The following is a 57,671-nucleotide window of genomic DNA, read 5'->3' as shown; positions in this document are numbered from 1 at the left end:
TACCAGTTGTCGTATGGGTTTATTGCTGAATTGGTTATCTGCGGAAGATTCAAACACAACGACCTTATCTTCTAGTTTTAATAGTCTCAAGGTGTCTTTTATGGCGTATTTTTCTGCACAAGGGCTTGCAAAGAGCTGTGTTGAGAGAGCGGCGAAGCCTTGCCATTTCAATTCATCAGCCAACAGCTTGCGCTCTTCTGGACTGAGTAAACTGGTCATTATTAGGTGCCAAGAACTGTCCCAAGTGGATCGATTTGTACTGTAAATCCGCTGGAAAGCCTTTTCAAATTTACGTAGACCTTGGTGGGTTAGACCGTAGTAGCTACGTCGTCCTACTTTTTCACTGTTTATCCATCCATCTTGCGATAGTCTAAAAATAGACGTTCTCATCAACCGTTCATTAATGCCTATAGGTTCCAGTGCGTTAATTAAACTGCCTAGCCAAACTGTGCCCCCATGCGGTTCTATCGTATCGCCATATAAGGTAATGATCAAAGAAGAAGCTCGAATAGGTTTCTGACTGCGAAAACGTTCGATGAGTGTGTCGAGTGTTTTTAATTCATGCATGGAGGGTTAGGCTCGGTTTAAAAAATTAATAAATCAGTGTGTTACGACTTTGTTTTATGCTGACCTGTTTTTAAACGCGGTCTATTTTGCTCTTCCACATTTAGGGGGGAGCATTCTACCATCGATGTTAAGCATCGGTCCGTCAAGGCAATGTACTCACTCGTACCCACTTGCTTCCAAGCCAATTCTTCATCCGATACTTGTCGAAGCACTTTGGCAGGGCTGCCCATTAATAAAGAGCGGGTATCACAAACAAACTTACTTTTCACAAATGCAGCTGCCGCTACAATAGATTCCTCGCCAATCACTGCGTTGTCCATAACCACGGCATTCATGCCAACCAGTGAATCTCTGCCAATCACACAGCCGTGCAAAATAGCGCCGTGTCCAATATGACCGTGTTTTCCAATGATGGTATGACTGTCAGCAAAGCCGTGCACAACACAATTGTCTTGAAGGTTAGACTCCTCTTCCATGGTAATGCGTCCAAAATCTCCTCGTAAGCAGGCATTGGGACCGACATAACAACGCTCTTTGATAATCACATCACCAATAAGCACAGCGGTAGGATGAACGTAAGCGGTTGGGTGAACGACAGGCGTAACGCCGTCTATTTTATAACATGGCATAGTAACGACTCTTTTGAAGATAAAAGTGGATGCTTTGTGAACCCACCTACGGTTGTACGGAGGTTTTAACCTTCTTCACTCAAGGGTGTAACAGCATCGACGCACTAAGCGAAAGACACTTTAAGCGAAATAAGAAAGGTTCTTATATAGGCTTATAGTATCTTTTTTTTGTATCTAAAACAAAGGGCTATTGTTGATTTTACTTTGCAAAATAGCGGCGCGATAACCATATAACAGTACTTTTCCATGATTTACCTGCTCAAGAGCACCCAATGACTTGATTTTTATTCTCGGTTATTTGATATAAAGTGATACAAAAAAATAGAAAAAAACTCTTGTTTTGTATCTTTATCTCAGGCATCTTTAATTTAGATTCTGTGAATCATAAGTATTCATGAAAAACAAACACGATAAAAACAAGAATAGAGAGTCTAATGAAATGATGAATTCTTCATATGACATGTTGTGTGTGCAGCCGTCTTCTGATGGTGTTCAGGTCATTCAACTTAATCGCCCTGAAGCACTCAATGCGCTCACTACTCAACTGCTAGATGAGCTTGCATCGGCCCTTTCCGTCGCGCAATCAGATAGTGATGTGAACGTTGTGGTGCTGACAGGTTCTAAAAAAGCGTTTGCAGCTGGCGCCGACATTAAAGAAATGGCTGAAAGAGACTTGGTTGGTATTCTTAATGATCCTCGTCAACAAAGCTGGCAGCGAATTTCCCAATTCAGTAAACCTTTAATTGCCGCGGTTAATGGCTATTGCCTTGGTGGTGGCTGTGAGTTGGCCATGCATGCTGATGTGTTAATTGCAGGTCGCGATGCTAAATTTGGTCAGCCAGAAATCAATCTTGGCATTATGCCAGGGGCAGGAGGTACGCAAAGACTGGTTCATGCCGTTGGCAAATCCCTTGCGATGCAAATGGTGCTATCAGGTCAGCCCATTAGCGCTGAACAAGCTCAACAAGCAGGCTTGATCAGTGAAATAACACAGCCTGAACTTACCCTTCACCGTGCGATCGAGATCGCTACTGACATCGCCAAAAAGAGTCCGTTGGCGGTTCGTCTCGCCAAAGAGTCTATTTTAAAAGGTATGGATACGGATCTGGCCACAGGGCTTAGGTTTGAGCGTCATGCCTTTACTGTGTTGGCAGGCACACAAGATCGAAATGAAGGCATTGCCGCTTTTCTAGAAAAGCGTAAAGCCCATTTTACCGGTCGTTAATTCTTTTTAATCACATCTACACAAACTACACCTATTCATTTCAGGAGTGTGTTTTCATGGCGTTCGAACATATTTTGTATTCGGTCGAATCTGGCGTGGCGTTACTGAGTCTGAATCGTCCCAAATCACTCAATAGTTTCAATGAGTCGATGCATTTAGAGGTGCGAGAGGCGTTCAAACTTATTCGCAAGGATAAACAAGTCAGGGCGTTGGTTATCACAGGTGAAGGTCGCGGTTTCTGTGCTGGACAGGATTTATCGGACCGTAACGTCGACCCCAACGCTGAGTCTCCGGATTTAGGTTTGTCTATCGAGCGATTTTACAACCCTTTGATCAAGTCCATTCAAGACCTTCCAATGCCAGTGATTTGTGCTGTTAACGGTGTTGCTGCCGGCGCTGGGGCAAACATTCCCTTAGCGTGTGATCTTATTTTAGCGTCACGCTCCGCTAAATTTATTCAAGCATTTTGTAAAATTGGCTTAGTACCTGATTCTGGCGGAACCTGGTTTTTACCTCGTCTTGTGGGTATGGCAAAGGCGAAAGAGCTGGCACTGCTGGGGGACTCTGTGGATGCAGAATCGGCTTTGGCAATGGGGCTCATTAATCGTGTCACCGAAGATGACACCTTGAGAGAAGAAGCATTGACACTGGCTAAAAGACTGGCTGCGCAGCCCACACAAGGGCTTGCTTATATTAAGCGCGCACTCAATCAGTCCTTTGATCATGGTTTACATGCGCATCTTGAGCTTGAGCGTGATCTGCAGCGTTTAGCGGGTCAAACCAAAGATTATCGTGAAGGTGTTGCCGCCTTTATGGAAAAGCGCTCACCGGACTTTAAGGGAAAATAATCATGACAGCGTTACATATATCCACTCAGGTTGGCGTCATTGGTGCTGGTGCGATGGGAGCCGGTATTGCGCAGGTGGCAGCGAAAGCCGGTCATATTGTTAAATTGTACGATAATCGAGAAGGGGCGGCGAAAACGGCCATTGAGCTGACATCAAAGCAACTTTATCGCCTAGTAGAACGAAAAAAAATATCGACACAAGACGCTGAAAAGACGCTAGCAAACTTACACGTTGCACAGACGTTAGAAGACTTTTCCTCTGCGGGTTTAGTGATTGAAGCGATTGTTGAAAACATCGATGTGAAACAGTCTGTGTTTGCCTCATTAGAAGCCATTTGTTCCCCAGAGTGTGTTTTGGCCAGTAATACGTCGTCATTGTCTATTACACGGCTGGCGGCAGGAATGGCTCATCCAGAGCGTTTTGTTGGTGTGCATTTTTTTAACCCTGCTCCTATTATGAAGTTAGTTGAAATTGTGTCTGGATTGGTGACGTCCAAAGCCGTGGCTAACAGCCTGTATGAAACGGTACTTGCATGGGGTAAGAAACCCGTTTACGCAGCATCGACTCCGGGCTTTATTGTCAATCGTGTGGCACGCCCTTTTTATGCTGAAAGCTTACGATTGAAGCAAGAAGGCGTAGCGGATTGCGCGACATTAGATGCATTAATGCGTCATTCCGGTGGCTTCCGCATGGGGGCATTCGAGTTAACAGACCTTATCGGGCACGATGTGAATTACGCGGTTACCTGTTCCGTCTTTGATGCTTATTATGGAGACTTCCGTTTTCAACCTTCTTTGGTACAAAAAGAACTGGTCGATGCGGGATTATTAGGGCGAAAAACCGGTCAGGGGTTTTATTCTTACCATGACGATGCTGATAAACCGAGTGCCAGTATTCGTCCGCCTTCATCAACTCCTTCTTATCCTCTTTGTTCAGCCTCAGGTGAATTGGCGCAATTGCAGCCCTTGTGCGAGCGATTACTCAGTCATTTAGACGATCAATTTATTGTTACCGAGGATGAGGGTCAATCAAGCGTGTCTGCCATTTGCATTGGTGAGGCCAGATTGATGTTAACCGATGGGCGTATGGCAACAGAGCGAGCCAACGCAGAAGGCATTGAGCATCTGATTTTAATCGATCTCGCATTGGACTATAAAGCAACGACACACATTGCACTTAGTCGTTCTTACGGCACACCAGATTCTGTTTTTCAACAGGTTGTCGACGTGTTTGCATTAAGCGGTATTGCCGTATCTGAAGTGAAAGATTCTCCAGGGCTCGTTGTCATGCGAACCGTTGCCATGTTGGCGAATGAAGCCGCTGATGCTGCGTTAAATGGTGTTGCCAGTATTGAGGATATTGATATTGCTATGACCTACGGAGTGAACTATCCATGCGGTCCTTTAGCGTGGGCCGATACGCTCGGTGTTGCTAACGTTTTAACGGTGTTAGGTCACTTGCAACGTACCTATGGGGAAGATCGTTATCGTCCATCGTTGCTGATGACGCAACGTTCTTTAGAACAAAGAGGGTTTTATGACTGATTCAACCTTAAGAGAAACACCACAGTCTTTAGCAAAAGCCTGTGCTAATGAATTGTTTCAACGTGATGTGGCAACACAGCATTTGGGTATGTCTTTGTTAGAGACAGATGTGGGTGTTTCTTTAATCACCATGACGGTAAAAGATTTTATGTTACAAGGTCATAAAACCTGTCATGGCGGTTATATGTTTACTCTGGCGGATTCTGCTTTTGCTTTTGCTTGTAATACTTACAACAAACCGACCGTTGCGCTGGGGTGTTCAATAGATTATATCGCACCCGCTTTCGAAGGCGATGTGCTCTCTGCGCGTTGTATTGAAAAAAGTCGTGGCGGTCGAACAGGCAACTATGATGTAGAGATTCATAACCAAGACGCAAAGTTGATTGCCATTTTTCATGGTAAATCTTATCAAGTGAAAGGTCAGATTTTGCCATCGTCTGATGTACAGATAAGTAACGAAAAACAATAACAAGACAAAGATGGGTAAGTAGGAGAAATCTAATGACAGACGCATTAATTATCGATGCAATTCGCACCCCCATTGGTCGTTATGGTGGCGCATTATCTTCAGTGCGTGCGGATGATCTTGGCGCTATTCCCATGCGAGCCTTAATGACTCGCAACGCAGGTATTGATTGGTCTGAGGTGGACGATGTGTTGTACGGCTGTGCCAATCAGGCAGGGGAAGATAATCGTAATATCGCTCGAATGTCCGCTCTACTAGCGGGTTTACCTGATACCGTGCCGGGTTCAACCATTAACCGCCTGTGTGGTTCGGGAATGGACGCTATTGGTTTGGCAGCGCGTTCTATTAAAGCCGGTGAAGCGGGGTTAATGATTGCGGGTGGCGTGGAGTCAATGTCTCGAGCGCCATTTGTGATGGCAAAAGCAACCAGTGCCTTTTCTCGTCAGGCTGAAATGTACGATACAACGATTGGCTGGCGGTTTGTTAATGCCATTATGTCGTCCCAGTATGGTGTACATTCTATGCCAGAAACCGCTGAGAATGTTGCAGAAGAGTTTTCAATTTCAAGGGAAGATCAAGATTTGTTCGCCTTGCGCAGTCAGCAGAAAACAGCGGCAGCACAACAAAGTGGTCGTTTTGATAAAGAAATTGTTCCTGTCAGCATTCCGCAACGCAAAAGCGACCCTAAAATCGTAAGCCAAGACGAGCACCCAAGAAACGATACAAAAATTTCAGCGTTAGAGAAATTAGCGACACCTTTCAGAAAAGATGGCCTAGGTACGGTGACAGCAGGTAATGCATCAGGGGTTAATGACGGTGCTTGCGCTGTGTTATTGGCCAGTGAGCAGGCTGCGAAGCAATACGGATTGACGGCCCGCGGCCGAGTTTTAGGTATGGCAACGGCAGGCGTTGCTCCGCGGATCATGGGCATTGGACCGGCGCCAGCGGCTAAAAAAGTTCTGACGCAAGTTGGCTTAACGCTTGCGGATATGGACGTGATTGAGCTCAATGAAGCCTTTGCGGCTCAAGGCTTAGCGGTATTACGCGAACTGGGACTAGACGATGATGATAATCGTGTTAACCCAAACGGTGGGGCGATTGCGCTGGGTCATCCACTGGGTATGAGTGGTGCTCGTTTAGTGACAACAGCACTCAATGAGTTAGAGCGTCAGAACAAACGTTATGCGTTATGCACCATGTGTATTGGGGTAGGCCAAGGTATTGCTATGGTCATTGAACGTCTGAATTAAAAACGTTTGAACGAAAAAGGGCGAGAACAAGATCGCCTTTAAAAATAATGAATTAGCTTAAAATAAAAATAGAGAGAGCTTTATAATGGATATTCGCAGTCAGTTTAATCCAGACCAACTTGATCCAATGGAAACCGCCAGTATTGATGAGCTAAGAGCGCATCAATTAGAGCGATTAAAGTGGACAGTAAGACACGCTTATAACAATGTTCCTATGTATAAGGCGCGTTTTGATCAGTTAAATATTCATCCTGATGATATTCACTCTCTTGATGATCTTGCCAAACTGCCTTTCACCACAAAGACAGATCTGCGGGACAATTACCCCTACGGTATGTTTGCGACCCCCATTGATCAAGTTGTGCGTTTGCATGCATCCAGCGGCACAACCGGGAAGCCAACGGTAGTGGGCTACACGCAAAATGATATCGACACTTGGGCAAACATTGTGGCTCGATCTATCCGTGCGGCGGGTGGCCGTCGCGGTGATAAGCTTCACAATGCCTATGGGTATGGTTTATTTACCGGTGGTTTAGGTGCTCACTATGGTGCAGAGCGTCTAGGTTGTACCGTGATCCCTATGTCAGGAGGTCAAACAGAGAAGCAGGTACGTCTTATCACGGATTTCCAGCCTGATATCATCATGGTTACGCCTTCTTATATGCTGAACATTGCCGATGAGATGGAGCGTCAAGGCGTTGACCCGCACAAACTTAAGCTTCGACTGGGTATTTTTGGTGCTGAGCCTTGGACCGATGAATTGCGTCGTAAAGTAGAAGAGCGCATGGGGATGAGAGCCATGGATATCTATGGTCTTTCTGAGATTATGGGGCCAGGGGTTGCGATGGAATGTGCCGAAACGCAAGATGGACCAACGGTTTGGGAAGATCATTTCTATCCTGAAATTATCGACCCAAACACGGGAGAGGTGTTACCGGATGGCGAAATGGGGGAGCTGGTTTTCACCAGTTTAAGCAAAGAAGCCTTACCAATGATTCGTTACCGGACACGTGACCTTACACGTTTATTACCCGGTACGGCACGACGTATGAGACGTATCGATAAGATCACAGGTCGCAGTGACGACATGATGATTATCCGTGGGGTAAACGTATTTCCCACCCAAATTGAAGAAGAAGTGCTCAAAATACCACATTTTTCTGAAAGTTATGAAATTCACCTTCTTAGAAAAGGCAACATGGACGGCATGGAAGTGCATGTCGAGTTGCGCCCTGAACACACTGCCATGACAAATGACGAGGTTAACGGCCTTGTTAAGCAGTTGTGCCATCACATTAAGAGCTCAATTGGTATTTCTGTTGCGGTCTCGGTCAGAGAAACCGGTGGGATCACAAGGTCTGAAGGGAAAGCGCAGCGCGTGTTTGATAAGCGCTGAGGCACACCCTAGACCACTCTTTTATTTAACTGTATTGATTAACCCATCATTTTAGTGCGTTTTAGCGCATTAAATGAAACACACACTAAAATGATACAAAAAAATATTGAAATATAATTATTCTGTGTCATTATTGATTTTGTAGTCTCACTTTATAGACTGTTTTTTCATTTTTAGAGGTCATTACTATGTATGCTCAACTTGTTGAAACTGGAACTAAAAAGCTCAAAACCCTAGACGAAATGGGCCCTGAGGAGCGCGCTTTTCAAGAGCGCATTGATGCCGAAATTAAAATAGAAGCTAAGAACTGGATGCCTGACAGCTATCGAAAAACTTTGATTCGTCAGATATCGCAACACGCACACTCTGAAATTGTTGGCATGTTGCCAGAAGGGAACTGGGTGACGCGTGCTCCTACGTTGAAACGTAAATTGCAACTGATGGCAAAGATTCAGGATGAAGCCGGTCATGGTTTGTATTTATACAGTGCGATGGAAACGCTAGGTGCAGATCGTGATGAAGAGATCGATAAATTGCATACGGGTCGTGCCAAATACTCCAGTATTTTTAACTATCCTACCCTGAATTGGGCCGATATGGGAGCTGTTGGCTGGTTGGTCGATGGTGCTGCCATTGTTAACCAGGTTCCATTGCAGAGAACCTCTTATGGCCCTTATGCCCGAGCAATGATTCGCGTTTGTAAAGAGGAAAGTTTTCACCAACGTCAAGGTTACGAAATTCTGTTGCACATGATGCGTCATGGCACAGAAGCCCAACAGGAAATGGTACAAGATGCGATTAATCGCCTCTGGTGGCCTGCACTGATGATGTTCGGTCCAAGCGATGAGCACTCACCAAACAGCGCTCAATCAATGGCGTGGAAGATTAAGCGTCATACGAACGATGAATTGCGTCAACGTTTCATTGATCAAACTATTCCTCAGCTTGAGGTGCTCGGTTGTACGGTTCCAGACCCAGATCTCAAATGGAATGAAGAGACAGGCCATTATGATTTCGGTGAAATCCAATGGGATGAGTTTAATCGCGTTATCCAAGGTCATGGTCCTTGTAATACCGAGCGCTTAAACGCGCGTCGAAATGCCCACGAAAATGGTGCATGGGTTCGTGCTGCCGCTGTTGCACATGCAGAAAAAAAACAAAAAGCTGTTGCTTAATAATAAAAGGTATTCGTTATGTCTCAATGGACATTGTTTGAAGTATTTATACGCAGTAAGCATGGTCTTAACCACAAACATGTGGGCAGCGTTCATGCTGCTGATGCAGAAATGGCAATTGAAAACGCGCGTGAACTTTACACGCGCCGTAACGAAGGGGTCAGCATTTGGGTGACGCCTTCGGCACAGATTACCGCTACGGCAAGCGATGAAAAAGAAGCGTTATTCGATCCTTCTGAGGACAAAGTATATCGCCACGCTAGCTTTTACGAGTTACCTGAAGAAGTTGGACATATGTGAGGTTGGTTATGCAAAAGTACGATGATCTTACGGAGTTTGTGTTGCGCATGGGCGACAGTGCGCTGATTCAAGCTCAGCGTCTATGTGAATGGACAGGTAAAGCGCCTGCTCTTGAAGAAGAGCTGGCTTTAATGAACGTTGGTTTGGATTTGGTCGGTCAGGCACGTAATTGGCTTGATTATGCGGCGGAGCTTATTGGCGACGGCACAGATGCGGATGCGTTGGCGTATCGTCGCGATGAGCGTAACTACCGCAATGTACTCATGGTGGAGCAGCCAAATGGGGATTTTGCCGTCACCATGCTGAAACAGTTTTTATACGATGTTTGGCAGTTCCATATGCTGTCTAAGTTGCGCGAATCAAAAGATGACCGTGTGGCCGCCATTGCAACCAAGTCACTTAAAGAGGTGACGTATCACTTGCGTCGCTCGTCTGATTGGATAAAGCGGCTCGGAGATGGAACAGAGGAAAGTCATCAGCGTATGGTCAAGGCGATTGATGATGTATGGCGTTTCACTTATGACTTTTTGCAGCTCACCGAGCAAGAAAATGCCCTTATTGATTCTCAGGTCATTGGTGATGTGCGTGACGTTGCTGCGCAATGGCAAACAAAAGTAAACGCCGTGTTTGTTGCTTCAACGTTGACGGTGCCTAAGCCAGCAGAGCCTTTCTATTTAAACAGCCGTGAAGGGGTTCACTCTGAGTGTCTTGGTGCTTTATTAGCGGAGATGCAGTATCTGCAAAGGGCTCACCCCAATGCGTCCTGGTAACTTAGAAGGACTAATTGCCACGGATCAAGAGTCAGCGCCCAAAACTGATAAAGATCTTCCATTTGCAAGACAAGTGCTTGCGGATGTGATGGATCCTGAGGTTCCGGCTGTGAGTGTCGTTGACTTAGGCATCGTGCGTGACATCGGTTGGCAAGATGGGCACATCAGGGTGCTCATAACGCCAACGTACTCGGGTTGTCCGGCAACAGAAGCGATAGAAGAAGCGATTCGAGATGCGCTTATTGCGGCGGGCTTTGTTCAGGCTGAAGTGATTCAGCGTCTTGATCCCGCTTGGACAACCGATTGGATTACGGATGAGGGGCGAGAAAAATTACGTGCCTATGGCATATCGCCACCCTCTGGGAGTGCTAGTAAGCGCAGTCTAACGTCTGAGCCTCCGGTGGTTTTATGTCCTATTTGCAATAGCGATCATACCGAACGGGTGAGTGAGTTTGGTTCAACGGCCTGCAAAGCACTCTATCGCTGCTGCGATTGCTTGGAGCCTTTTGATTACTTTAAGTGCATCTGATTAATCGGTAATACCAGCAGATTAGGTTGTGCGTTATTACATTCATCAGCCGCCGTTTATGACGGTGTGCAATTGCCAATAAAAAAGATAAGTGGCAGTGGAGAGATTTATGAATCAATTTCATCCTTTAACCATTCGAGAGTTGCGCCATGAGACGCGTGACTCTGTCTCAATGGTTTTTGATGTCCCCAGCGAATTAGAGACTGTCTATCAGTTTAAGCAAGGACAATTTCTGACCTTACGTACCGAACTGGATGGCGAAGAAGTCCGTCGTTCTTATTCGATTTGTAGTGGTGTAAACGATGGTGAACTGCGTGTTGCAATAAAACGCGTGCCTGGTGGTCTTTTTTCTACCTACGCGAATGAAAAGATCGCCACAGGTGATGTATTGGATGTGATGCCACCTTCTGGTCATTTTTACACCGATCTGGATGCTCAGAACGAGAAGAACTACCTACTGGTTGCCGCGGGCAGTGGCATTACGCCTATTTTATCGATCGCCAAAACAACCCTTGATGCCGAGCCTAATAGTCATGTCACGTTGATTTTTGGTAATCGTGCAACGTCAAGCACCATGTTTCGAGAACAATTAACCGATTTAAAAAATACCTACATGGGACGTTTTAATCTGATCTTTATCTTCAGTCGAGAGCAGCAGGACATTGAGCTGTACAACGGCCATATTGACCAAGAAAAGTGTCAACAGTTGTTTGAGCGTTGGGTCGATGTGAAAAATTTGGATGCGGCCTTTATTTGTGGCCCTCAGACAATGACGGAAACAGTGCGTGATACGTTAGCGGCATCCGGTATGCCAGCGAAAGACATTCACTTTGAGCTTTTCGCTGCGGCAGGCGATAAGCGCAAACAGGAAGTTCGTGCGGCAGCGGCTGAAAGTGCGGATATGTCGGACATTACCATCATTCGCGATGGCGTATCCCAGACCTTCTCCATCAAACAGAACTCAATGAATCTTCTCGATGCAGGCAATGAGCATGGAATGGATTTGCCTTTCTCCTGTAAGGCCGGTGTGTGTTCGACCTGTAAATGCAAGGTGATCGGAGGCGATGTGGATATGGACATTAGTATTGGTCTGGAAGATTACGAAGTAGAGGCGGGGTATGTCTTGTCTTGTCAGGCGTTTCCAATGTCGAAACAGGTGGTTTTAGATTTTGACGAAGTTTAATACTTGAGACCTCTGCCTAATCTGTTTTACAGCAACACGGTATGCGTTGTTAAAAATAAAAATAGTAAGAATTGAAAAGACGACTCACGTCTATGGAGTTTATATGCAGGACCAGCCAATAGTACAAAGTTTTATTGCGGGGCAATGGTTTGGCAAACACGCCGATCAAGCTTTGTTAAGCCCAATCAACGGGAACACGATTTATCAGACACACGCCGAAACAATAGATTTTGGCCAGTCGATTGATTTTGCTCGTACTAAGGGTCGTCAATCTTTGTTATCTATGGATTTTCAGTCTCGTGCTTCTTGCCTTCGAGATTTAGGTAAATACTTACTTGAACATAAAGAAGCGCTTTATCAAATGTCTACTCAGACGGGCGCTACGCGAACCGACAGTTGGATTGATATTGAAGGGGGAGCAGGGACTCTATTTGCGTATGCTAGTATGGGCAGACGCGAGTTGCCATCCGGTAATCTTATTCACGAAGGGGACGCAATTCCTCTGGGTAAAGAAGGGCATTTTTACGGTTCTCATGTGTTGGTACCACGTCATGGTGTCGTTGTGCACATCAATGCGTTTAACTTTCCTATCTGGGGTATGTTAGAGAAATTTGCGGCCAACTTTATTGCTGGGCTTCCCTGTATTGTTAAACCCGCCACATCAACGTCCTTTCTGACAGAGGCCTGTGTGCGTTTGATGCATCAGTCTGGCTGTCTTCCAGAGGGCAGTCTGCAGCTTGTTATTGGGCGTACAGGGGACTTGCTGGATCGTCTTGACGGTCAAGATATGGTGACTTTTACTGGTTCGGCGGCCACGGCCGCCAAACTGCGGACCACCCCTAACTTGATTACTAACGCGGTGCCGTTTAATGCCGAAGCGGATTCTCTGAACTGCGCTATTTTAGCGCCAGACGTTTCTGTAGACAGTCCTGAATTTGATCTGTTTGTCAAAGAAGTGGCTCGAGAAATGACGGCAAAAGCAGGTCAAAAGTGTACCGCTATCCGTCGTGTGCTTGTGCCTGAAAATCATATTGAAGCCGTCGCAGATCGATTGTCAGCTCGCTTGGCTAAAGTCACCGTAGGTGATCCTACTGTTGATGGTGTTCGCATGGGAGCATTGGCGACGCACGTACAGCAATACGATGTATTGACGCAACTTGATCAGCTGTTAAAGACGAGTTTTTTAGTCAGTGGTGGCCGTGATGCTTGTCGTCCTGTAGGTGAGAATGCGGAGAAAGGGGCTTTTTGTCAGCCGACGGTATTGCTTAGTAATGATCCAGATGCTGACGGTGGTGCCCACGACATAGAAGCATTTGGCCCTATTAGTACCCTGATGCCTTATAAAAACGTCGATCATGCTGTTGCGCTTGCTGCTCGCGGTAAAGGCTCACTTGTTTCTACCTTAGTGACAAAAGACCCTGAGGTAGCGGAGCATATGGTACCAAATCTAGCGGTCTGGCATGGTCGTGTTCATATTTTGAATGAGCAAGCCTCGAAAGAGTCAACGGGCCATGGCTCTCCTCTTCCTATGTTAAAACACGGTGGGCCTGGGCGTGCTGGTGGCGGCGAAGAGTTAGGAGGCATTCGCGGCGTTACCCATTATTTACAACGTGCTGCTATTCAAGGATCGCCCACCATGCTAGGGGCAGTGGTCAATGAATATGTGCGTGGTGGCGAGACGATTGAAACAGAAGTTCATCCTTTCCGTCGCTATTTTGAGAACCTGCAAGTGGGTGAGTCGTTATTGACCCATCGCCGCACTGTGACGGAAGCCGATATTGTCAATTTTGGTTGCTTATCTGGCGATCACTTTTATATGCACTTTGACGACATCGCTGCCCGAGACACGCAATTTGAGCAGCGCATAGCGCATGGTTACTTTGTGTTATCCGCCGCAGCGGGGTTATTTGTCTCTCCAGGAGAGGGCCCTGTACTGGCCAACTATGGCTTAGATAACTTGCGCTTTATTACGCCTGTTCCTATCGGTGATACCATTCGGGCACGTCTGACGTGTAAACGCAAAATAGACCAAGGCAAAGTAAGTCCAAAAGGAGAGCCACAAGGTGTGGTTGTGTGGGACGTTCAAGTAACGAACCAAGACGATGAGTTGGTGGCTAGCTACGATATTTTAACCTTGGTTAAAAAATTATCGAGCTAGGACAAAGAGCATTGAGTCGGTCAGTGGTAGTTTGTCACTGATCTACTTGAGGTTTAGAGCAAAAAGCGTGCTCTAAATACTGGCAAGACCTTACGCTTTGATACTAAAACAATAATTCTAAAAAGGTTTCTAATATGTTGAATCTAAGACAATCCATAACCGCTGTATTGATGTTTTTAGCCTTCAGTTTCAGTGTGTCAAGTTATGCTCAAACTGTTCTGCGAGTGGCAACCTGGTTGCCACCGACGGATAACCAAAACACGATTGTGTGGCCAACATGGGCAAAATGGGTCGAAGAAGCGACGGAAGGTCGTGTTGTTGTGAAATTGGAATATGGTCTTGGGCACCCTAAAACCATGTTTCAAATCGTCGAAGATGGTATTTCAGACGCCAGCTTCAGTTTCCATGGCTATGTACCAGGGCGCTTCACGTTACCTCAGATCATTGAAATGCCTGGGTTAGGAGTGAACTCAGAAGCAACGTCGGTGGCTCTGTGGCGCATGTACGATAAATACTTTAAAGCCGAGAATGAATTCGAGGACTTAGAAGTATTGGGTTTGTTCTCACACGGTCAAGGCACCATTCAATCGAACTTTCCTGTGACGTCTCTTGATGATCTAAAAGGGAAAAAAATTCGTGTGGGTGGCGGTGTGCAAACTTACTTAGCAGAAGCGATGGAAGTGACACCGGTTGGTGCACCTGCAACCAAAGCGTACGAAATGTTGCAGCAAAACGTGATCGACGGAATCTTTATGCCAATGGCGCAGCAAAAGAGTCTTCGCCTTAATGAAGTCACCAAATACATCACCATCTTTCCAGCGGGTATGTACATGGGAAGTTTTTCCATGTTTATCAACGCGGAATTTATGGACAGCCTGAGCGAAAAAGACCAAGCGGCAATCCGTGCCGTGTCTGGTGAGAAGTTGTCGGCCATGGCCGGTAAAGCTTGGGACATGGGCGATCTAGATGGTTACAAAGCCGCGATTGCTGCAGGTGTTGACATTAATGAAGTGCAAGAAGGCAGTGCGTTATCGGAGCAGTTTAATGCCTTGATGCCTGCGAGCGACCAAGCTTGGTTAGATTCTGTGGCGGACAAAAATATTGACGCGGAAGCGGTCTTGAAAGAACTGCGCCACGAAGCACGTCACTACAACGCAGGAAACTAAATGATGGCGCTATCGCAATTTATTGCAGAGCACTATCCGGACAAGGGGCCAGCCAAGTGGCTGGCTTTTGGTCTTGAATGTGTGACTGCCACAACACTTATGGGGCTGATGTTACTGACTTGTGCTGACGTCGCAGGTCGGTATTTCTTTGCCAATTCCATTAACGGTGCCGTAGAGATAACAGAAGTTCTCCTCGCCGTTATTGTGTTTGCTCAAATGCCCGTGATCACCTGGCGTGGAGGGCACGTCATTGTGGATTTATTGGATCGGTTTTACGGCATTTTATTGGTAAAAGTATTGGCGTTGTTCTCAACGTTGCTGATCTCTGCTGCCTTTTACTTTGTTGCAGAGCGCATGATTTATCTGGCCAGTCGTTCTCTACGCCGTGGTGTTGTAACGGAATATTTAGAGTTCCCCGTTGGTTACATTGTGCAGTTTGTTGCCGTGATGAGTTATGTTTGTGCGGCTACCATGATCACTTATGGTGTGTATCGTGCGATTAAATCTCAACAATAAAAATAATACATTTTTTAATCTCAACAGGTTTTAGTATGACAGTCGCTCTTATAGGTTTTGCAGTGCTTTTACTGCTGATTATCGCTGTTCGTATTCCCATTGCTTTTGCGATGGGTATCGTTGGTTTCTTTGGTTTTTCTTACCTACAAGGACTCACTTTTGACAACCTATTCAGTTTCCGATGGAGTGGCATGCTGTCGCTGGCGTCGAATCGAATCATAGATACGGCTCAGGAGTACAGTTTATCGGTTATTCCTTTGTTCATATTGATGGGGAATTTGGTGACAAACTCAGGATTGTCAAACGCCTTATATCGTGCATCCAATGCTTTTTTAGGTCATCACCGTGGTGGTTTATCAATGGCAACGGTAGTAGCGTGTGGCGGTTTTTCTGCAATCTGTGGGTCATCTCTCGCCACATCGGCCACCATGGCCAAAGTGGCTATGCCTGAAATGCGCAAATACGGTTACTCTGATGGACTTGCAACCGCTTCTATTGCGGCAGGTGGAACGCTAGGGATTTTGATTCCTCCCAGTGTTATCTTGGTGATGTACGGTCTATTAACCGAGACCAGTATTCGAGAGCTCTTTGCGGCTGGTTTTATTCCTGGCATGTTGGGGATCTTGCTGTATTTGTTTGCCGTAAAATACGTTGTTTGGCGTAATCCAGAAGCGGGCCCTTGTGGTGAAAAGCTCTCTTGGCCGCAACGGTTATCAGCAATGAATGGTGTTTGGGGCGTATTGGCTTTATTTGTCCTAGTAATGGGGGGGATTTACGCGGGTATTTTTACACCTACTGAGGCCGCTGGCGTGGGTGCTGGCGGGGCATTTTTAATTGCTCTCTTCAAACGTACCTTAAATTTACGTTCACTATTTCTCTCTTTAATTGATACAACACGAACAACAGCCATGTTATTTGCTGTTGTGATCGGTGCTTTGATTTTCTCAGATTTTATTAACCGAGCGGGTTTTCCAGATGACCTTTACAACTTTGTTGTGTCCTTAGATATCAGCCCATTAGGCGTTATTTTTGTGATTTTAGGCATCTACATCATTCTTGGAATGGTCTTCGAAAGTCTTTCAATGATGTTGTTAACAGTGCCTATTTTCTATCCTCTCGTGCAAAGTTTGGGATTTGACCTAGTTTGGTTTGGTATTATTGTGGTGGTTGTGACGGAAATCAGCCTTATTACACCGCCTGTTGGGATGAATGTTTTTGTGTTAAGTGCCGTTTTGAAAGGAGTGAAACCAGGTACTATTTTTAGGGGAGTGACCCCTTTTTGGTGTGCAGACATCGTTCGCCTTCTGCTTATTACACTTATACCGGCGGTAGCGCTCATCTTGCCTGAAATCTTGTACAGGTAATGACAGTATGTTGCGGCTCTTTTTATATCGCCGTATAGGGTTTTAATATGGCTGCATAGAGAAAAATGTATCCGTTTTCTATAAAAAGGCATCAATCATTTTGGTTGGTGCTTTTTTTGTTCTAGCAAATTGCTCTAAACACAGAGGATTATTTTGAATAATGGGTTGCTTAAGAAATACATACTGGTAATATCGAGAGCATATACTTCCTTGTAGAAGTGTGTAGCGCACTGAATAACACACAATAAAAGTCCCAATAAAAATAACAACGGAGCTTATTTATGAAAAAATCTTCTGCTGTCTTGTTTAAAACAAGTCTTGTTGCGCTTTCCGTCGCAGCCGCGTCTTCCGCATACGCTGCGGGTTTTGCTTTGAACGACCACAGTGCAACGGCCTCTGGCACCGCGCTGGCTGGCGCTGCCGCGTCCAAATCTGACATTTCTTTTAGCTTTTGGAACCCCGCCCTTTTTACCAACGCAAAACAGACAACCTTCTATGCTTCTGGCGCTTATGTGATGCCCAGCATGGATGTGACGGTGGATTCTGCAACGGATGCAACTCCAAATGTTCCACAAAAGGGTCTAAATGGTCCAGTTGATCTAGGAAACAAAGTCTCTGGTGATTCGGTTAACAACACTCTCGTACCATCCTTTTATTTTGCTAAGCCATTATCGGATAAAACTGTAGCGGGTATTTCTCTCAATGTGCCTTTTGGCTTATCGGGAGATGATGACCAAGACTGGGCAGGGCGCTTTCATGCTACGGAAACCGCTGTACAAGATATTGCGCTAAGTTTTGCTCTGGCACATAGAGTCAACGATTGGGCCTCTGTGGGAGCCAGTGTGCAGGTCCATAAAGCTGAAATCGTTTTAGAGTCAGCCGTTGGGTTTACTGGCAGAGAAGGCATAGGCAGAATAGAAGCGGACGATACCGCAGTGGGTTACAGCTTCGGTGCCATGCTTGAGCCTGTGAAAGGCACGCGCGTCGGTTTAGGTTATCGTAGTGAAGTGGATTATGATTTTGAAGGGGATGTGAATTACACAGACGTTGCTGGTTTAAATGCTGCATTGACCAGTTTCGGTAGACCTAACCTAGTGAATACCAGCTTAAGTGACTCTGTTACTATGCCATCTGTCATGACGCTAAGTTTAGAACATGATTTGAGCAATAAATTGACTTTTGGTTTATCAGCCATTAGAACCGGCTGGAGTTCTTTAGATGGTTTGAACATTGATTTTGACAGTACACAGGATAACTCAGTGTTGACCTTTGGTTTTGAAGATCAGTGGATGTATTCCGCAGGTTTAACTTATGTTTACTCAGATAAACTAACGCTGCGTTCAGGTGTTGCTATGGACAGTTCCCCTGTAACCGATGAGTACCGATCAGCACGTACGCCAGATGGTGACCGCAAATGGTTATCTGTGGGTGCAACGTACGACTTCAACGACATGACGTCAGCAACGGTTGCCTTCACGCATGTGAAAATCGACGATGTGTCTGTTAATCGCACCAATCTGCCAGAAGACAGTGCGCGCGGTACCTTGAAGTCAGATTATGAGTCTTCAGCTAATGTGATTTCCGTTGCCATGAACATGGCGTTTTAAGTGACGTAAAACGTCACCATAACAAGCCAAAATCACAATAAAACCAACACAAGGAAATTTTTCTTTGTGTTGGTTTTTTTGATTAAAGACTTTGGAGATGTTTCACCGCTTCTTCTAGGGCGGTTTTTCGTGAGTCACAAAATGCATTGTGCGGCAGACGTTTTAACACGCCCAATTTTTCCAGACGTTCTGTTGTTTGTCCATTTGGACTGAAGATATACACATCACACTTTGCTTCTATGGCGTCTTTGATGGCGTTTTCCAACGCCAAACTGATGGTTAAATCCATCATGGGGACCGCGCTAAGGTCCAATACCACCGCCTTGTAGTTATGTATGCGGTTATGGTGTTTGGCGATGGCTTTACTGGCACCAAAAATCATAGGGCCAGACAAATAAAACAGCAGCACCTTGCCCTCTGCTTGATCAAGCAACGCTCTTTCTTCATCGGTGAGAGATATATCATCATCGGCATCACTGATGGCTTTGACATTACCGGATTGCAAGCGACTGAGTTTTTCAATGGTCATAATATTGGCAATGAAAACACCAATACCGACGGCGACCATCAAATCAACAAAGACCGTCAAGGTCATTACGCCATACATAATAATGGTGGGAGAAAGGGCAATTTTGTGGGCGCGTTTTAAAAAGCTCCAATCTAAGATATTGATCCCAACATACAGGGCAATACCGGCTAAGACAGCCATCGGAATAGGGCTGATTAGCTGCGATGCTCCGAGGACGACAATCAATAAAATCAGTGCACGAGTGACGCCAGCAAGAGGGGACTTTCCGCCTGATTGGACGTTGACTACGGTACCCATTGTTGCGCCAGCCCCTGGTAAGCCACCGAGCAGGCCCGAAAGCAAATTAGCGGCCCCTTGCCCCATCAACTCTCGGTTTGAGTCGTGTTCTTTACGGGTTAAGCTGTCAGCAATGACCGCCGTTAACAGAGTATCAATGCAACCAAGTGTTCCTAACACCAAGCCATTAATGATCATTTCAACGAGCACATCCATTTCAAAATGCGGCCAGTGTATTGAAGGCAAGCCTGACGGTACTACACCAATTCGACGCACATCTGCGTCGTTGAACAACAGAATAGACACCAGGGTGATAGCAACCAGTGCAACCAACTGGGGTGGCACGAAGCGACGCCAATGTTTTGGCATGTAAAACAAAACGCCTAGTGTTAACAAGCCGAGAAAGAGTTCAGATACTTTTAAGTTCACAATCAGGTTAGGAAGTGCGCTTAATGTACCCATAACGCCGCCAGAAGGGGAAGCGTGACCTAAAAAAGGGGCAATCTGTAAAATGATTAGAATCACCCCAATACCTGACATAAAGCCAGAGATGACGCTGTAAGGCATTAGGGTGATGTATTTACCTAGTTTCAGATAGCCTAGCGTCATCTGAAAGACGCCCGCAATCATGACCACAGTAAACGCCATCGCCACGCCACCTTCCGGGCTACTGGCCATCATACTGGTTAATACGGCGGTCATAATCACCGTCATAGGGCCGGTGGGTTCTGAAATTAAGCTCGTGGAACCGCCGAAGAGGGCGGCGAAAAAGCCGACAAGAATGGCGCCCCACAGTCCAGCTTCCGCCCCTGCACCTGAGGCCACGCCAAAGGCCAGAGCCAAAGGAAGCGACACAATAGCCGTTGTGGCGCCCCCGAAAAGATCGCCAGACAATGTCCAATCTTTAAAGCGTGAAAAATCAATAATCATTGTGTTTTACCTGTACTTTATTGATGCTGATACCCGTGTATGACATGACTTTTTTTTGCAAAAGAGCCCGCATAGTGCGGGCTCTTTGTGGTACTTAAAACAATCGAAGAGATTTATTCTGCTGACGGATCAGTCGAACTAGACTCTGCTGTTTTATTTTTATCCAGTGCCAACCTTGGGTCATTTTTAACTCGACCTGCAGAAGCGCGACGACGTGAGGAAGCATTGTTGCGTTTTTCTGCTTGTTCTTGGCGCATTTTTTCTTGCTGAGCCAAAATAGCCGCAGGCAATTCAACAGGTGCTTTGACTTCAGTCGGTGCCGTTACGGCCGGTTTACCACGACCACGACGAGGTTTACGCGTTCGAGACGTTGCTTGAGATTGCGTGTCTTTAGCAGGCGCTTCCGTTGTGTCTTTTGTCTCAACGGTCGCTTTAGGCTCTGCTTTCTCTTCAGTCTGCTCAGTAACGTCAGCAGGCTCTGTTTTAACCGCTTTTGCTTCAACATCTTCCTTAACAGTGTCTTCAACAACAGGGGTTTCAGCAACAGTAGTCACCGGCTGAGATTCGACTTGCTTAGGCTCAGAGTCGGTATCTGCTGTTTGTGCCTCGACTTTTACTTCCTCAGATGCATCAACCTGAACATCAACATCAGTCGATGGCTCAGAAGTTGCCTTTTGAGCAGATGGAGCAGATTCAACTTTAGGTGTCACTTCAGTCGTTTCGTTAGGCGCTTCCGCTTTTGTTTCAGCAGCTTTCGTTTGAGTCGCTTTATCAGCGGCTTCCTCGGTGACAGCCTCTGGTGCTTCTGCTTTTTTCGTTTCTGCTTCAGGGCTTGCCTGATCTGCTTTAACGTCTTTTACAGATTCTTGAATAGCGTCAGCCGGTTGATCATCTGTTTTGGCTTCTGCTGATTCTTTCGTTGTTGTTTCGGAAATGCTTTCGGCTTTAGAAGCTTCTTCAGGCGTATCTTGCGAAACAGCTTTTGTCTCAGCAGCCACTTCAGCAGAAGGCTCTACTTTTTTCTCAGACGCCTTTTTCTCTGGCTGAATAGGGGCAGATTCCGCTGCATCTGTTTTTACGTCTTGCTGATCGTTTTCTTGTGTTTCTTGTTGTGCGTTGTTTTCCTCTTTTTGAGGACGACGCGAGCGACGAGAGCGACGAGAGCGACGTTGCGGTTCTTCACCGTTATCACTGTTTGTCGAAGATTGAGCTGCTTGCTCAGCTACTTCCTGTGCGACTGCTTCTTGCTCTTGTAATTTGGTCGCTTCAAGAGCTTCGTCTTTTAACTTACCGCTACGACGACGATTGTCGTTACGGTCACGTTTACGCTCTTTCACTTCAGGGACTTCTTTCTGAGGTTGGCGAGGTGCGGCTTTTACAGCGGCTTCTTGCTTCTCAGGGCGTGCATCCTGTTGATCATTTTTATTGACACGTTTGTTATTGCGACGATTGTTGTTGGTGTTTCCGCCTTTGCCATTTGCTTCCGCTTGCTCACGACGGGACTGACGCGTTGAGCGGTTTTTCTCTGCGTTGTTGTCGTCTTTGTCAGCATTTTGATGCTTAACGGTACGTTTCGTTTTATTGTTGCGGTTGTTAGGCTTGCTGGCCTCATCGCGCTCTTTTTTCGGAGCGGACTTCGGTGCAGGTGCGGCCGGTTTCTCTTCTTTAGCCGGTGCTTGTGGTTCGCCAAACAGAGCATTGATGATGCGTTTAAATAAGCCAGGCTTACTGGGTGCCTCTTCAGCGGCTTTAGGCGCCGTCTTTGGTTCAGGTGTTGATGCCGCTACTTGTTCTGGTGCTGGCGCTTTAGGTGGGATACTGGTCACCGCGGCTTGAGGACGAACATTTTCACTGGCTTTACGTGGTTCGTAAGGCGGCTGCTCAGGTGTATCAACCAAAGAGTAGCTGTTTTCGTTTTGCGTTACGACAGTGCTGTCATCACGGATACGTTCCACTTCAAAATGTGGTGTTTCCATGTGAGGGTTTGGCACAAGAATGATGTGTACATTGTTGCGTTTTTCAATCTTCGCAATGTTTGTGCGTTTCTCGTTAAGCAAGAAGGTCGCCACGGAAACGGGCAAAACAGCACGAATTTGTGCGGTGCGCTCTTTTGAGCATTCTTCTTCGATCAAGCGTAAAACGGACAATGCAAGCGATTCTACATCGCGAATAAAGCCTTGCCCATTACAGCGTGGACAGACGATACCGCTGGTTTCACCAAGAGAAGGGCGCAGACGCTGACGGGACATTTCCAACAAGCCAAAGCGTGAAATACGACCTAGCTGAACGCGTGCGCGATCGGCTTCTAGGGCATTTTTCATGCGGTTTTCGACTTCTTTTTGATTGCGAACCGGTGTCATATCTATAAAGTCAATAACAACCAAGCCACCAATATCACGAAGACGCAATTGACGCGCAATTTCGTCTGCCGCTTCTACGTTGGTTTGTAGAGCGGTTTCTTCGATGTCACCGCCTTTCGTTGCACGAGCGGAGTTGATATCGATCGATACAAGCGCTTCGGTTGGGTCAATAACAATAGAGCCACCAGAAGGAAGGCGTACTTCACGTTGGAAAGCCGTCTCGATTTGGCTTTCAATTTGGAAGCGATTGAAAAGAGGTGTAGTGTCTGTGTACATTTTGATGCGAGATTTGAAATGCGGCATGACCTGCATAACAAAGTTAATTGCATCTTGGTAAGCACCTTTTTCATCGATTAGCACTTCACCAATGTCTTCGCGCAAGTAGTCGCGAATGGCACGAATAACAATGTTACTCTCTTGGTAAATCAAAAAAGGCGCTGGCTTTTCAGAAGCGGCTTTGGTGATGGAGTTCCACAGTGTATCTAGGTAATCCAAATCCCACTGAAGCTCTTCAGTAGAACGACCCACACCTGCAGTACGAACAATAAGGCCGCCATTTTCGGGTGTGTTAAGACCTGACATGGCTTCTTTTAACTGTGATCTGTCGTCGCCATCGATACGTCGAGAAATACCGCCTGCGCGTGGGTTGTTTGGCATCAGTACCAAGTAACGACCCGCCAAGCTGACAAACGTTGTGAGTGCGGCGCCCTTATTGCCACGCTCTTCTTTGTCTACTTGAACAATCACTTCTTGACCTTCGCTTAAAACATCTTTGATGTTAACGCGGCCTTCGTGGTTGGATTTTTTGGAGAAGTAGGTTTTAGAAATTTCTTTAAGAGGTAGGAAACCGTGGCGATCTGCACCGAAATCAACAAATGCCGCTTCTAGACTCGGCTCAATGCGAGTGATACGGCCTTTGTAAATGTTTGACTTCTTTTGTTCGCGTGAACCGGATTCTATATCAAGGTCGTATAAACGCTGTCCATCTACAAGGGCAACGCGCAACTCTTCTTGTTGAGTTGCATTAATAAGCATTCTAATCATTTTATATGTGAACTCTGTTGGCTGACGCGGAAAGTCACAACAGTGAGAGGTACCATTAATAAATCTGACTCAGCTTAGAGTAAGTCATTCAGTCTTTTCTGACGAGAGGAGTACACGTTTCGTTTATGTTAAACGCTTTTATGCGGTCGCTGCCGTGTTTAATACCAAATAGTCTCTTTTAACCGGTCTCGTTCTTGCTTTTTATACGAAACAACGCGAACGCGCGGTCGAGCAATATAATGAGAGTGCCTTCCACTGAAGCGGATTTTTCCGAATCATGCGGTTTATTATTTAAGATTAACTGTTACAGAGGTAAGATAGGAACCAAAGTGTCGCTTTGGTTAAGGTCATTTATTTTAAGCATCTTATCTTCGAGGTGTTCTGTTGCCTCTTAACCTCTGCGGATGTGAATATAACAGTAAAAACTAAGTGCTTCAATTATAAAGGAAACCAATCTTTGCTTAACTCGGATTCTGAACAAAATACGGCAGACAGACCTGCGGTTCGTTACGTTACCATCGATGATAATCATGCGGGTCAACGGATTGATAATTTCCTTGTGACCTTGTTAAAAGGTGTCCCTAAAGGCAAGCTTTACAATCTGTTGCGAAAAGGCGAAATTCGAGTCAATAAAAAACGCACCAAGCCAGATTATCGTCTGCAAAACGACGACATCGTTCGAATTGCGCCCATTATGGTGGCTCCTGAAACGGAGAAGCCATTGTTGTCGGATCGTCTAAAAAGCGATATTGAAGCGCGCATTGTTTACGAAGGCAAAGGCTTGATCGTTATTAATAAACCATCAGGGTTGGCCGTCCATGGTGGCAGTGGTTTAAGTTTTGGGTTGGTGGAAGTGATTCGTCAGATGCGTCCACAGGAAAAGTTTATTGAGTTGGTTCATCGTCTTGATCGTGATACGTCAGGGCTTATTATGGTCGCGAAGAAGCGATCCGTTTTAAAAGAGTTACATACTGCGCTTAGGGAAAAAGAGGGCGTGCAGAAAACGTATTTAGCACTGGTCTATGGTAGCTGGCCGAAGCGCAAGTTACAGGTAAACGCACCGCTACTAAAAAATGAGTTAAAGTCGGGCGAGCGCGTGGTGAAGGTTCATACGGATGGCAAAGAAAGCCTGACTCGATTTAAATTGGCTCGTCAATTTGAGGGTTATAGCTTAGTTGAGTGTGAACCGGTGACCGGGAGAACGCATCAGATTCGAGTTCATGCGCAGTATGCGGGTTATCCGATTGTTGGTGACGAAAAATACGCCACGGCTGAGTCTTTAAAAGTAACCAAAGCGCTTGGTTTTAAACGGTTGTGCTTACATGCGACACGCCTGGATATTATGTTAAAAGGTGAAAGAATGTTGTTTGAGGCTCCGCTTGATAAAGAGTGGCAAGATTTGATGAACCAGACTCTTGTGAGCACTTATTAGAGGGTGTTGTTAAGAAGATAGCTACTGGTCATGATGGCTAGTTGTACGCTTGGATATAAAAGAACGACGCATTTCGATGGGTCGTTTTTTTTGCTTAACATCTATTTTCCCTTATATGATATATGTCATCACTTCTATGTTTTTAATCCACTATCATACAAAGAAGTGCCCCTTAGGATGTTAGGGGATGTGAGACAAGTTTAGGATTGCCTAATGACAACAACAAGTGTTCGAGTTTTACCTGGGTTATTTGCTGTGCTAATTGCACTGTGTATTTGGTTTGTGGTGCCTGTCCCTGATGGGGTATCAACCAATGCTTGGCACTTGTTAGCCTTGTTTGTGGGTACGGTGGTTGCCATTATTGGTAAGGCTATGCCTATTGGGGCGATCGCTATCTTGGCTATTACACTGGTTGCATTAACCGGTGTGACCAATGATTCACCCTCTGGTGCCATTAAAGATGCATTGAGTGGTTTTTCTAATTCACTGATTTGGTTGATTGGTATTGCCATTATTATTTCCCGAGGCTTGGCAAAAACCGGGTTAGGAAACCGCATTGGTTATTATTTTATTTCTTTATTCGGTAAAAAAACCATTGGCATCGGCTACGCTTTAGCCATTTCCGAGCTGGTCATTGCACCGGTGACGCCAAGTAATACGGCGCGTGGTGGCGGTATTATTCATCCCATTATGAAATCCATAGCGGCGAGTTTTGGTTCTTCTCCAGAAGAGGGAACGTCTCGTAAAATCGGCCATTATCTGGCGTTAGTCAATTATCATATTAACCCCATCACATCCGCCATGTTTATTACTGCGACTGCTCCTAACCCGCTTATTGTGAAGTTAATCGCTGACGCAACAGGTGCTGATATCAGTATCACTTGGGGGACATGGGCGCTTGCTGCACTTTTGCCAGGCTTGGTGTGTATTGCACTGGTTCCATTGGTGGTTTATGCCATTTACCCGCCTGAGATAAAAAGTACACCGGATGCACGGACCTACGCTCAGTCTAAGTTGGCTGAAATGGGGGCGATGTCTTATGGCGAAAAAGTCATGGTGGCGGTGTTTGCTATGTTACTTGTGTTGTGGGCGGGATTACCAGCTGCCTTGTTCGGTTCTGATTTCGCTGTTAACACAACGGCTGTTGCTTTCTTAGGTCTTTCCGTCTTATTGGTGACGGGCGTTCTTAGCTGGGATGACGTACTAAAAGAGAAGTCTGCTTGGGATACAGTCGTGTGGTTCTCTGCTCTGGTGATGATGGCGACTTTCCTGAATAAACTGGGTTTAGTGCAGTGGTTCTCTAACGTAGTTGAAACCAATATAGAGCATCTTGGTTTCGACTGGGCCGTGTCTGTGGTGATTCTTGTTGCAGTGTATTTTTATGCTCACTATTTCTTTGCCAGTACAACCGCACACATTACCGCTATGTTTGCCGCTTTCTATGCTGCTGGTTTGGCGTTAGGTGCTCCTCCTTTATACCTTGGGCTTCTATTGGCGGGGGCGTCTTCACTTATGATGTCACTAACACATTATGCGACCGGTACATCACCGATTATTTTTGGTTCGGGTTATGTATCCATGGAAAATTGGTGGTTGATGGGTTTTGTGATGAGTCTCGTCAACCTTACCGTCTGGGGTGTGGTCGGTGGCCTTTGGTGGAAGGTATTGGGTTACTGGTAAAGGGTTATTGGTAAATACACTGGCTTATGTTCAAAAATACGAGGCAAAGTCCTATAGTCATCAACATCAATTGGCTTTAGCGTTGATTGAAGAGGCTTATCAAGATGATTTAGATGCCTTGCTCGATCATTACGAGTCTGAATTGAAGTCTGCTGCCGTAGCTAATAATGAACTCGGTATTCAAAACGCCAAAGATTGGGCAAAACAAGAAATGGTGCTGCTAAAAGAAGCGCGAGCGGCTAAAATCACGGAATTTAATCAGTCATTCAGCGTTTCTTAGTCTAGATCAGCTTAGAACGGCGCTAAAATACTTATTTAGTCCAAGACCTTATATGTCATCAAGTTCCTCTACACTCAGTTTTGTTACTATTCGTCGACAGTTCGACTTTCGTGGTATTGAAATGGGGCGTTGGGTGACACCAGAAGAACGAGATCGTGCGGCGATTAATTTTGATCAAGCGTTACACGACTTAATGGATGCGTTGCAGGGCCCAGAGCAACTTATTTCACTGCGTGGAACATTGGGCTTACAATTTGGCAAAGGGGGACAACGTGGCGTTGCTGCTCACTATATGCCAGCCACACGTCAATTAGCCCTAGCAAAAAATGCCGGAGCAGGGAGCTTGGCACACGAGTGGTTCCACGCTTTCGATCATTATATGGGCGATAAAATGTTCCACTTCGCGCCATCGTCCAGCTTTGCTTCTAATAATTGGCTGCAAGAGCCCGATTCAAGCAATATCAAGTCTCACCCACTCAATACGTTACTTGGTCACTGTTTCAAGAGCATTTTACTCAGTCCTGATGGTGAGGATACTAGCGAACTCTTCCAAGCCTCCAAACGTGCTGATGAAAAACACAACATCTTCTACTACTCAAAGCCAGAAGAAATGTGTGCCCGTGCTTTTGAAGCCTTTATAGAAGACGCCAAACCAACCAGCCGTTTTCTCGTCGAAGGCAGTAAGCACTCAGAAGAAGCCAAAATTGGTCTGTACCCTCAAGGGCCGCAAAGAGCTGTAATTAACCAGGCTTTTCATCATTACTTTACCTTACTGGGTGGCGCGCTCAATAGGGAAGGGTAATGGGTTACAAAAATAGCGTAATAAGAGTCAACATAAAAAAACGAGCCAAATGGCTCGTTTTTATTTTCAAGACTATGATGCTTTAATCTTCATAACTTTCGATGGGTGGGCACTCACAATACAAGTTACGGTCGCCGTAGACGTTGTCGATGCGTCCTACAGGTGGCCAGTATTTACGTGATTTAATCCAAGACAATGGGTAGGCGGCTTCTTTGCGAGTGTAGCCGTGTTCCCACTCACCCTCTAAAAGACTGTCCGCTGTGTGTGGTGCATTCACAAGCGGGTTGTCTTCTAGTGTCCATTCACCGGATTGAACCTTGCTGATTTCATGACGAATTTGAATCATAGCATCACAGAACCGATCTAATTCATCGATATTTTCAGACTCAGTCGGCTCAATCATCAAAGTTCCTGCTACTGGGAATGACATGGTGGGTGCGTGGAAACCAAAGTCCATCAAACGTTTCGCAATATCTTCTTCGCTAATACCAGACTCTGCCTTAATAGGACGAATGTCGATGATGCACTCATGTGCCACGCTATTGTTCTTACCTGTGTACAAGACTGGGTAGTGATCTTCTAAACGCTTAGCGATGTAGTTCGCATTTAAGATGGCGTTGTAAGTGGCGTCTCGTAACCCTTGGTCTCCCATCATTTTGATGTACATCCAAGTAATAACAAGGATACTGGCGCTTCCGTAAGGTGCTGCGGACACGGCACCGTGCTGCTCTTCCATGCCGAATACGGGCGTTACCGAGTGGCCTGCTAAGAAAGGAGCAAGATGCGACTTCACCCCAATTGGCCCCATGCCTGGGCCGCCGCCGCCATGAGGAATACAGAATGTTTTATGTAGGTTCAAATGAGAGACATCACCACCAAATGTGCCTGGAGGTGCAACGCCAACCAGCGCATTTAAGTTGGCACCGTCTATATACACTTGACCGCCAAATTCATGAACAATGTCGCATACTTCGCGAATATGCTCTTCAAATACCCCATGGGTAGAAGGGTAGGTTGCCATAATACAGCTAAGTTGTTCAGCGTGCTTCTCAGCTTTCTCTCTTAAGTCAACGAGATCAATATTCCCTTCTGCGTCACACTTTACAATCACCACTTTCATGCCTGCTAGAGCAGCAGATGCAGGGTTTGTGCCGTGTGCCGAGCTTGGAATAAGGCAGACGTTACGCCCAGTGTCACCACGTGATTTGTGGTATTTGTCAATGGCAATAAGACCTGCGTATTCGCCCTGTGCGCCTGAGTTAGGCTGCAATGACACAGTGTCATAGCCTGTCGCTTTAGAAAGCATATCAATCAGTTCTTGCAAAAGAGCGTGGTAACCCGCTACTTGATTATCTGGAGCGAATGGGTGAATACGCCCAAACTCTGCCCAAGTGACCGGTATCATTTCTGATGTGGCGTTAAGTTTCATCGTACAGGAACCAAGCGGAATCATGCTTTGATTTAACGCGATGTCTTTTACCTCAAGCTGACGCATGTAACGCATCAACTCTGTTTCACTGTGATGACGATTGAAAACAGGGTGAGTTAAAATATCATCTTGTCGTAACAAGGCAATATCAAACCCTTGAGTTAACTCTGTATTTAATATGTCTTCTTCCGTTAGTTGTGCACCAAAGCAAAGAGCTAACTCAACAAGATCGGCTGGTGTTGTCGTTTCGTTTAATGACACAGACAGTTCAGTATCGGACTTCCTAAAGAAGTTCATGTTGTGAGTAAGGCCGTTCGCTAAAATAGCGTCCGTATTTGTGCCTGTATTGATAACAAGCGTATCAAAGTAGCTGGTATTGGTTGTGAGCCCTGCAGCTTGAACGGCTTTTGCGAAGCAATGAGTTAACTGAGCAATGCGTTGCGCAATTTTTTTCAAACCTGCTGGTCCATGATATACAGCATAAAAACCTGCCATCATGGCCAATAAGGCTTGTGCAGTACAAATGTTGGAGGTGGCCTTTTCGCGACGAATATGTTGCTCTCGAGTCTGCATGGCCATACGCAGCGCGGGTTTGCCATGCACGTCTTTAGAAACACCGATTACACGACCTGGCATGGAGCGTTTGAACGCATCTTTTGTGGCAAGAAACGCAGCATGAGGGCCACCAAATCCCATAGGAACACCAAAACGCTGTGCTGATCCAAAGACAATGTCTGCTCCCATGCTACCAGGAGACTTAAGTAGAACTAAGGAAAGCAAATCGACCGCAATACTGGTCAGCGCGCCTTGTTCATGCGCTTGAGCGATAAAAGGGGCAAGGTCATTGATGGTGCCGTCAATACCAGGGTATTGGAAAATAGCACCGAACACATCGTGTTGGTTAATGTGTTCTATGTCGTCTACGATAACCATGATATCAAGCAACTCTGCACGTGTTTTTACGACATCAATAGTTTGTGGCAAGCAGTGGTTAGCAATGAATAGCACATCGCTTTTTTTGCGATTTGAGCGTTTCATCAACGTCATCGCTTCCGCCGCTGCCGTGGCCTCATCGAGCAAAGACGCATTAGAGATTTCCATTCCCGTTAAATCAATGATGACTTGTTGGAAATTCAGCAAAGCCTCTAAACGACCTTGTGAAATTTCTGGTTGATAAGGCGTGTATGCGGTGTACCAGCCGGGGTTTTCTAATATATTACGCAAAATAGGAGAAGGAACATGAGTATCGTGATAACCCATACCGATAAAGGAGCGTGCTACGGTGTTTTTACTGGCGATTGCTTTGAGTTGAGCAAGTGCTTCGCTCTCACTAACGGGCTGAGCAGAAAGGTTTAGATTCGCCTGACGAATCGCTTCCGGTACCGTACTGTCAATAAGAGCAGGCAAGGAAACGGCGCCTATCTTGGCCAGCATTTTTGCCTGTTCTGCTTCATCAGGACCGATGTGGCGAGCAATAAATTCATCGTTATTTAATAAATCGCGGGTGCACGAGTTCATGGTTCAATCACCTATTAAGATTAGACAAGGGGGAGGGGAGGCTCTTAACGAAAGAGAAGAGCCTTAATTGTTTTTATTCGATTGAGGCTGAGTAGCCGGCTGCATCAAGAAGCTTGTCAAGATCAGCGCTGTTGCTAAGTTTAATCTTAGCGATCCAAGCCCCTTCAAAAGGCGCTTCATTAATAAGTTCTGGCGCATCTTCTAGGGCGTTGTTTACTTCAATTACCTCACCACTAATCGGTGCATATATATCGGATGCCGCTTTAACAGACTCGACAAGAGAAAATTGCTCTGTTGCAGTCACTTCTGAGCCAACTTCTGGAAGTTCAACGTAAACCACATCTCCCAACAAATCTTGAGCGTGATCGGTAATGCCAACAGTCACTGTGCCATCACCGTTATCTAGGACCCACTCATGGGACGCAGCGTATTTTAAATTTTCTAGAACAGTGCTCATAGTTTTATTCCTCTTTAAAAAAACACCCAAAGACTAATGCCTTTGGGTGTGCAGTGTATTAACGATAAAGCGGGAAACGCTTACAAAGTGCTTGCACTTCACCTAAGACGCGAGCTTCTACGTCAGGATTGCCTTCTGGCATATCAATTAGACCATCAAGCACATCACTGATTAAATGACCAACTTTCTGGAATTCTTCAACACCAAAACCGCGGGATGTTGCCGCCGGCGTACCAATACGGATACCAGAAGTCACCATCGGTTTTTCAGTGTCAAAAGGAATGCCGTTTTTGTTGCACGTGATACCAGCACGTTCAAGTGCCTTATCAACCACATTACCCTTAAGGCCTTTAGGACGAAGGTCAACCAGCATTAGATGGTTGTCAGTACCACCGGTGACGATGTCACAGCCACGCTCGACCATAACCGCTGCAAGTGCTTTGGCGTTGGCAACCACTTGATCAATGTATTCTTTAAACTCAGGCTTAAGAGCTTCACCAAAAGCAACCGCTTTACCCGCGATCACGTGCATCAGTGGTCCGCCTTGGTAACCAGGGAAGACAGCTGAGTTGATTTTCTTGCCAAGATCTAGGTCGTTGGAAAGAATCATACCGCCACGAGGTCCACGCAATGTTTTGTGGGTGGTGGTGGTTACGACGTGTGCATGAGGGAGTGGAGAAGGGTGCGCTCCTGTTGCAACAAGACCCGCAATGTGTGCCATATCAACAAACAAGTATGCACCGACTTTATCAGCAATCTCACGGAAACGTTTGAAATCGATAACACGGGGGATAGCGGAGCCACCGGCGATAAGCATTTTTGGTTTGCATTCTAACGCTTGAGCTTCGATGGCATCGTAATCAATCAACAATGTTTCAGGGTCTACCTGATATTGAACGGCATTAAACCATTTGCCCGATTGTGCTGGTGGCGCGCCATGAGTAAGGTGGCCACCTGCATCCAAAGACATACCTAAAATAGTATCGCCTGGCTGCAAAAGGGCGAGCATGACGGCACCGTTTGCTTGTGCGCCGGAGTGAGGTTGTACGTTTGCGAATTCACACTTAAACAATTGTTTTGCACGATCGATGGCAAGTTGCTCTGTTACATCAACCGCTTCACAGCCACCGTAGTAACGACGATTAGGGTAGCCTTCAGCGTATTTATTGGTTAAAACGGAGCCTTGAGCTTCTAAAACTGCCTTTGAAGTAATGTTTTCAGACGCAATTAATTCAATGCCTGTTTCTTGACGCTTCTCTTCTTCAACGATGGTTGCAAAAAGATCCGGATCACGTTCAGCTAACGTTTGGCTGAAAAAGGCTTCTGTATTGGCCATGGGTAATTCCTCTTAAATAAACATGTATGCCTAAAGACGATGAGTCTTACGTATAATAACACTAAGGCAGTGCAAAATGATGAAAAATCATCATCTTTCTAAGAGCGCCAATCATTGTCTGATCCGCGATAATTTCTCGTATCATAATAAAAAAGTTTCCAATTGGAAACAGTAGTTCATCATCTATTTTGCATTTTATTTGATGTTTTTTTGACCATTTACTCGATTTTATGTTTTCTAAATACACATTTTTGTAAAAATATGGAAGAAAATTGGTGTGCTAGGGGTTGTCAGGCAGCATTTCTTTTGGATACTCTGTTTCCAATAAGAAACAACATAACATGTCATTATTAGGACTTTTTTATGAAACGTACGGCTTTGTTTAATCAACATATTGCGTCAAATGCCCGAATGGTTGAGTTCGCTGGTTATGAAATGCCGGTTCAATATCCGCTCGGTGTAATGAAAGAGCACCTGTGGGTACGTGACCATGCAGGCTTATTTGATGTGTCTCACATGGGACAGGTTATTTTAAGGGGCGATGGTGTAAAGCAGATGCTTGAGAGTATCTTACCTGTTGACGTCTTAGGGCTAGAACAAGGAATGCAACGTTACGGCATGTTCACAACAGAAGAGGGCGGCATTACCGATGATTTAATGTTCGCTAACTGGGGTGACGATATTTTCATGGTGGTGAATGCGGCATGCAAAGATCAAGATATTGCTTATTTAAAGGCGTCTTTGTCAGGTTGTGAGGTCGAAGTGGTTGAAGATCGTGCGCTACTGGCGATTCAAGGGCCAAAAGCACGTGCTACTTTTGCCCAATTCGTTCCGGAGGCGGCTGCCATGACCTTTATGCAAAGCATTAAGTGTCAGTGGCAAGGCATTGAACTTTGGGTAAGTTGTTCTGGCTACACGGGTGAGGATGGTTATGAGATTTCCGTGGCGAATGACCATGCTGCCGAGTTAGCTGAAGCATTACTTGCATCCGATGAGGTTGAATGGATTGGTTTAGGTGCTCGAGACTCCTTACGCCTTGAGGCGGGTCTGTGCTTATATGGGCATGATATTGATATTTCTACCACACCCGTCGAAGCTTCTATTAATTGGGCTATTCAGAAAGTGCGACGTCTTGATGGTGAGCGTGCTGGCGGGTTCGTTGGTGCAGACATTATACTGCCTCAGTTTGCCGATAAGCCTGAGAAAAAACGTGTTGGTTTTGTGGCAGAAGGGAGAGCGCCTGTTCGAGAAGGCACTGATATAACGGATGCATCAGGTGAATTGAAAGGTAAAGTGACCAGCGGCGGTTTTTCCCCAACACTTGGGCAGCCTATCTTGATGGCCTATGTTTCAAATAAAGCACTTGAAGAAAATCAAGCTTTGTTTGCGCAGGTGCGGGGGAAAAGCATTCCATTAACACGGACGACAATGCCTTTTGTTCCATCGCGTTATTTTCGTGGTGAATAAAACACGTTAGTTTTTTATTGTAAAACAACAGAGTTGCACCACCATGCGCTGCGTAAGAAAATTGTCTCTTCGTAGCGCATTTTTATCTCTGATGTGATATTTTTTCACATTTGGAGTTTGCGGATTGTGATCGCATCACAGCTTGTTTCGGCTTTTCATGCCTGTTTCTTTTCCCGTTATCACACTTGTCTCATTGGAGGGGCTGAAGAGCCCCTTTATTTACCCATACAAAGCAGTGAGCCTGCAAAACTTTTTTTTCGTGCAGATTACGTCTCAAGCGCGTTACATGAGTGTAGCCATTGGTGTGTTGCAGGAAAAGAGCGACGGTTGCTTGAGGATTATGGGTATTGGTATGAGCCTGATACACGTGATGTATTGACTCAACAAGCGTTTGAAAAGGTGGAAGTGGTGCCTCAAGCTGTTGAGTGTGTCTTGCACTGGTCGGCGGGTCTAATGTTTCGCGTCAGTGTCGATAATTTATCTTTGGCTGACTATGATGCCAGTCATTTCCAAGCCGCCGTATACACTCAGGTAAAAAAATACTTGGATCACGATTCTTTACCCGAAAGAGCCAAAATTTTTGCGACCTACTTATTGTCTTTGCGACACCCTGATTACCCATTAAACGAGTATTTAAAGCAACAATATGAACATAATTGCAGATGAAAACATGCCTAATGCGGAAGCGTTATTCTCCCATTTAGGTCAGGTGACCCTGGTGAATGGCAGAACCTTGACCAGTGCATTGGTTAAAAATGCCGATGTATTATTGGTTCGCTCTGTAACAAAGGTAACAGAAGAATTGTTGGCGGGTAGCGCTGTAAAATTTGTCGGTAGTGCCACCATTGGCGTTGATCATATTGATTTACCTTACTTAGCAAAGGCAAGCATTGCGTTTACCAGTGCCCCGGGCTGTAACGCTGAGGCCGTAGCAGACTATGTTTTTAGTGGTTTAAGCCATTTATACATGACAAAAAAGCAATCTTGGTTAACCAAAAAGATTGGCATTGTTGGGTATGGCAATGTAGGGAAAACAGTTTATCAGCGCTTTGCAGGACTAGGATGCGACGTGTGCGTCTATGACCCTTTTAAAGAGATGGAGCAGTCAGACCCTAACAGGAATGCAATAGACGATAATGTCCGTTTTGTAGGCTTAGACGATGTGCTTGCTTGCGGTGTGATTTGTTTGCATGCTCCATTGACTGCATCGGGTGACTACCCGACCCAAAATATGATTTCAGAACAAGCGTTAGCGCTTATAGCCCCAGGCACAATTATTGTGTCCGCAGGTCGAGGGGGCATTATTGACGAACCTGCTTTAATAGAGCGACATCGGCAGTTGAATGGTAATTTACATCTTGTGATGGACGTTTGGAAAGGTGAGCCATCAATTAACAAAGACTTGCTGCACATTGCTGATATTGCCACGCCACACATCGCAGGCTACAGCAAGCAAGGCCGAGAAAAAGGGACGTTGATGGTGTATCAAGGCCTTTGCCAATATTTAAGCAAATTAAACAGTGGGTTAAGTTTAGACAAGGAAGCGGTGTTAGGAGAAACATTCTTAAGCAAAGGTTGGCTTTCTCATATTAACATTCAAAATTATGGCTGCTTTGAAGAAGTGCTTGCGCGGGGAATTCAGGCTGTTTATGACGTTGCAAGAGACGATGCTCGTTTGCGTTTTAAATATCGTGAAAATACAGCAGACTCTACTTTTGACTGGTTGCGTAAGCATTATGTTGAAAGAGATGAATTCAATACTTGTACTGTCTCGACAGACGATATTAAGGCTGACCGTTTGTTTGAGGCGGTTAGTTTTTCGACCGATTCCTTACACGACTCTTTAGTCAACCATAAAAAATAAGGACAAAGAAAATATGGCTGGAGTGATGCAGGTTGATCTAAACGATCTTGAAGTACCGATAGGTACCAATGTGCAAATAGAGTTTATTTCACCTCCTGGTCGTTACATGGTAAAGGTGTTAGGAAAGATTCCTGGTAGATCATTAATTGTTTCAACACCTAGGATTAACGGTAAGAACATACTGGTACGTGAAAGCCAAGTCGTGAATGTGCGCTTAATGTTAAGTACCCACGTTTGTGCATTTTCTAGCAAAATTGCCAAAAGTTATCTTGAACCGGCTGCCCATTTACATATTTTAAATCCCAGTTATGTAGAAACCTCCGAGGTTCGACAGTCAGTAAGAATTGAAACTCGGCTTATTTGCACTCTAGAGCCCAATGGCTTAACCCCCATCAATGCATCATCTTCCGCGATTGTTGTGGATTTTAGTCTTGGTGGAGCAAGGCTGATTGCCAAACAGGACTTTGGTGTCGTTAATGAAACCATGCGTTTGATATGCAGTGTGAAAATTGGTCAATATAGCCATATTCTCAAGTTAGACTGTGAGATCAGATCACAAGATATTCAAATGCTAGAGCAAGTTCAAGCAAGCATGGTTGAAAATGAGTTCCTAACAAAAATGGGGGTTGAGTACTTCTATGTGTATGGCGTGCGTTTTGTTGATACACCCAAAGAAGTGGGTATTCCTTTGATGGCTTATATACTCGAAACTCAAAGAAATAAAACAACATAGATATAAGCGGTGACTTTTCCTGTTCCGTCTCTAACGTAAAACATCAGCCAAACAATTTGGCTGATGTTTTTTAATCAAGTACGGTTTTTTCAATGTCGACTAAAGCGCTTGCAATGCTTTAATGCGATCATTGATAGGTGGGTGGCTTGAGAAGAGCTCACCAAGAGAGGGTGTTTTACCTCGACGTATACCAAAGGCCAGCATAGAGTCAGGCATACGGCTTTCTTCACTTTCTTGCTGCAAGCGGGCGAGGGCAGCAATCATCGCACCTTTCCCGGCAAGTCTTGCACCGGCTTCATCCGCTCTAAACTCACGGTAACGGGAGAACCACATCACAATCATAGACGCGAGAATGCCAAAAATAATTTCGAAAATAAACGTGGCAATATAGTATCCCCACCCGACAGAGCCCTCCTCATCGTCTTTGCGTAAAAACTGATCAACAGCATAAGCCGCAATGCGTGCAAAAAACATAACGAACGTATTCACAACGCCTTGCACAAGGGTAAGGGTAATCATATCGCCATTAGCGACGTGGCCAATTTCATGACCAAGAACCGCTTTGATTTCATCAGGTGAGAAGCGATCCAACATACCGCTCGATACGGCTACCAAAGCAGCGTTTTTATTCCATCCTGTTGCAAAGGCATTTGCTTCATGGGCAGGAAAGATGGCGACTTCAGGCATTTGGATGCCAGCTTTCTGAGAAAGCTCTTTCACCGTATCAAGTAACCAAACTTCTTTATGGTTTTTAGGCTGCTCAATAACAACCGCACCGGAGCCACGTTTTGCCATGAACTTAGAAAGAAACAAAGAAATAAAGCTGCCGATAAAGCCAAAAACAGCACAAAATATCAACAAAGAAGTGAAATCAAGGCCATTGCTGGTCATGTAGCCATTAACACCTAAAAGACTCAAAACAACCCCAGCCACCACGATGACGGCTAGGTTTGTCAGTAAAAACAGAATAATACGCATTGCTATGCTCCTAAAAAGACTGTTAAGGAGCATAGTAGGGCTTTGTAGGATTATTTCAAGAGAGGAATTAACGCTTCCTTAATCGATGTAAAAACGCGGCAAAGCGGTCCATCGCTGGCGTTAATTGTTCAACGTGGGGAAGGAACACGAAACGCACATGATCGGGTGTTGGCCAATTAAACCCCGTACCTTGAACAATAAGCACTTTTTCTTCACGTAAAAACTGTAAAACAAGATCCACGTCGTTTTTAATGTTATAGACTTTTGGGTCAAGTCTAGGAAACAAATACAGCGCCCCCTCTGGCTTATGGCAGTGTACTCCGGGAATAGAGTCAAGCGCTTCCCAAGCCACTTTGCGTTGCTCGTAGAATCGCCCGCCAGGTATGATCAGATCATTAATTGTCTGATAACCACCCAGTGCTGTCTGTACTGCATGTTGTGCCGGGACGTTGGCACACAAGCGCATGGAGCTGAGGATATCTAACCCATCTATGTAATCTTGAATGCCACTGCGGTCGCCTGTAATGACCATCCAGCCTGATCGGAACCCTGCTGTGCGATAAACCTTTGAAAGGCCGCCAAAAGTAATGCAGGGCGCACGACCTTCAGTCAGTGTCGCAGTCGGAATATGTTGAGCATCATCGTAGAGAATTTTATCGTAAATCTCATCTGAAAAGAGTAATAGGCCAAATTCTTCAGCTAAATTAACGATGGCTTTCAAAGTGTCAAGGGTGTAGACCGCGCCTGTTGGGTTGTTAGGATTGATCAATACAATCGCTTTGGTTTTGTTCGATATTTTCGAACGTATGTCTTGGATGTCAGGCTGCCATCCCGCTTCTTCATCGCACAAGTAATGCCTAACGTAGCCACCCGCTAATGTCGCTGCGGCAGTCCATAATGGGTAATCAGGAGCCGGTACTAAAATTTCATCGCCGTCATTTAAAAGCGCTTGCATGGCCATTACAATCAGTTCGCTAACACCGTTGCCCATCCATACATGGCTGACATCGGCAGACTTGATGCCCATTGCTTGATATTTTTGCATGACGGATTTACGAGCAGAAAACAGTCCTTTCGACTCACTGTAGCCTTGGGCGGTAGGGAGGTTGCGAATAACATCAACCAGAATTTCATCTGGTGCTTCAAAGCCAAACGGCGCAGGATTGCCAATATTAAGCTTTAGAATGCGCTGACCTTCTTCCTCCATGCGGACGGCTTCTTTTAAAACAGGGCCACGAATTTCATAACAGATATTGGCGAGTTTGTTTGATTTGCGAATTTGCACCACTTTATCCTTATTAAGAGGGGAGTTACGTTCTGCTAACTTTACACCTAAGTGGTGAGTGTTCAAAACAGGAAACGTAAAATAACAATAAATACGTACGCAAAGAGAAGAACTGTCACTCGATCTGCTGATCGAGTGATTTTTTAGTTTCTACTGCTTACTGAAGCAAGGAAAGTATATTAGGATCACTCAGCAAACGATTAACCGTTTGGCTAGCAAGATCATTCATATCATCCTCGACATCTTGTTGATACGGCATGGTGCCGTATTCTCGGGTTTTTTTAGAGCCGTAATTTGCTTTGTAAGTTTGTCCTTTTGCGGAAAGGGTGGTCTTTAGCTCAAACTCTAAGGTTGCAATGGTTTTCAGAGACTCAACCTTGGTGGTGTAACGCATTTTAATAATGTCGATTTGTAGGTCTGCTGCAGGCATAACGCCTTGATCTGGTGTAAAGCCCAGCGTCTTTAATCCAGTGAGTACACTTTGCTTTACGCTTTCCTTTATATCATTAGTGAGGAAAATATCTGCACGCTCATTAATCCCTGTCTTAATAGACCCTACTGTGTTGGTTAACGCAGTGTGAGTTGAAACATCAATAACACGGTCATTTTTAAGGTTGGTTGTTTGTACCTCTACCTTAGGATCAATGCTGATATAGTGCGTTGTTGAGCAACCCGCTAATAGCAGCGCAGAAAGAGACAAAGACAAAATGAGAGGTTTGTTTAACATAGGAACTCCGATCAGATTGATTTTTAAAGCAAGTATTTGTTTAGGTTGCTTAAATTAATAAAAAAAACTGTTGATTTTACGTTGAGTAACAGTAATATACGCACCCGCTCACACAGCAAGTTTGAAACGTTGTCCCGTTCGTCTAGAGGCCTAGGACACTGCCCTTTCACGGCAGTAACAGGGGTTCGAACCCCCTACGGGACGCCATACTTTAACAAGTTTGGTTTGTTAGTCTACAGTAAATTGTATTGTGAGAGTTTGTGTTGCGGGAATAGCTCAGTGGTAGAGCACAACCTTGCCAAGGTTGGGGTCGCGAGTTCGAGCCTCGTTTCCCGCTCCAGCATTTTATTAGCGATAATAGGGTGCTTTGTTTACAGTTTTCACAAAACTGAATTGCGTCCCGTTCGTCTAGAGGCCTAGGACACTGCCCTTTCACGGCAGTAACAGGGGTTCGAACCCCCTACGGGACGCCACTATTTATAGATGCTTAGATTAGTAATAATTTTAAGTGTTTTGAAAAGCACCGCTTGAATAGAGTAGGGCATATGCAGTAAAGCGGGAATAGCTCAGTGGTAGAGCACAACCTTGCCAAGGTTGGGGTCGCGAGTTCGAGCCTCGTTTCCCGCTCCAGCATTTTATTAGCGATAATAGGGTGTTTTGTTTACAGTTTTTACAAAACTGAATTGCGTCCCGTTCGTCTAGAGGCCTAGGACACTGCCCTTTCACGGCAGTAACAGGGGTTCGAACCCCCTACGGGACGCCACTATTTATAGATACTTAGATTAGTAATAATTTTAAGTGTTTTGAAAAGCATCGCTTGAATAGAGTAGGGCATATGCAGTAAAGCGGGAATAGCTCAGTGGTAGAGCACAACCTTGCCAAGGTTGGGGTCGCGAGTTCGAGCCTCGTTTCCCGCTCCAACATTTTATTAGCGATAATAGGGTGTTTTGTTTACAGTTTTCTCAAAACTGAATTGCGTCCCGTTCGTCTAGAGGCCTAGGACACTGCCCTTTCACGGCAGTAACAGGGGTTCGAACCCCCTACGGGACGCCACTATTTATAGATACTTAGATTAGTAATAATTTTAAGTGTTTTAAAATGCATTGCCTGAATAGAGTAGGGTGTATGCGGTAAAGCGGGAATAGCTCAGTGGTAGAGCACAACCTTGCCAAGGTTGGGGTCGCGAGTTCGAGCCTCGTTTCCCGCTCCAGCATTTTATTAGTGATAATAGGGTGTTTCGTTTACAGTTTTCTCAAAACTGAATTGTGTCCCGTTCGTCTAGAGGCCTAGGACACTGCCCTTTCACGGCAGTAACAGGGGTTCGAACCCCCTACGGGACGCCACTTTTATTTATATATAAAAGCGGTTGTTAGCAATATGTAGTGAGTTATGTGAATTATAGTTTTTTAAAACTAATCTGTCCCGTTCGTCTAGAGGCCTAGGACACTGCCCTTTCACGGCAGTAACAGGGGTTCGAACCCCCTACGGGACGCCATTCACTTTGTACTTAAAAATATTTCTGCGGGAATAGCTCAGTGGTAGAGCACAACCTTGCCAAGGTTGGGGTCGCGAGTTCGAGCCTCGTTTCCCGCTCCAGCATTTTATTAGCGATAATAGGGTGTTTTGTTTATAGTTTTTCCAAAACTAATCTGTCCCGTTCGTCTAGAGGCCTAGGACACTGCCCTTTCACGGCAGTAACAGGGGTTCGAACCCCCTACGGGACGCCATTCTTTTACGCTATCATAGCTAACCTTATTTTATGAGTTTTTAGCCATGACTTGGTTTGTTAACTACCAGCAAAATATTACTGTTTCGCCTGCCGACCGTGGCTTAGCGTACGGTGATGGTGTTTTCGAAACCATTCGTACTTTTCCTCTCAGCTTTTCCGAACTTAAATTTCATCTTTCACGTCTTTATCGTGGCTTAAATAAGCTCGGTATGCCTTTTTCTGCAGAGCAAAAACAAACACTTTGTGACTTTCTTTATCAAACCGTCTTGCCAAAAATTGAGCACGAAAGCGTCATTAAAATAATTGTTACTAGGGGAGAAGGTGGAAGAGGGTATTTGCCTCCGATAAACTGCGAACACATGATTTCTGTTGGCATATTGCCTGCACCTGATTACAACAGTCAGCGTCAAAATGGTGTCGCTTTGTCGTTGTCTCCCATTCCGGTAAGCAACAATCGTTTCTTGGCAGGCATGAAACACCTCAATCGCCTTGAAAATGTACTTGCAAAGCAACGCCTTACTGTCCCTTACTTTGAATCCATCATGTTCGATTCACATCAACATATTGTTGAATGTATCCAAAGCAACATATTTTGGTTTAAGGATGGTCTACTTTTTACACCGTCACTTATTTCATCAGGAGTGCAGGGCACCTATCGCAGTGCCATTATTTCAGGACAAAGCCAATATTGTGTGCAAACAGGACGTTTTAAGCTAAGTGCGTTAGAGTCAGCCGATGAAGTCTTTATTACAAACAGTTTAATGGGTATTGTTCCAGTCACCCGCATTGTTGATCGGTCTTTGCCTATAGGTGTTCATACACTGACATTACAAAAGTTAATGCAAAAAAAGGATAAGCATGGCGCTATTTAAATGGTTTTTTCGACTGGCTTTGCTGGCCATCACTCTAATCGCCTGTGCGTCTGGCTATCTTTATCACCTCATCACTTCGCCAATCACCATAACGGAACAGCAAGTTTTCGAGGTGCGTTCTGGCGATACGGCTTACAGTTTAGGCGCGTCACTGAGTGAACAGGGGCTAATACCACATCCGGTTTTGACTCGAGTCAGTGCAAAATTACACCCTGAATGGATACCGAAAGTTGGTCAATACGCTATTGAGCCTAATATGACCTTATTGGACGTTATGGCACTCTTTGATTCTGGCCAATCCATTTTTTACACCGTGACACTATTGGAAGGAAAAACAACTCAAGAGTTTTTGGCGGCCATGCAGGCAAAGGGCAATATCAAAATGACGCTGATGGGACGTTCAGCAGAAGAGATTTCAACCGCATTGGCGTTGGACACACCGCACCCAGAGGGGATGTTTTTTGCCAATACCTACCGATATCACAAAGGCGACACTGACGTCAGCATCCTCAAGCACGCAAACCAACTGCTCGACCAAACGCTTACCAATTTGTGGGAAACAAAAGCGGAGAATCTACCGTATCAATCGCCCTATGATGCCTTGATTATGGCGTCTATTATTGAGAAAGAAACGGGCGTTCCAGAAGAAAGGCCTTTAATTGCACGAGTTTTTATTAGTCGTTTGGAAAAAAAGATGCGTTTACAAACTGACCCAACGGTTATTTATGGCCTAGGTGAGAACTTTGATGGCAACTTAACTCGTAAAAGCTTACGCAGTGATACGCCTTATAACACCTATAAAATTTCCGGTTTACCGCCTACGCCTATTGCTAACGTTGGAAGAGAAGCCATTGTCGCAGCGCTTAACCCAGGGAAAACGACGGCACTGTACTTTGTGGCAAAAGGGGATGGCAGTCACACTTTTTCAGATACGCTGAGCCAGCACAATGATGCAGTACGACAATATCAGTTTAAACGCCGTGAAGATTATCGTTCCACGCCAGAAAACACGAAATAAGGAAACGCAATGAAAGGTAAATTTATTTCGCTGGAAGGCGGTGAGGGTAGCGGTAAAAGCACGGCTATTGATTTTATTCAGCGCTGGCTCGAATCCCATAAAGTGCCTTTTATTATGACCAGAGAGCCTGGGGGAACACCTTTTTCGGAAGAGATTCGTCAGCTTGTATTGAGCTCCCGGGAAGAAAAAGTCAACGACACTGCCGAATTATTATTGATGTTTGCGGCACGGGCGCAGCATGTGGCCGAGAAGATCAAACCCGCTATTGATCAGGGTACTTGGGTCGTTAGTGATCGTTTTATAGACTCCAGTTATGTGTACCAAGGTGACGCAAGAGGCGGGAGCACTCAAATATTAGATCAATTAACAGAATGGGCAGTGGGTGACTATCATCCTGATGCTACCTTGTTATTGGACGTTCCTGTCGATGTTGGTCAACAGCGGGTCTTACAGCGTAAATATCAAGATCGCCTAGACAAAGAGTCCAGCCTTTTTCATCAAAAGGTACGAGACGGTTTTCTGGAGCGAGCACGGTTAAACCCGCACCGTATTAGGATTATTGATGCTAGCCTTCCTCTCGAAGATGTTATTGCTCAGATAGAAAAGCAACTTGAGGCATTGGTTCAGTCCTGGTCAGGTGGCATATAAATGGTAAACATCGCTCAATGGCTTATACCTGCTTTACAACAAATACAAACGCTTAAGTCTCAAAGCCGTTTGTCTCATGCACTGCTCATTACCGGTGCTGACGGCGTCGGTCAAGAGTCTCTAGCGCGAGAAGTCGTCAAGGATCTGATGTGTGAAAGTCAGCAAGGTAAAGCGTGCGGCCTATGCCATTCATGTCAGCTAATGAAAGCGGACTCACATCCTGATTTTCGTGTATTGGAGGGTGAAACGGGCACCATAAAGGTGGATCAAATTCGTCTTTTGGTGAAACAAATTAGCCAAAAACCTCAAGTAGGCAAAAACAAAGTCGTTTTGATTACGCACGCGCAAGCAATGAATATCAATGCAGCCAATGCGGTGTTAAAAGCGTTAGAGGAACCGGCTGACCATACTTTTTTTGTTCTCACCAGCTCACAGTCTTCTCAACTGTTGCCGACGATTCGCAGTCGTTGCTTGTTAGTCAAAGTTCCCACGCCCACAACAAGAGACGTCGCTGAGTGGCTGCAACAAGACGCAAGCTTACAGCCACTCAGTCAATTATTTTGGCTAACGACGCAGCCTTACCGATTATTAGCGCTTGAGCAACAAGGGAAAACCGCTTTATACACCGAATTACCTGAAAAGCTGTACGCTATGTTAACCGAGGTTTCGGGAGTGAGTGATATGGTAAAAGGCATAGACAGCAAAAACATTGACGATTATTGCAATGGCTTAGCGGCGATTCTCCATCAGTGTATTTGCCGCTCAACGGGGAGTGACTTAGCCCCCGCTTTGGAGCCTATCTACCAAGTTTTGATTCACCGCCTCAGCATTCAAACACTGATGCAACGATACCAAGCCCTACAAATGTTGAAGTCAGACCTTCAAAAAACAAATTTAAACCCCATCATGCAACTTACACACGAATTAAATCAGTGGTAAAGAAACTATGTTAATCGATACCCATTGTCACCTAGACATGTTGGATTTAACACCCTACAACCATGATCTGCATGCTGCTCTTGATGCGGCTTACCAACAAGGCGTGAGACAACTGTTGAGTATTTCAGTTGATCTCAAGAACATGGAAACTATTTTGGGCTTCACTCAGCGTGCTGGCGTCTATGCCAGTTGTGGTGTCCACCCACTTCACAGTGAAGGCTTAATCACCGACGGTCACCTATTACGTCAGCATGCTGCGAACTCTCGTATCATTGCGATTGGTGAAACCGGTCTAGACTATTTTTATGAAGCGTCAGAAGAAGCACATGAAGCGCAACAAGTCAGCTTTATGCACCATTTAAAGACAGCGGGTGAGCTTGGTTTGCCGGTTATCGTGCATACTCGCAGCGCAAAAAACGACACCCTGTCACTTATCCGCCAGCACGGGAACCCTAATACAGCAGGGGTTCTACATTGCTTCACTGAAGATTATGACATGGCAAAAGCGGCGCTGGATGAAAATTATCTGATTTCAATCTCCGGTATCGTCACATTTAAAACGGCCACAGATTTAAAAGAAACGGTGAAGAAACTGCCTTTAGAGTCGTTGATTGTTGAAACCGACGCACCTTACCTCGCTCCGGTTCCTCACCGTGGCAAAAAGAACGAACCAAAGTATGTGTCAGAAGTGGCTCAATATGTCGCTGACTTAAAAGGTATTCGCTATGAAGCGTTACTTGAAGCCACAGCACAAAATTTCCACCGAGTGTTTTCACAAGCAAACCCTCAAGATCAACTCCAGCTTGTCTCACAAAAGGAAACACATTGATGTCGAACACGGTTACCTCAAACATGGTTGCACCTCTTTCTTATCAAGCATTGTCGGCCAAAGTGCCACAAGATCACCTTAGCTTTACGACCCTTAATGACCTTGAGCCATTAAGCGGTATTTTAGGTCAAGAGCGTGCCGTGGAAGCGATTCAATTTGGTGTTGCTATGCAGCGCCCCGGCTACAATATTTTTGCGATGGGCGACTCAGGAACAGGGCGCTCTTCTTATGTGTTGAGTTACTTAAAAAGTGAAGCCAAACGTCGTTGTGCGCCGAATGAATGGGCTTACGTGAACAACTTCACGGAAAGTCACCGTCCAAAGGCCATTGAGTTTGCTCCGGGAATGGCATCAGAGTTTGAGAAAGAAATTCGTACAGTCATTGATGGTTTAATGGCGACTTTTCCTGCGGCTTTTGAAAACCCAACCTATCAACAGCAAAAATCAGTTATTGACCGCGCCTTTAATGATCAATACGAAGCAGCGATTAATAAAGTGGAGCGCGTGTCGGGCAAAATCGGGGTCGCCATGTTCCGCGATGCTTCTTCAGTCAGTTTTGCTCCCATGAAAGAAGGGAAAGCACTAGAAGAAAATGAATTTGCCGCCTTAAGTGATGAAGAACGGGATGCGTTTCAAGAAGGCGTTTCCACCCTTGAAGGACTCTTAAATGAGGAATTGCTTGGACTGCCCCAGTGGAAGCGTGCAACCTATGACCAAATTCGACAGCTCAACCTAGATACGGTCAAAGAAGCACTTGACCCTTTAATGGCAGGTTTGTTTGAGAAGTACCAAGAAAATGCCGATATAACCGCGCACTTAACTGAACTTAGGGAAGATTTAGATAAGACCATTATTGACCAAATGGCCGATGAAAAAGCCTCAGAAAATCGTGATGAAACCGGTCGTCGTCAGTTTTATGAAGAACTGTATCTGCCCAACATCGCGACGACCCACGATGCAAACGGCGGTCAGCCCGTCGTGTATGAACCACACCCAACTTACCGTAATTTATTTGGTCAAGTTGAACACAGCAGCGACCAAGGAATGTTGGTAACCAACTACCGTTTGATACGCTCTGGTAGTCTCCATGCTGCAAACGGCGGTTATTTAATCCTCGACGCTGAAAAGTTACTGACGGATCACTACCTATGGGAAGCTCTTAAACGCGCTTTAAAAAGCAAAACCATTAAGATAGAACACCCCTATGCTGATATGGGGTTGATGAATACCATGACCTTATCGCCTCAAGATTTGCCCCTGCAAGTCAAAGTGGTTTTAATTGGTGCGCGTGATATTTATTATTTATTACAAGATGCAGACCCCGATTTTCAAGAAATGTTTCGGGTCTTGGTTGACTTCGATGACACCTTAAAACGCACCAAAGAGGCAGAGTTGTCGTTTGCTCGTCTGATGAAAGATCGCGTTGACAAAGAAGAATACGCTAACGTAACACGTGACGGTGTCGCGGCTTTGATCGAGTACAGCAGTCGTCTCGCCGAGCACCAACGAGAGATGGCTGCTAAGATTGGTGATGTGTTTGAGTTATTGGGCGAAGCGGATTTCGTCAGACAAATGGCGAAAGAACATGAGATCACCGCAGAGCACATTGCTCGGGCATTAAAAGCCAAAAAGCACCGTACAGGACGCGTCAGTGAAAAGATCATTGAGGAGATCATTGAAGGAACGGTGTTATTGGAAAGTGACGGTTATGCGGTTGGTAAAATCAATGGCCTGACGGTCATGCAAATCGGGGACAGCAGTTTTGGTGCACCAGCACGCATTTCAACAACGGTTTACCCAGGCGGCAAAGGCATCATTGATATTGAGCGAGAATCGAACCTTGGCCAAAATATTCACTCAAAAGGTGTATTGATTTTATCTGGATACTTAGGCGATAAATACGCTCAGCGTTTCCCACTTGATATCTCTGCCTCCATCGCGATGGAACAGAGCTATGGCTATATCGATGGAGACAGTGCCTCAACCGCTGAATTGTGTTGTTTATTATCGGCTTTGATTCAAGTGCCTCTACGTCAAGATCTGGCCATTACAGGATCATTGAATCAATACGGTGAAATTCAAGCGATCGGTGGCGTTAACGAGAAAATCGAAGGCTTTTTCAACGTCTGCCATGCTCGTGGTTTAACTGGGACACAAGGCGTTATCATTCCGAAATCGAACGCAGTCAATCTGATGTTAAACGATGATATTGTTACTGCAGTTGAGGCGGGTCAGTTTCATGTCTATGCCGTATCGACAGCCGATGAAGCCTTGCACCTTTTAACAGGCATAGAGCCAGGTCAACTCAATGAAGAAGGGGATTACCCTGAGGGCAGTTTATCTGCACGTGTTATTGAGCGCCTTGAAGAAATCTCTAAACTTGGCGAAGAAGAAGAGGACGACGAGGAAGAAGATGACACGGAAGGAAGCAAAGAAGAGAAGGGGCCTTCGAAAAAAGCATAAAATAATGTCTTAAACCGCAATAAGCACAGAGGAAGCTTACTAATGTTTTCCTCTTGTGCTTTTTATAATTGCCACCTCACACTCAGAATTAACTAACGTGTACACAGTGAAATACAAGCCTTTGTCTTCCACGTAGATGTAACTGGCAATTTCTTTGCGATAACTCGGCAAATGTTTCTTTAATACTCTCGCTTTCTTGAATACTTTGCCGTCCATATAGTCTTGTGTCGCTTGATCAGCGGCATAAATCGCGCTGATATCTGGGCATTCTGCCCATACGGGTAGGCTAAAAACACCGCCCAAAATCAAAAATAATAGGAACTTCATCATAAGACGTGTTACCTCGAGAATCTTAAACATGATTAATAAACAAGCCACGAACAACAGTCAGTACCAATACATTCTTATTCTATCTGTGTCTTTAGGGTTCGTGCTACTTTATATTAACCTAATGTATTTTTCAGTTAGGTGAACACACACTCAACCAGGAGAGATTTGTATGTTTATAAAAAAAGGCCTTCTTGCCGCGACTATTTTGTCTGTATCTTGCTCAACTGCACTGTTTGCACATGAGCATCATCAAGATGAAATGTGCGGTGAAACCAAACTGCATGGATACATGATGGACATTAAAAACGAACTTCGTGCGATGTCTTCCGATATTAAGTCTGGTGATAATAGCGCTGCGGCAGAGCGTATCGACTCTTTAATCGCTTCCTTAGAGCAGTCGCGTAATGAAACACCGTACCAACTTAAAGCGGAGAAGTTGAAAGGTGAAGCACTAGCCACACAGCAAAAAGAGTATGTGAGGATTATTGATGGCACGATTGATGTCTTTAAAAATCTAGAACAGGCGCTTTTATCGGGAGACTCTGCGGGCATTAAGAAATGGTTAGGAGAAATGGGCAGCCAGAGACAACAAGGCCATGGCGCATTTAAAGCAAATTGCTAGAATTGCCCATGCTTGCTGGATGACCTAGCGTTCATTCACTGATACAATGCGCGACGATAAAGAGAGGATATTATGGCTCGTGCTAAAAAATCGCGCAGTATGCGTGGAAAACTTGGAAAAACTGGCTCAAAAGAGTTGATGAAAGAGCAAAACAAAGCTCGTAAAGCTTCGTCAACACGCCGTTTTGTGACAAAGAAATCCAAGGAACGCAAAGATCAAGCGCACAAAAAACTTGAACGTTTAGGTTTGCTACCAGTAAAAGAAGAGGGTGCGGCACCCACTCGACCACGTCGATTTGTTTTTGTAAAACCTGCTGACGATACAGCGCAGCAGGCAGAAGCAATGGACGCTGTTTCTACAACAGAAGCAGAGAGTGAGGATTTATCACTCGATGAACTGTTGTCTGCTTTTACTGAGCAAAAGTAAACCAGAGCAAAAAGTGCATACATAAAAAAAGGCTGCAGTCATGCGGCCTTTTTTTATGTATGCTGTTTGCACGTATTGAAAACACACAAAATAAAAATTAATCCTGGTTATGTGTCAAGTAAGGTGATTCCTGTGAAAGCATCTGTTCCTATGTCGAGTGTTCGTTACCTCTTAAAAGCCGTTGAAGATCAAGGTCTTGACAGACAAGCTGTCTTGGACAGCGTTGATATAACCGCTGAAGAGTTAGAGCAAAACGACGTATTTCCTGCCTACCGATATGGCATGTTGTATCAAAAAATCATGTGGCTAATGCAAGATGAATCTTTTGGTATGTTAAGTGGTGGCAAGGTGCCAAACGGTACTTTCAGAATGATGTGTCTTTGTATTATTCATGCAAGGAGTTTGGCCCATGCTTTGTATCGATGCAGTGACTTTTATGAGATTTGTCGAGGACCGACCGTAAAGCCAGTATTAATCACAAAAGGGCGCTACGCGATGGTCACTTTTGCGCCTTTAAACGACTCTCAAGAAAATCTGACGAATCTGGTAAAGGCAGAGTCAAAAGAGCAATTAAGAACCACGCTTTCGATGTGGCACCACTTTATTTGTTGGTTAATCGGTCGCCGTTTGGCTTTAAAGGCCGCGTATTTCACCAGCGAACGACCCAGTGACGTTGAACACTATAAAACACTGTTTCAATCAGAAGTGAAGTTTAACCAGCATGCGAATGCCTTAGTTTTCCCCGCCAGTTACCTCGATATGCCGATTGTCCAAACAGAAGATAGTCTTCGAGGGTTCTTGAAAACGGCCCCTTACCAATTGTTGGTCATGGTTGAAAATGACAACAGTTTAAAATCACAAGTGATGGCGATGCTTGGCAAAGACTTTTCGCGGGAAATGCCTAGCGCTGAAGAAGTGGCCAGCGGGTTAAATATGAGTGTGTCGACTTTACGCAGGCGTTTAAACGATGAAAAGACGTCGTATCAAAACATCAAGGATGATTGTCGCAAAGAGGCCGCGATTACTTATATGAATGCGCCCCAGTTATCTATCAATGATATTGCCGCGCTTATGGGCTTTGATGAACCCAGTGCTTTTTTCCGTTCATTCAAAAAATGGACAGGTATGACACCCGGAGAATATCGTAAAAGTGAGGAATATCTGAAATTTGGCAAAACGATGAAATCCCAGTAGTACAGGCGTTTAGCTCTGTTTTTCATCTTGTCTGAATGTATTTGTTAGAAATTTAGGTCTGAATTGTCATTGTGACATAAAGTGAATTTTTACATTCTAGAGGCATCTATCCGCTCGGATAATAACTCGGAGAATAAAAAATGAGCGAATACAAATACCCTTTCAATGACATTATGTTTAGCTTGCAATCGATTGCGAACATTGATCGGTTGACGCCTTATCTAGAAGAGCCCGTCGACCAAGGTTTATTAGAAGCGATTCTGAGTGAAGCCGGTAAGCTTTCAGAACAAATTATTGCGCCTATTAATGCCAGTGGCGACCAAGAAGGCGCTCGCATTGAGGAAGGCGAAGTTCAACAAGCGTCAGGGTTTAAAGAGGCCTTTCATGCCTATGCAGAAGGCGGTTGGCTGAGTTTGTCCGGTGCACCAGAGTTTGGTGGCCAAGGTCTACCATCCGTTATCGCTACGGCCGTCAATGAAGGCATTCAATCGGCCAATTTAGCTTTTTCATTGTGTCCATTGCTTAGCCTTGGTGCGATGGAAGCCATTCATCTGCACGCAAACGATGAACTAAAAGCACAATACCTGCCTAAAATGCTGTCCGGTGAATGGGCGGGCACGATGAATTTAACAGAGCCAGGTGCGGGTTCAGATCTTGCGGCAATTGCCTGTAAAGCAACCCCTGATGGCGATGCTTTTCGCATCCAAGGCCAGAAAATTTACATAACATGGGGAGATCATCAGATGACGGATAACATTATCCATCTGGTGTTAGCCCGTTTACCTGATGCTCCTGCAGGCGTAAAAGGCATTTCTTTGTTTATCGTCCCTAAGTTTTTGTTGAATGATCAAGGCGAATCAAGTGATCGCAATGATTTAAAAGCCCTTTCTTTGGAACATAAAATGGGGATTCATGCGTCTCCAACTTGCGTAATGAGCTTTGGTGATCAAGAGGGCGCCGTTGGCTATCTTGTCGGTCAGAAAAACGAGGGCATAAAAGCCATGTTTACCATGATGAACAATGCGCGCCAAGGGGTTGGACTTCAAGGTCTAGCGGTTGCAGAACGAGCATACCAACAAGCGCTGGATTATTCGCAAGAGCGTAAGCAAGGCATGAACGCAGAAAGAACCGCCAGTGCCGCGATTATAGAACACCCAGATGTTTTACGCATGTTAATGACAATGAAATCACAGCTTGATGCCATGCGCTCGCTGATCTATGTTGCGGCGGTTGAAAGTGATGTGTCTCACTTTTCAAATGGTGAAGAGCAACGCAAGGCAAAAGCGAGAACCGCGCTTTATACCCCCATAGTGAAAGGCTGGATCACAGAACAAGCGCAGGAAATCACCTCGTTGGCCATTCAGGTGCATGGTGGCATGGGCTACATTGAAGAGACAGGGGTTGCACAGTTTGCTAGAGATGCACGTATTCTCCCCATTTATGAAGGCACTAATGGTATTCAAGCCATTGACTTGATAGGTCGTAAACTGCATGTCGATCAAGGAGCGGCCATGTTGTCTTTATTAGAAGACATCGAAGCGGAACTCAATGCATGGCATAACCGTTCTCACCCCGCCAAAACAGAGAAAATGCAAGCTAACATTGAAGCTGTTCAAGACTCTTTAACACTGGCCCGTGATTGTACCGCCGTTTGTTTAGACAGCATGAAAAGCAACACCACATTAGCAACCGCACTCGCTTACGATTATATGATGTTGATGGGGTTCCTAGTGGGGGCTTGGCTGCAAATCAAAGCAGAACAAGAAAGCCTGATCAGTAATACCTTATCAGAGTCTGAAAAAGCCTCTTGGTCTTGCTCTGTCGCTTTTTATTGCGACCATATTTTGCCACGCGCATTAGGTTATGCCCATGCGATAAAAGTGGGTCAAGCATCGGTTGATCAATTGAGTTTAAAAGCATTTCAACGTTAACAGCAGAGGTTGTTAATAGCGTGTGCCGTCTTATTTTAAAACAATAAAAAAAACAGACAATATTTGGAGGCCTTATGACAGACAGAGAAGAAATGGCGTTTGATGTCGTGGTAGTTGGCGCGGGACCTGCTGGTTTATCTATGGCTTGTCGCATTATGCAAAATGCTCAAGCGGACAATTCAAACATCAGTGTGTGTGTTGTCGAAAAAGGCTCTGAGGTGGGTGCCCATATTTTTTCTGGTGCGGTGGTGGAAACAACGGCACTCGATGAGCTGTTTCCAGATTGGCAGGCAATGGGGGCGCCTCTTAATACCAAGGTCACAACAGATGAAGTGTTTTGGTTAGGGTCTGAAAAGACTCATCGTATGATTCCTAATTGGATGGTGCCTAAAAGCCTTCACAATGAAGGCAATTATGTGATCAGTTTAGGGAATTTGTGCCGTTGGTTAGCAGAACAAGCGGAATCTCTGGGCGTTGAAGTGTTTCCTGGGTTTTCTGCAGCGGAACTGGCTTTTGATGCAGAAGGGGCTATAGAGGGTATTATTACGGGCGATATGGGCCGATCTGCTGATGGAAATGAGAAAGACGGTTTTATGCCTGGCATGTTATTAAAAGCGAAATACACCGTATTTGCTGAAGGCTGTCGAGGTCATCTTGGTAAGCAATTGATCACTCAGTTTGCGTTGGATAAAGAGCAATCTCCCCAGCATTATGGATTAGGGATTAAAGAGCTATGGGATCTTCCCACATCTCAAAGTAAGCCTGGTGCGGTTGTTCATACCGCAGGTTGGCCTTTGGGAGAAGATGCAGGTGGCGGTGGCTTCTTGTATCACCTTGAAAATAATCAGCTTGTTGTGGGGCTGATTGTAGACTTGAATTACAAAAATCCTTATCTCAGCCCTTACGACGAATTTCAACGTTTTAAGCATCATCCCGTTATTGCTGCGCATTTAAAAGGTGCAAAACGTGTATCTTACGGCGCGCGGGCGATTGCAAAAGGCGGTATTTCATCATTGCCTAAGATGAGTTTCCCTGGCGGTTTGATTCTTGGGTGTGATGCGGGAACACTGAATCCCGCTAAGATTAAAGGCACACACACTGCCATGAAAAGTGGTTTAATTGCTGCTGATACGGTGTTTGCTGCTTTGCAACAAGAAGCCACATCAGGTTCGTCCCGTCCTAAGCAACTGGTGGATTTTGATCAGCAAATACGGGACTCTTGGCTTGGCGAGGAACTTCAGCAGGCAAGAAACTTTGTTCCCGTGATGCATAAGCTCGGTACTTTCTGGGGAGGAGCATACAACTGGCTCGATCAAAGCGTTTTTTCAGGGCGTTTGCCTTTTCGATTCTATGACAATAAGCCTGACCATGCTTGTACTGAGCCGGCAGAGCAACATACAGCACCAACATATCCGAAGCCAGATGGGGTCTTAAGCTTTGATAAGTTATCTTCGGTGTTTCTATCGAATACCAACCATGAAGAAGATCAGCCTTGCCATTTACACTTGAACGATCCAGACATACCCATTCAACAGAATCTACGCATCTTTGCTGAGCCAGCTCAGCGCTATTGCCCTGCGGGGGTATACGAAGTGGTAGAGGGGCAAAGTGAGACTACTTTCCAAATTAATGCGCAGAACTGTCTTCACTGTAAAACATGCGACATTAAAGACCCCGCTCAAAATATTACTTGGATGACGCCAGAGGGGGCTGGCGGGCCAAACTATCCAAATATGTAGCGTATAAAGACAGTCTAAAGTGCAAGGTGATGTCTGTGACTGGATTTCCCTTTGCACCTGTCTGATAATAGTGACCCAATTCAAACAAGGAATATTTATGCGCTTATGGGTCGACGCTGATGCCTGTCCAAATGTGATTAAGACCATTCTGTTTCGTGCTGCTGAGCGCGTACAAATTCCTTGTATTTTGGTTGCCAATCAAGCAATTGCCGTTCCTCCGTCAAAGTGGATAGAGCGCCGTGTTGTCGGCGCTGGTTTTGATGTGGCCGATAACTACATTGTTGACCATATTGATACTTCTGACCTTGTGATTACTGCTGATATTCCGTTGGCGTCTGAGGTGATTGAAAAGGGCGCTTTAGCGATTAATCCGCGTGGTGAACTTTACACCAAAGAAAATATAAAACAGCGCCTTAGTATGCGCGATTTCATGGAACAAATGCGTTCGTCAGGTGTTCAAACGGGCGGCCCCGCAAGTTTCAATCAACAAGATAGAATGGCTTTTGCTAATACGTTAGACAAGTTATTGGCGCAACAAGCACGCTTGTCTTAACCTTGGGAGTGGATATGAAAAAAATTGTCGTCGTTGGCGGAGGTGCAGGGGGCTTAGAGTTAGTCACCAAACTGGGCCATGCTTTTGGTAAACAACGCCAAGCAGACATTGTGTTAATAGACAGAAGTCAGACGCACATATGGAAACCGTTACTGCACGAAGTCGCCACCGGTTCGCTGGACATTAATAATGATGGCTTAAACTACCGCGCTCATGCGGCAAAACACCACTACCAATTTCAATTGGGCACCCTGATTGGTGTTGACCCAAAGGCTCGCCAACTTACGCTAAAATCCTTATCGGATGACAAAGGGCATTTAGTTCTTCCTGAACGTCGCATTGAGTATGATATTTTAATCATGGCGGTGGGCAGTGTCAGCAACGATTTTGGAACGCCTGGCGTTGCCGAACATTGTTATTTTTTAGATTCCCACAAACAAGCCGAGCGATTCCAACAGGCGTTACTGAATCAGTTTTTACGCATCCACCAAGAAGGCGTAGATGCAAAATTAAAGTTAGCCATTGTTGGAGGTGGCGCCACGGGCGTCGAGTTGTCCGCAGAGCTTTTTCATGTTGCCGACATGTTAAAAGCCTATGGTATGCCAGAGATGTCAGGAAAACGGGTTCAAGTTCAACTTATCGAAGCGGGCCCACGTATACTGCCGGCTTTACCAGAACGCATTGCAGCACAGGCCACCAAAGAATTAGTGCGATTAGGTGTGGTGGTGAGTCAAGCAACCCGAGTCGTCAGTGCCCATGAGGCAGGCTTTGAAACAGCAGACGAATCAGACATCGAAGCAGACCTAATGATCTGGGCGGCAGGGGTCAAAGCCCCGGATTTCATTGGCGACATAGACGGTTTTGAAACCACACGAAATAATCAAATCATCGTAAGAAGTACGTTGCAAACAACCTCATTTGATAATGTTTATGTCATTGGTGATTGTTGTGCCTGTGAGCAGTTAGATGGCTCTTTCGTTCCGCCTAGAGCACAATCGGCGCACCAAATGGCCAGTTTAGTGTTTGACAACATTAAGGCATCCTTTTTAAGCGAAACCTTAAAGAGTTATACCTACAAAGATTACGGTTCACTGGTTAATTTGAGTCGTTACAGTACCGTCGGGAACTTGATGGGAAATCTTATGGGGGGCTCGATGTTTATTGAAGGCCGGATGGCACGTTTTGTTTATGTTTCCTTGTATCGATTGCACCTCATTGCGATACACGGTTGGTTTAAAGCCACCATTATTTTAGCGGCGCAAAAAATCAGTAAGGTCGTAAAACCAAAGTTAAAGCTTCATTGAGCTTACTTCCTTGTAACAAAAAAACCAGTAGGTAGGTTTTAGCGAAGATATGACTTACTGGTCAGATTTATCCCCATAAAGCCAATAAGTGTTGTAACATATCGCCGTTTTAAGCACGCCAAATCCGGTTTGGCGTGCTTTTTTAATGATTCGATAAATGGAGCCTTCATGCTAGCTTATCAGTGGGGTATTTTTGCCATTGCCCTTGGGACTTTTGGAATAGGTACCACGGAATTTATGCCGATGGGGCTGTTGCCGGTGATTGCGGAGGGTGTTAATGCGTCTATTCCGGCAGCAGGGCTGCTTGTCAGTGCCTATGCCATCGGTGTGATGGTCGGTGCGCCTCTTATTACGTTATTTCTCACCCGTTATAGCCAAAAAACGTCTCTGTTGCTGCTCATGGGCGTCTTTGTTGTGGGCAATCTGTTGTCAGCGGTATCGATCAATTATGAAACCTTTCTGCTTTCTCGCATTGTAACCAGTTTATGTCATGGTGCTTTCTTTGGTATCGGGGCCGTTGTGGCAATGAATCTAGCGCCTGTACACAAAAAAGGCTCTGCCGTTGCCGCCATTTTTCTTGGTTTAACCATTGCAAACATTATTGGTGTTCCTATTACCACTTGGTTAGGACAAACATTTGAATGGCGACTGGCGTTTGCAGTAACAGCCTTGTTAGGCGTTGTTGCTATTATCGGTATTCAGCGAAATCTCCCCACCACACCTAGACCCATCAAGCCCGATGTAAAAAGAGAGCTGAGCGCTATTATGCAACCCGCGGCCTTGCGAGCATTTGCGACAACTGTGATGTGTGCGGGCTCTATGTTCACACTTTATACCTATATTTCCCCTGTGCTTAAAACGCTGGCGGACGCATCGGATAATGCCATTGCAACCATGCTTGCATTAACGGGTATCGGTTTTACATTAGGCAATTACATCAGTGGCAAAGTCACCGATAAGTCACCCAATTTAGCTTTGTTTGTCTTTTTGGGACTGCAAGTTTTAGTACTTATTTTATTTCGTTATACGGCGACTTCTTTTGTGGGGGCTTGTGCGACGATTTTACTTTGGGGTGTTGTCATTTTTGGCAGTGGACCGCCATTACAGATGCAAGTTATGAAGATAGCGGCTCAAGCCCCTGGCTTAGCTTCATCCATTAATATCGGTGCATTTAATCTAGGAAATGCCTTGGGAGCAGCATTAGGGGGCTTGGTGATCAGTGTTGGTTTTACCTTTGACTGGATACCTGCCGCTG

49 protein-coding genes and 12 tRNA genes (2 of these 61 cut by a window edge) are annotated in these 57,671 nt (G+C 45.3%); 50 read left to right on the top strand and 11 right to left on the bottom strand.

Annotation, left to right across the window (positions count from 1 at the left end; genetic code table 11):
- Positions 1-567, bottom strand: partial view of a phenylacetic acid degradation operon negative regulatory protein PaaX gene (gene paaX / locus LG368_RS00565; RefSeq protein ID WP_226752788.1) — the 5' portion only. Its footprint begins 357 nt before the window's first position; the window shows 567 of its 924 coding nt (coding positions 1-567); its start codon is at positions 565-567; its stop codon lies beyond the left edge, outside the window.
- Positions 568-608: 41 nt separating this feature from the next.
- Positions 609-1,196 carry a phenylacetic acid degradation protein PaaY gene (locus tag LG368_RS00560; protein WP_226752787.1) on the bottom strand — a complete coding sequence of 196 codons (588 nt, stop codon included), beginning with the start codon at positions 1,194-1,196 and terminating at the stop codon, positions 609-611.
- A gap of 442 nt (positions 1,197-1,638) precedes the next feature.
- Here LG368_RS00560 and paaF point away from each other — a divergent pair, with 442 nt between their 5' ends.
- The 16 genes from paaF to LG368_RS00480 all read left to right on the top strand — a co-directional run bounded on the left by paaF (position 1,639) and on the right by LG368_RS00480 (position 18,693).
- On the top strand, positions 1,639-2,421 hold the full coding sequence (gene paaF, locus LG368_RS00555) for a 2,3-dehydroadipyl-CoA hydratase PaaF (RefSeq protein ID WP_226753016.1): 783 nt from the start codon (positions 1,639-1,641) through the stop codon (positions 2,419-2,421).
- A gap of 56 nt (positions 2,422-2,477) precedes the next feature.
- Positions 2,478-3,269 carry a 2-(1,2-epoxy-1,2-dihydrophenyl)acetyl-CoA isomerase PaaG gene (paaG, locus tag LG368_RS00550; protein WP_226752786.1) on the top strand — a complete coding sequence of 264 codons (792 nt, stop codon included), beginning with the start codon at positions 2,478-2,480 and terminating at the stop codon, positions 3,267-3,269.
- A gap of 2 nt (positions 3,270-3,271) precedes the next feature.
- The gene (paaH, locus tag LG368_RS00545) at positions 3,272-4,813 is read left to right on the top strand and encodes a 3-hydroxyacyl-CoA dehydrogenase PaaH (RefSeq protein ID WP_226752785.1); all 1,542 of its coding nucleotides are present in this window, start codon (positions 3,272-3,274) and stop codon (positions 4,811-4,813) included.
- Positions 4,806-5,282 carry a hydroxyphenylacetyl-CoA thioesterase PaaI gene (paaI, locus tag LG368_RS00540; RefSeq protein WP_226752784.1) on the top strand — a complete coding sequence of 159 codons (477 nt, stop codon included), beginning with the start codon at positions 4,806-4,808 and terminating at the stop codon, positions 5,280-5,282. The genes paaH and paaI overlap by 8 nt, the downstream gene beginning before the upstream one ends.
- A 32-nt stretch (positions 5,283-5,314) precedes the next feature.
- Complete coding sequence (pcaF, locus tag LG368_RS00535; RefSeq protein WP_226752783.1) at positions 5,315-6,529, top strand: 3-oxoadipyl-CoA thiolase; 1,215 nt, start codon at positions 5,315-5,317, stop codon at positions 6,527-6,529.
- An 85-nt stretch (positions 6,530-6,614) separates the two neighbouring features.
- Complete coding sequence (gene paaK, locus LG368_RS00530) at positions 6,615-7,925, top strand: phenylacetate--CoA ligase PaaK (protein WP_226752782.1); 1,311 nt, start codon at positions 6,615-6,617, stop codon at positions 7,923-7,925.
- Positions 7,926-8,113: 188 nt separating this feature from the next.
- Positions 8,114-9,100: a 1,2-phenylacetyl-CoA epoxidase subunit PaaA gene (gene paaA / locus LG368_RS00525; RefSeq protein WP_226752781.1), complete on the top strand. Its 987-nt coding sequence runs from the start codon at positions 8,114-8,116 to the stop codon at positions 9,098-9,100.
- An 18-nt stretch (positions 9,101-9,118) separates the two neighbouring features.
- Positions 9,119-9,400: a 1,2-phenylacetyl-CoA epoxidase subunit PaaB gene (gene paaB, locus LG368_RS00520; RefSeq protein ID WP_226752780.1), complete on the top strand. Its 282-nt coding sequence runs from the start codon at positions 9,119-9,121 to the stop codon at positions 9,398-9,400.
- A gap of 8 nt (positions 9,401-9,408) precedes the next feature.
- On the top strand, positions 9,409-10,170 hold the full coding sequence (gene paaC / locus LG368_RS00515) for a 1,2-phenylacetyl-CoA epoxidase subunit PaaC (protein WP_226752779.1): 762 nt from the start codon (positions 9,409-9,411) through the stop codon (positions 10,168-10,170).
- Positions 10,157-10,699: a 1,2-phenylacetyl-CoA epoxidase subunit PaaD gene (paaD, locus tag LG368_RS00510; protein ID WP_226752778.1), complete on the top strand. Its 543-nt coding sequence runs from the start codon at positions 10,157-10,159 to the stop codon at positions 10,697-10,699. The genes paaC and paaD overlap by 14 nt, the downstream gene beginning before the upstream one ends.
- 109 nt (positions 10,700-10,808) lie before the next feature.
- Entirely contained in the window at positions 10,809-11,882 is a 1,074-nt protein-coding gene (paaE, locus tag LG368_RS00505) for a 1,2-phenylacetyl-CoA epoxidase subunit PaaE (protein WP_226752777.1), read from the top strand.
- A 103-nt stretch (positions 11,883-11,985) separates the two neighbouring features.
- Positions 11,986-14,040 carry a phenylacetic acid degradation bifunctional protein PaaZ gene (paaZ, locus tag LG368_RS00500; RefSeq protein ID WP_226752776.1) on the top strand — a complete coding sequence of 685 codons (2,055 nt, stop codon included), beginning with the start codon at positions 11,986-11,988 and terminating at the stop codon, positions 14,038-14,040.
- Positions 14,041-14,174: 134 nt separating this feature from the next.
- The gene (locus tag LG368_RS00495) at positions 14,175-15,206 is read left to right on the top strand and encodes a TRAP transporter substrate-binding protein (RefSeq protein ID WP_226752775.1); all 1,032 of its coding nucleotides are present in this window, start codon (positions 14,175-14,177) and stop codon (positions 15,204-15,206) included.
- A complete protein-coding gene (locus LG368_RS00490) occupies positions 15,207-15,722 on the top strand; it encodes a TRAP transporter small permease (protein WP_338086287.1) in 516 nt (171 codons plus the stop codon). It begins immediately after the preceding gene.
- A gap of 35 nt (positions 15,723-15,757) precedes the next feature.
- On the top strand, positions 15,758-17,086 hold the full coding sequence (locus tag LG368_RS00485; RefSeq protein WP_226752774.1) for a TRAP transporter large permease: 1,329 nt from the start codon (positions 15,758-15,760) through the stop codon (positions 17,084-17,086).
- A gap of 281 nt (positions 17,087-17,367) precedes the next feature.
- A complete protein-coding gene (locus tag LG368_RS00480) occupies positions 17,368-18,693 on the top strand; it encodes an OmpP1/FadL family transporter (RefSeq protein ID WP_226752773.1) in 1,326 nt (441 codons plus the stop codon).
- 82 nt (positions 18,694-18,775) lie between these two features.
- Here LG368_RS00480 and LG368_RS00475 read toward each other — a convergent pair whose 3' ends face one another.
- Both LG368_RS00475 and rne read right to left on the bottom strand, forming a co-directional pair.
- Positions 18,776-20,428 (bottom strand): SulP family inorganic anion transporter, encoded by a 1,653-nt coding sequence (locus tag LG368_RS00475; protein WP_226752772.1) that lies wholly within the window; start codon positions 20,426-20,428, stop codon positions 18,776-18,778.
- Between the two features lie 113 nt (positions 20,429-20,541).
- Complete coding sequence (gene rne, locus LG368_RS00470; protein WP_226752771.1) at positions 20,542-23,832, bottom strand: ribonuclease E; 3,291 nt, start codon at positions 23,830-23,832, stop codon at positions 20,542-20,544.
- 457 nt (positions 23,833-24,289) lie between these two features.
- Between rne and rluC the strand changes: the two genes are divergently transcribed.
- The 4 genes from rluC to LG368_RS00450 all read left to right on the top strand — a co-directional run bounded on the left by rluC (position 24,290) and on the right by LG368_RS00450 (position 28,026).
- The gene (gene rluC, locus LG368_RS00465) at positions 24,290-25,264 is read left to right on the top strand and encodes a 23S rRNA pseudouridine(955/2504/2580) synthase RluC (protein ID WP_226752770.1); all 975 of its coding nucleotides are present in this window, start codon (positions 24,290-24,292) and stop codon (positions 25,262-25,264) included.
- A 213-nt stretch (positions 25,265-25,477) separates the two neighbouring features.
- Positions 25,478-26,944, top strand: a complete 1,467-nt coding sequence (locus tag LG368_RS00460; protein ID WP_226752769.1) for an anion permease — start codon at positions 25,478-25,480, stop codon at positions 26,942-26,944.
- Positions 26,910-27,224 (top strand): hypothetical protein, encoded by a 315-nt coding sequence (locus tag LG368_RS00455; protein ID WP_226753023.1) that lies wholly within the window; start codon positions 26,910-26,912, stop codon positions 27,222-27,224. The genes LG368_RS00460 and LG368_RS00455 overlap by 35 nt, the downstream gene beginning before the upstream one ends.
- Before the next feature lie 52 nt (positions 27,225-27,276).
- Positions 27,277-28,026, top strand: a complete 750-nt coding sequence (locus LG368_RS00450; RefSeq protein WP_226752768.1) for a CLCA_X family protein — start codon at positions 27,277-27,279, stop codon at positions 28,024-28,026.
- Between the two features lie 82 nt (positions 28,027-28,108).
- Here the strand turns inward: LG368_RS00450 and gcvP are convergent, their stop codons facing one another.
- From gcvP to glyA, 3 genes are all read right to left on the bottom strand, one after another.
- Positions 28,109-30,973 carry an aminomethyl-transferring glycine dehydrogenase gene (gene gcvP, locus LG368_RS00445; protein ID WP_226752767.1) on the bottom strand — a complete coding sequence of 955 codons (2,865 nt, stop codon included), beginning with the start codon at positions 30,971-30,973 and terminating at the stop codon, positions 28,109-28,111.
- A 73-nt stretch (positions 30,974-31,046) separates the two neighbouring features.
- Positions 31,047-31,430 (bottom strand): glycine cleavage system protein GcvH, encoded by a 384-nt coding sequence (gene gcvH, locus LG368_RS00440; RefSeq protein WP_226752766.1) that lies wholly within the window; start codon positions 31,428-31,430, stop codon positions 31,047-31,049.
- A 58-nt stretch (positions 31,431-31,488) separates the two neighbouring features.
- Positions 31,489-32,766, bottom strand: a complete 1,278-nt coding sequence (gene glyA, locus LG368_RS00435; protein WP_226752765.1) for a serine hydroxymethyltransferase — start codon at positions 32,764-32,766, stop codon at positions 31,489-31,491.
- Positions 32,767-33,129: 363 nt separating this feature from the next.
- Between glyA and gcvT the strand changes: the two genes are divergently transcribed.
- The 4 genes from gcvT to LG368_RS00415 all read left to right on the top strand — a co-directional run bounded on the left by gcvT (position 33,130) and on the right by LG368_RS00415 (position 36,830).
- Positions 33,130-34,233 carry a glycine cleavage system aminomethyltransferase GcvT gene (gene gcvT, locus LG368_RS00430; protein ID WP_226752764.1) on the top strand — a complete coding sequence of 368 codons (1,104 nt, stop codon included), beginning with the start codon at positions 33,130-33,132 and terminating at the stop codon, positions 34,231-34,233.
- A 126-nt stretch (positions 34,234-34,359) separates the two neighbouring features.
- Positions 34,360-34,899 (top strand): elongation factor P hydroxylase, encoded by a 540-nt coding sequence (locus tag LG368_RS00425; RefSeq protein WP_226752763.1) that lies wholly within the window; start codon positions 34,360-34,362, stop codon positions 34,897-34,899.
- Complete coding sequence (locus LG368_RS00420) at positions 34,880-36,097, top strand: 4-phosphoerythronate dehydrogenase (RefSeq protein ID WP_226752762.1); 1,218 nt, start codon at positions 34,880-34,882, stop codon at positions 36,095-36,097. The genes LG368_RS00425 and LG368_RS00420 overlap by 20 nt, the downstream gene beginning before the upstream one ends.
- A 13-nt stretch (positions 36,098-36,110) precedes the next feature.
- Complete coding sequence (locus tag LG368_RS00415) at positions 36,111-36,830, top strand: flagellar brake protein (protein WP_226752761.1); 720 nt, start codon at positions 36,111-36,113, stop codon at positions 36,828-36,830.
- Between the two features lie 99 nt (positions 36,831-36,929).
- Here the strand turns inward: LG368_RS00415 and htpX are convergent, their stop codons facing one another.
- The 3 genes from htpX to LG368_RS00400 all read right to left on the bottom strand — a co-directional run bounded on the left by htpX (position 36,930) and on the right by LG368_RS00400 (position 39,820).
- Positions 36,930-37,808: a protease HtpX gene (gene htpX, locus LG368_RS00410; RefSeq protein WP_226752760.1), complete on the bottom strand. Its 879-nt coding sequence runs from the start codon at positions 37,806-37,808 to the stop codon at positions 36,930-36,932.
- Between the two features lie 67 nt (positions 37,809-37,875).
- Entirely contained in the window at positions 37,876-39,093 is a 1,218-nt protein-coding gene (locus LG368_RS00405) for a pyridoxal phosphate-dependent aminotransferase (RefSeq protein WP_338086285.1), read from the bottom strand.
- 157 nt (positions 39,094-39,250) lie between these two features.
- Positions 39,251-39,820: a YajG family lipoprotein gene (locus LG368_RS00400; RefSeq protein WP_226752759.1), complete on the bottom strand. Its 570-nt coding sequence runs from the start codon at positions 39,818-39,820 to the stop codon at positions 39,251-39,253.
- 131 nt (positions 39,821-39,951) lie between these two features.
- Between LG368_RS00400 and LG368_RS00395 the strand changes: the two genes are divergently transcribed.
- From LG368_RS00395 to LG368_RS00310, 18 genes are all read left to right on the top strand, one after another.
- A tRNA-Glu gene (locus LG368_RS00395) sits at positions 39,952-40,027 on the top strand.
- Positions 40,028-40,085: 58 nt separating this feature from the next.
- Positions 40,086-40,160: transfer RNA gene (locus tag LG368_RS00390), tRNA-Gly, on the top strand.
- Positions 40,161-40,217: 57 nt separating this feature from the next.
- Positions 40,218-40,293 (top strand) — tRNA-Glu (locus LG368_RS00385).
- 82 nt (positions 40,294-40,375) lie between these two features.
- Positions 40,376-40,450: transfer RNA gene (locus tag LG368_RS00380), tRNA-Gly, on the top strand.
- 57 nt (positions 40,451-40,507) lie between these two features.
- A tRNA-Glu gene (locus LG368_RS00375) sits at positions 40,508-40,583 on the top strand.
- An 82-nt stretch (positions 40,584-40,665) separates the two neighbouring features.
- A tRNA-Gly gene (locus LG368_RS00370) sits at positions 40,666-40,740 on the top strand.
- A gap of 57 nt (positions 40,741-40,797) precedes the next feature.
- Positions 40,798-40,873 (top strand) — tRNA-Glu (locus LG368_RS00365).
- A gap of 82 nt (positions 40,874-40,955) precedes the next feature.
- Positions 40,956-41,030 (top strand) — tRNA-Gly (locus tag LG368_RS00360).
- 57 nt (positions 41,031-41,087) lie between these two features.
- Positions 41,088-41,163: transfer RNA gene (locus tag LG368_RS00355), tRNA-Glu, on the top strand.
- Positions 41,164-41,239: 76 nt separating this feature from the next.
- Positions 41,240-41,315, top strand: a tRNA-Glu gene (locus LG368_RS00350).
- A 26-nt stretch (positions 41,316-41,341) separates the two neighbouring features.
- Positions 41,342-41,416, top strand: a tRNA-Gly gene (locus LG368_RS00345).
- A gap of 55 nt (positions 41,417-41,471) precedes the next feature.
- Positions 41,472-41,547 (top strand) — tRNA-Glu (locus LG368_RS00340).
- A gap of 46 nt (positions 41,548-41,593) precedes the next feature.
- A complete protein-coding gene (gene pabC, locus LG368_RS00335; protein WP_226752758.1) occupies positions 41,594-42,421 on the top strand; it encodes an aminodeoxychorismate lyase in 828 nt (275 codons plus the stop codon).
- Positions 42,408-43,439 carry an endolytic transglycosylase MltG gene (gene mltG / locus LG368_RS00330; protein ID WP_226752757.1) on the top strand — a complete coding sequence of 344 codons (1,032 nt, stop codon included), beginning with the start codon at positions 42,408-42,410 and terminating at the stop codon, positions 43,437-43,439. The genes pabC and mltG overlap by 14 nt, the downstream gene beginning before the upstream one ends.
- Positions 43,440-43,448: 9 nt before the next feature.
- Positions 43,449-44,087: a dTMP kinase gene (gene tmk / locus LG368_RS00325; protein ID WP_226752756.1), complete on the top strand. Its 639-nt coding sequence runs from the start codon at positions 43,449-43,451 to the stop codon at positions 44,085-44,087.
- On the top strand, positions 44,088-45,026 hold the full coding sequence (gene holB / locus LG368_RS00320) for a DNA polymerase III subunit delta' (RefSeq protein ID WP_226752755.1): 939 nt from the start codon (positions 44,088-44,090) through the stop codon (positions 45,024-45,026).
- A 7-nt stretch (positions 45,027-45,033) separates the two neighbouring features.
- On the top strand, positions 45,034-45,855 hold the full coding sequence (locus LG368_RS00315; protein ID WP_226752754.1) for a TatD family hydrolase: 822 nt from the start codon (positions 45,034-45,036) through the stop codon (positions 45,853-45,855).
- Positions 45,855-48,317, top strand: a complete 2,463-nt coding sequence (locus LG368_RS00310; RefSeq protein ID WP_226752753.1) for a Lon protease family protein — start codon at positions 45,855-45,857, stop codon at positions 48,315-48,317. Before LG368_RS00315 ends, LG368_RS00310 begins: the two co-directional genes overlap by 1 nt.
- 39 nt (positions 48,318-48,356) lie before the next feature.
- Here LG368_RS00310 and LG368_RS00305 read toward each other — a convergent pair whose 3' ends face one another.
- Entirely contained in the window at positions 48,357-48,647 is a 291-nt protein-coding gene (locus LG368_RS00305) for a hypothetical protein (RefSeq protein WP_226752752.1), read from the bottom strand.
- A gap of 169 nt (positions 48,648-48,816) precedes the next feature.
- Here LG368_RS00305 and LG368_RS00300 point away from each other — a divergent pair, with 169 nt between their 5' ends.
- From LG368_RS00300 to LG368_RS00265, 8 genes are all read left to right on the top strand, one after another.
- A complete protein-coding gene (locus LG368_RS00300) occupies positions 48,817-49,269 on the top strand; it encodes a cytochrome b562 (protein WP_226752751.1) in 453 nt (150 codons plus the stop codon).
- Between the two features lie 72 nt (positions 49,270-49,341).
- On the top strand, positions 49,342-49,695 hold the full coding sequence (locus LG368_RS00295) for a hypothetical protein (protein WP_226752750.1): 354 nt from the start codon (positions 49,342-49,344) through the stop codon (positions 49,693-49,695).
- Positions 49,696-49,827: 132 nt separating this feature from the next.
- Positions 49,828-50,889 (top strand): AraC family transcriptional regulator, encoded by a 1,062-nt coding sequence (locus tag LG368_RS00290; RefSeq protein WP_226752749.1) that lies wholly within the window; start codon positions 49,828-49,830, stop codon positions 50,887-50,889.
- Positions 50,890-51,029: 140 nt separating this feature from the next.
- Positions 51,030-52,820 carry an acyl-CoA dehydrogenase family protein gene (locus LG368_RS00285; RefSeq protein WP_226752748.1) on the top strand — a complete coding sequence of 597 codons (1,791 nt, stop codon included), beginning with the start codon at positions 51,030-51,032 and terminating at the stop codon, positions 52,818-52,820.
- 74 nt (positions 52,821-52,894) lie between these two features.
- A complete protein-coding gene (locus LG368_RS00280) occupies positions 52,895-54,559 on the top strand; it encodes an electron transfer flavoprotein-ubiquinone oxidoreductase (protein WP_226752747.1) in 1,665 nt (554 codons plus the stop codon).
- A gap of 97 nt (positions 54,560-54,656) precedes the next feature.
- Entirely contained in the window at positions 54,657-55,112 is a 456-nt protein-coding gene (locus LG368_RS00275; protein WP_226752746.1) for a YaiI/YqxD family protein, read from the top strand.
- A 14-nt stretch (positions 55,113-55,126) separates the two neighbouring features.
- Complete coding sequence (locus LG368_RS00270; RefSeq protein WP_276572988.1) at positions 55,127-56,416, top strand: NAD(P)/FAD-dependent oxidoreductase; 1,290 nt, start codon at positions 55,127-55,129, stop codon at positions 56,414-56,416.
- 168 nt (positions 56,417-56,584) lie between these two features.
- Positions 56,585-57,671: the 5' portion of an MFS transporter gene (locus LG368_RS00265; protein WP_226752744.1), read on the top strand. Its footprint extends 86 nt past the window's final position; 1,087 of the gene's 1,173 nt are visible here — the first part of the coding sequence; it begins with the start codon at positions 56,585-56,587; its stop codon lies beyond the right edge, outside the window.

Origin of the sequence: Marinomonas algarum, assembly GCF_020532605.1 — a bacterium.
Taxonomy (GTDB): domain Bacteria; phylum Pseudomonadota; class Gammaproteobacteria; order Pseudomonadales; family Marinomonadaceae; genus Marinomonas; species Marinomonas algarum.
This window is presented reverse-complemented; position numbering and strand designations above follow the sequence as displayed.

Coding starts and splice junctions, on each gene's coding strand:
- LG368_RS00300 (WP_226752751.1), top strand. CDS start 48,817: ATGTTTATAAAAAAAGGCCTTCTTGCCGCGACTATTTTGTCTGTATCT.
- LG368_RS00450 (WP_226752768.1), top strand. CDS start 27,277: ATGTCATCAAGTTCCTCTACACTCAGTTTTGTTACTATTCGTCGACAG.
- paaK (WP_226752782.1), top strand. CDS start 6,615: ATGGATATTCGCAGTCAGTTTAATCCAGACCAACTTGATCCAATGGAA.
- LG368_RS00310 (WP_226752753.1), top strand. CDS start 45,855: ATGTCGAACACGGTTACCTCAAACATGGTTGCACCTCTTTCTTATCAA.
- gcvT (WP_226752764.1), top strand. CDS start 33,130: ATGAAACGTACGGCTTTGTTTAATCAACATATTGCGTCAAATGCCCGA.
- LG368_RS00305 (WP_226752752.1), bottom strand. CDS start 48,647: ATGATGAAGTTCCTATTATTTTTGATTTTGGGCGGTGTTTTTAGCCTA.
- paaE (WP_226752777.1), top strand. CDS start 10,809: ATGAATCAATTTCATCCTTTAACCATTCGAGAGTTGCGCCATGAGACG.
- paaB (WP_226752780.1), top strand. CDS start 9,119: ATGTCTCAATGGACATTGTTTGAAGTATTTATACGCAGTAAGCATGGT.
- LG368_RS00285 (WP_226752748.1), top strand. CDS start 51,030: ATGAGCGAATACAAATACCCTTTCAATGACATTATGTTTAGCTTGCAA.
- LG368_RS00475 (WP_226752772.1), bottom strand. CDS start 20,428: ATGATTATTGATTTTTCACGCTTTAAAGATTGGACATTGTCTGGCGAT.
- paaH (WP_226752785.1), top strand. CDS start 3,272: ATGACAGCGTTACATATATCCACTCAGGTTGGCGTCATTGGTGCTGGT.
- LG368_RS00400 (WP_226752759.1), bottom strand. CDS start 39,820: ATGTTAAACAAACCTCTCATTTTGTCTTTGTCTCTTTCTGCGCTGCTA.
- pabC (WP_226752758.1), top strand. CDS start 41,594: ATGACTTGGTTTGTTAACTACCAGCAAAATATTACTGTTTCGCCTGCC.
- paaZ (WP_226752776.1), top strand. CDS start 11,986: ATGCAGGACCAGCCAATAGTACAAAGTTTTATTGCGGGGCAATGGTTT.
- LG368_RS00460 (WP_226752769.1), top strand. CDS start 25,478: ATGACAACAACAAGTGTTCGAGTTTTACCTGGGTTATTTGCTGTGCTA.
- gcvH (WP_226752766.1), bottom strand. CDS start 31,430: ATGAGCACTGTTCTAGAAAATTTAAAATACGCTGCGTCCCATGAGTGG.
- gcvP (WP_226752767.1), bottom strand. CDS start 30,973: ATGAACTCGTGCACCCGCGATTTATTAAATAACGATGAATTTATTGCT.
- paaG (WP_226752786.1), top strand. CDS start 2,478: ATGGCGTTCGAACATATTTTGTATTCGGTCGAATCTGGCGTGGCGTTA.
- rne (WP_226752771.1), bottom strand. CDS start 23,832: ATGATTAGAATGCTTATTAATGCAACTCAACAAGAAGAGTTGCGCGTT.
- paaI (WP_226752784.1), top strand. CDS start 4,806: ATGACTGATTCAACCTTAAGAGAAACACCACAGTCTTTAGCAAAAGCC.
- tmk (WP_226752756.1), top strand. CDS start 43,449: ATGAAAGGTAAATTTATTTCGCTGGAAGGCGGTGAGGGTAGCGGTAAA.
- LG368_RS00275 (WP_226752746.1), top strand. CDS start 54,657: ATGCGCTTATGGGTCGACGCTGATGCCTGTCCAAATGTGATTAAGACC.
- LG368_RS00270 (WP_276572988.1), top strand. CDS start 55,127: ATGAAAAAAATTGTCGTCGTTGGCGGAGGTGCAGGGGGCTTAGAGTTA.
- LG368_RS00280 (WP_226752747.1), top strand. CDS start 52,895: ATGACAGACAGAGAAGAAATGGCGTTTGATGTCGTGGTAGTTGGCGCG.
- LG368_RS00480 (WP_226752773.1), top strand. CDS start 17,368: ATGAAAAAATCTTCTGCTGTCTTGTTTAAAACAAGTCTTGTTGCGCTT.
- LG368_RS00490 (WP_338086287.1), top strand. CDS start 15,207: ATGATGGCGCTATCGCAATTTATTGCAGAGCACTATCCGGACAAGGGG.
- glyA (WP_226752765.1), bottom strand. CDS start 32,766: ATGGCCAATACAGAAGCCTTTTTCAGCCAAACGTTAGCTGAACGTGAT.
- LG368_RS00415 (WP_226752761.1), top strand. CDS start 36,111: ATGGCTGGAGTGATGCAGGTTGATCTAAACGATCTTGAAGTACCGATA.
- LG368_RS00315 (WP_226752754.1), top strand. CDS start 45,034: ATGTTAATCGATACCCATTGTCACCTAGACATGTTGGATTTAACACCC.
- LG368_RS00560 (WP_226752787.1), bottom strand. CDS start 1,196: ATGCCATGTTATAAAATAGACGGCGTTACGCCTGTCGTTCACCCAACC.
- LG368_RS00495 (WP_226752775.1), top strand. CDS start 14,175: ATGTTGAATCTAAGACAATCCATAACCGCTGTATTGATGTTTTTAGCC.
- paaC (WP_226752779.1), top strand. CDS start 9,409: ATGCAAAAGTACGATGATCTTACGGAGTTTGTGTTGCGCATGGGCGAC.
- paaA (WP_226752781.1), top strand. CDS start 8,114: ATGTATGCTCAACTTGTTGAAACTGGAACTAAAAAGCTCAAAACCCTA.
- LG368_RS00420 (WP_226752762.1), top strand. CDS start 34,880: ATGAACATAATTGCAGATGAAAACATGCCTAATGCGGAAGCGTTATTC.
- holB (WP_226752755.1), top strand. CDS start 44,088: ATGGTAAACATCGCTCAATGGCTTATACCTGCTTTACAACAAATACAA.
- mltG (WP_226752757.1), top strand. CDS start 42,408: ATGGCGCTATTTAAATGGTTTTTTCGACTGGCTTTGCTGGCCATCACT.
- paaF (WP_226753016.1), top strand. CDS start 1,639: ATGAATTCTTCATATGACATGTTGTGTGTGCAGCCGTCTTCTGATGGT.
- paaD (WP_226752778.1), top strand. CDS start 10,157: ATGCGTCCTGGTAACTTAGAAGGACTAATTGCCACGGATCAAGAGTCA.
- pcaF (WP_226752783.1), top strand. CDS start 5,315: ATGACAGACGCATTAATTATCGATGCAATTCGCACCCCCATTGGTCGT.
- htpX (WP_226752760.1), bottom strand. CDS start 37,808: ATGCGTATTATTCTGTTTTTACTGACAAACCTAGCCGTCATCGTGGTG.
- LG368_RS00295 (WP_226752750.1), top strand. CDS start 49,342: ATGGCTCGTGCTAAAAAATCGCGCAGTATGCGTGGAAAACTTGGAAAA.
- LG368_RS00485 (WP_226752774.1), top strand. CDS start 15,758: ATGACAGTCGCTCTTATAGGTTTTGCAGTGCTTTTACTGCTGATTATC.